The organism is Streptomyces erythrochromogenes (assembly GCF_036170895.1).
In the GTDB taxonomy this organism is placed as follows: Bacteria; Actinomycetota; Actinomycetes; order Streptomycetales; family Streptomycetaceae; genus Streptomyces; species Streptomyces erythrochromogenes.
In genome coordinates this window covers 6,694,630-6,750,185 of record NZ_CP108036.1, presented here as the reverse complement: position 1 = coordinate 6,750,185, position 55,556 = coordinate 6,694,630, and the positions used below count along the sequence as shown (strand labels likewise).

At 72.2% G+C, this 55,556-nt stretch carries 54 protein-coding genes and 1 riboswitch (2 of these 55 only partly in view); of the genes, 26 read left to right on the top strand and 28 right to left on the bottom strand.

The annotated features are described in order from the left end of the window. Positions 1-963: the 5' portion of an SCO1417 family PLP biosynthesis transcription factor gene (locus OHA91_RS30975; RefSeq protein ID WP_328740404.1), read on the bottom strand. The gene continues 540 nt to the left of window position 1, outside the view; the window shows 963 of its 1,503 coding nt (coding positions 1-963); it begins with the start codon at positions 961-963; its stop codon lies off the left edge, out of view. A 174-nt stretch (positions 964-1,137) separates the two neighbouring features. On the opposite strand from OHA91_RS30975, the gene OHA91_RS30970 reads away from it, so the two are divergent. From OHA91_RS30970 to OHA91_RS30960, 3 genes are all read left to right on the top strand, one after another. After that, on the top strand, positions 1,138-1,908 hold the full coding sequence (locus tag OHA91_RS30970; protein ID WP_266503185.1) for a glycerophosphodiester phosphodiesterase family protein: 771 nt from the start codon (positions 1,138-1,140) through the stop codon (positions 1,906-1,908). A 68-nt stretch (positions 1,909-1,976) separates the two neighbouring features. Continuing rightward, a complete protein-coding gene (locus OHA91_RS30965) occupies positions 1,977-3,374 on the top strand; it encodes an MFS transporter (RefSeq protein WP_031154865.1) in 1,398 nt (465 codons plus the stop codon). A 313-nt stretch (positions 3,375-3,687) separates the two neighbouring features. Continuing rightward, positions 3,688-4,062 (top strand): RNA polymerase-binding protein RbpA, encoded by a 375-nt coding sequence (locus OHA91_RS30960; protein ID WP_007262928.1) that lies wholly within the window; start codon positions 3,688-3,690, stop codon positions 4,060-4,062. Between the two features lie 77 nt (positions 4,063-4,139). On the opposite strand, the gene fxsA is transcribed toward OHA91_RS30960, so the two are convergent. The 4 genes from fxsA to OHA91_RS30940 all read right to left on the bottom strand — a co-directional run bounded on the left by fxsA (position 4,140) and on the right by OHA91_RS30940 (position 8,124). Further along, the gene (fxsA, locus tag OHA91_RS30955) at positions 4,140-4,733 is read right to left on the bottom strand and encodes an FxsA family membrane protein (protein ID WP_031154862.1); all 594 of its coding nucleotides are present in this window, start codon (positions 4,731-4,733) and stop codon (positions 4,140-4,142) included. Between the two features lie 88 nt (positions 4,734-4,821). After that, entirely contained in the window at positions 4,822-5,631 is an 810-nt protein-coding gene (locus tag OHA91_RS30950) for a polyprenol monophosphomannose synthase (protein WP_266503179.1), read from the bottom strand. 364 nt (positions 5,632-5,995) lie between these two features. After that, a complete protein-coding gene (locus tag OHA91_RS30945) occupies positions 5,996-7,624 on the bottom strand; it encodes an amidohydrolase (protein WP_031154858.1) in 1,629 nt (542 codons plus the stop codon). Positions 7,625-7,683: 59 nt separating this feature from the next. Beyond that, a complete protein-coding gene (locus OHA91_RS30940; protein WP_030663734.1) occupies positions 7,684-8,124 on the bottom strand; it encodes an Lrp/AsnC family transcriptional regulator in 441 nt (146 codons plus the stop codon). A 216-nt stretch (positions 8,125-8,340) separates the two neighbouring features. Here OHA91_RS30940 and OHA91_RS30935 point away from each other — a divergent pair, with 216 nt between their 5' ends. Further along, complete coding sequence (locus tag OHA91_RS30935; RefSeq protein WP_031154857.1) at positions 8,341-8,814, top strand: hypothetical protein; 474 nt, start codon at positions 8,341-8,343, stop codon at positions 8,812-8,814. A 37-nt stretch (positions 8,815-8,851) separates the two neighbouring features. Here the strand turns inward: OHA91_RS30935 and OHA91_RS30930 are convergent, their stop codons facing one another. Both OHA91_RS30930 and OHA91_RS30925 read right to left on the bottom strand, forming a co-directional pair. Beyond that, the gene (locus tag OHA91_RS30930; RefSeq protein WP_328740403.1) at positions 8,852-9,943 is read right to left on the bottom strand and encodes a phosphotransferase family protein; all 1,092 of its coding nucleotides are present in this window, start codon (positions 9,941-9,943) and stop codon (positions 8,852-8,854) included. Positions 9,944-10,002: 59 nt separating this feature from the next. Next, the gene (locus OHA91_RS30925) at positions 10,003-11,136 is read right to left on the bottom strand and encodes a hypothetical protein (RefSeq protein WP_031154855.1); all 1,134 of its coding nucleotides are present in this window, start codon (positions 11,134-11,136) and stop codon (positions 10,003-10,005) included. 1,803 nt (positions 11,137-12,939) lie between these two features. Here OHA91_RS30925 and OHA91_RS30920 point away from each other — a divergent pair. The 4 genes from OHA91_RS30920 (at position 12,940) to OHA91_RS30905 (ending at position 15,417) form a co-directional block, all read left to right on the top strand. Continuing rightward, positions 12,940-13,611 (top strand): hypothetical protein, encoded by a 672-nt coding sequence (locus OHA91_RS30920; RefSeq protein WP_328740402.1) that lies wholly within the window; start codon positions 12,940-12,942, stop codon positions 13,609-13,611. Between the two features lie 208 nt (positions 13,612-13,819). Further along, positions 13,820-14,188: a hypothetical protein gene (locus tag OHA91_RS30915; protein WP_266503169.1), complete on the top strand. Its 369-nt coding sequence runs from the start codon at positions 13,820-13,822 to the stop codon at positions 14,186-14,188. A gap of 90 nt (positions 14,189-14,278) precedes the next feature. Continuing rightward, positions 14,279-14,974, top strand: a complete 696-nt coding sequence (locus OHA91_RS30910; RefSeq protein ID WP_328740401.1) for a hypothetical protein — start codon at positions 14,279-14,281, stop codon at positions 14,972-14,974. Positions 14,975-15,210: 236 nt separating this feature from the next. Then, positions 15,211-15,417 carry a hypothetical protein gene (locus OHA91_RS30905; protein WP_240803916.1) on the top strand — a complete coding sequence of 69 codons (207 nt, stop codon included), beginning with the start codon at positions 15,211-15,213 and terminating at the stop codon, positions 15,415-15,417. A gap of 21 nt (positions 15,418-15,438) precedes the next feature. On the opposite strand, the gene OHA91_RS30900 is transcribed toward OHA91_RS30905, so the two are convergent. From OHA91_RS30900 to OHA91_RS30880, 5 genes are all read right to left on the bottom strand, one after another. Then, positions 15,439-16,611, bottom strand: a complete 1,173-nt coding sequence (locus OHA91_RS30900; RefSeq protein ID WP_031155173.1) for an acyl-CoA dehydrogenase family protein — start codon at positions 16,609-16,611, stop codon at positions 15,439-15,441. 146 nt (positions 16,612-16,757) lie between these two features. After that, on the bottom strand, positions 16,758-17,447 hold the full coding sequence (locus tag OHA91_RS30895; RefSeq protein WP_266503166.1) for a TetR/AcrR family transcriptional regulator: 690 nt from the start codon (positions 17,445-17,447) through the stop codon (positions 16,758-16,760). Between the two features lie 79 nt (positions 17,448-17,526). Beyond that, positions 17,527-17,679, bottom strand: coding sequence for an SCO1431 family membrane protein (locus OHA91_RS30890; RefSeq protein WP_107064790.1), 153 nt, complete (start codon positions 17,677-17,679; stop codon positions 17,527-17,529). A gap of 149 nt (positions 17,680-17,828) precedes the next feature. Beyond that, a complete protein-coding gene (locus OHA91_RS30885) occupies positions 17,829-18,260 on the bottom strand; it encodes an SPW repeat protein (RefSeq protein ID WP_031155178.1) in 432 nt (143 codons plus the stop codon). Positions 18,261-18,384: 124 nt separating this feature from the next. Next, on the bottom strand, positions 18,385-19,755 hold the full coding sequence (locus OHA91_RS30880; protein ID WP_328740400.1) for a peptidase C39 family protein: 1,371 nt from the start codon (positions 19,753-19,755) through the stop codon (positions 18,385-18,387). 109 nt (positions 19,756-19,864) lie between these two features. Between OHA91_RS30880 and OHA91_RS30875 the strand changes: the two genes are divergently transcribed. Next, entirely contained in the window at positions 19,865-20,500 is a 636-nt protein-coding gene (locus tag OHA91_RS30875; RefSeq protein WP_328740399.1) for a uridine kinase family protein, read from the top strand. 389 nt (positions 20,501-20,889) lie between these two features. Then, positions 20,890-22,818: an AAA family ATPase gene (locus OHA91_RS30870; protein WP_031155186.1), complete on the top strand. Its 1,929-nt coding sequence runs from the start codon at positions 20,890-20,892 to the stop codon at positions 22,816-22,818. Positions 22,819-22,880: 62 nt separating this feature from the next. Here the strand turns inward: OHA91_RS30870 and OHA91_RS30865 are convergent, their stop codons facing one another. The 10 genes from OHA91_RS30865 to ribD all read right to left on the bottom strand — a co-directional run bounded on the left by OHA91_RS30865 (position 22,881) and on the right by ribD (position 31,577). Next, positions 22,881-23,924, bottom strand: coding sequence for a hemolysin family protein (locus tag OHA91_RS30865; protein ID WP_031155188.1), 1,044 nt, complete (start codon positions 23,922-23,924; stop codon positions 22,881-22,883). Beyond that, a complete protein-coding gene (locus tag OHA91_RS30860; protein WP_266503156.1) occupies positions 23,921-25,351 on the bottom strand; it encodes a hemolysin family protein in 1,431 nt (476 codons plus the stop codon). Before OHA91_RS30860 ends, OHA91_RS30865 begins: the two co-directional genes overlap by 4 nt. A 200-nt stretch (positions 25,352-25,551) precedes the next feature. Then, a complete protein-coding gene (locus tag OHA91_RS30855; protein ID WP_031155192.1) occupies positions 25,552-26,016 on the bottom strand; it encodes a PH domain-containing protein in 465 nt (154 codons plus the stop codon). Positions 26,017-26,081: 65 nt separating this feature from the next. Then, a complete protein-coding gene (hisG, locus tag OHA91_RS30850) occupies positions 26,082-26,930 on the bottom strand; it encodes an ATP phosphoribosyltransferase (protein ID WP_030665427.1) in 849 nt (282 codons plus the stop codon). Positions 26,931-26,997: 67 nt separating this feature from the next. Beyond that, complete coding sequence (locus tag OHA91_RS30845; protein ID WP_031155194.1) at positions 26,998-27,279, bottom strand: phosphoribosyl-ATP diphosphatase; 282 nt, start codon at positions 27,277-27,279, stop codon at positions 26,998-27,000. Between the two features lie 58 nt (positions 27,280-27,337). Continuing rightward, positions 27,338-27,823 carry a 6,7-dimethyl-8-ribityllumazine synthase gene (gene ribH, locus OHA91_RS30840; protein WP_007262951.1) on the bottom strand — a complete coding sequence of 162 codons (486 nt, stop codon included), beginning with the start codon at positions 27,821-27,823 and terminating at the stop codon, positions 27,338-27,340. 51 nt (positions 27,824-27,874) lie between these two features. Continuing rightward, positions 27,875-29,164, bottom strand: coding sequence for a bifunctional 3,4-dihydroxy-2-butanone-4-phosphate synthase/GTP cyclohydrolase II (locus OHA91_RS30835; RefSeq protein WP_266503150.1), 1,290 nt, complete (start codon positions 29,162-29,164; stop codon positions 27,875-27,877). Continuing rightward, positions 29,161-29,814 (bottom strand): nicotinamide mononucleotide transporter family protein, encoded by a 654-nt coding sequence (locus tag OHA91_RS30830; RefSeq protein WP_031155198.1) that lies wholly within the window; start codon positions 29,812-29,814, stop codon positions 29,161-29,163. Before OHA91_RS30830 ends, OHA91_RS30835 begins: the two co-directional genes overlap by 4 nt. Then, the gene (locus OHA91_RS30825) at positions 29,811-30,440 is read right to left on the bottom strand and encodes a riboflavin synthase (protein ID WP_031155200.1); all 630 of its coding nucleotides are present in this window, start codon (positions 30,438-30,440) and stop codon (positions 29,811-29,813) included. Before OHA91_RS30825 ends, OHA91_RS30830 begins: the two co-directional genes overlap by 4 nt. Next, complete coding sequence (gene ribD / locus OHA91_RS30820; protein ID WP_408059194.1) at positions 30,441-31,577, bottom strand: bifunctional diaminohydroxyphosphoribosylaminopyrimidine deaminase/5-amino-6-(5-phosphoribosylamino)uracil reductase RibD; 1,137 nt, start codon at positions 31,575-31,577, stop codon at positions 30,441-30,443. Positions 31,578-31,726: 149 nt separating this feature from the next. Further along, positions 31,727-31,856, bottom strand: a riboswitch (FMN riboswitch). Between the two features lie 298 nt (positions 31,857-32,154). On the opposite strand from ribD, the gene OHA91_RS30815 reads away from it, so the two are divergent. The 4 genes from OHA91_RS30815 (at position 32,155) to OHA91_RS30800 (ending at position 37,976) form a co-directional block, all read left to right on the top strand. Next, complete coding sequence (locus OHA91_RS30815) at positions 32,155-34,512, top strand: chitinase C-terminal domain-containing protein (protein ID WP_328740398.1); 2,358 nt, start codon at positions 32,155-32,157, stop codon at positions 34,510-34,512. A gap of 100 nt (positions 34,513-34,612) precedes the next feature. Then, a complete protein-coding gene (locus tag OHA91_RS30810; RefSeq protein ID WP_328740397.1) occupies positions 34,613-35,512 on the top strand; it encodes an RNA polymerase sigma-70 factor in 900 nt (299 codons plus the stop codon). Positions 35,513-35,572: 60 nt separating this feature from the next. After that, positions 35,573-36,376 (top strand): SDR family oxidoreductase, encoded by an 804-nt coding sequence (locus tag OHA91_RS30805; protein WP_328740396.1) that lies wholly within the window; start codon positions 35,573-35,575, stop codon positions 36,374-36,376. Between the two features lie 1,159 nt (positions 36,377-37,535). Continuing rightward, positions 37,536-37,976 (top strand): DUF6086 family protein, encoded by a 441-nt coding sequence (locus OHA91_RS30800; RefSeq protein WP_031155448.1) that lies wholly within the window; start codon positions 37,536-37,538, stop codon positions 37,974-37,976. A gap of 99 nt (positions 37,977-38,075) precedes the next feature. Here the strand turns inward: OHA91_RS30800 and OHA91_RS30795 are convergent, their stop codons facing one another. Beyond that, a complete protein-coding gene (locus OHA91_RS30795) occupies positions 38,076-39,227 on the bottom strand; it encodes an ROK family transcriptional regulator (RefSeq protein WP_051893513.1) in 1,152 nt (383 codons plus the stop codon). 54 nt (positions 39,228-39,281) lie between these two features. On the opposite strand from OHA91_RS30795, the gene OHA91_RS30790 reads away from it, so the two are divergent. The 4 genes from OHA91_RS30790 to OHA91_RS30775 all read left to right on the top strand — a co-directional run bounded on the left by OHA91_RS30790 (position 39,282) and on the right by OHA91_RS30775 (position 43,371). Beyond that, the gene (locus OHA91_RS30790) at positions 39,282-40,520 is read left to right on the top strand and encodes an MFS transporter (protein ID WP_328740395.1); all 1,239 of its coding nucleotides are present in this window, start codon (positions 39,282-39,284) and stop codon (positions 40,518-40,520) included. A gap of 108 nt (positions 40,521-40,628) precedes the next feature. Continuing rightward, positions 40,629-42,026, top strand: coding sequence for a uracil-xanthine permease family protein (locus OHA91_RS30785; protein WP_031155454.1), 1,398 nt, complete (start codon positions 40,629-40,631; stop codon positions 42,024-42,026). A gap of 76 nt (positions 42,027-42,102) precedes the next feature. Further along, positions 42,103-42,744 (top strand): DUF5995 family protein, encoded by a 642-nt coding sequence (locus tag OHA91_RS30780; RefSeq protein ID WP_031155456.1) that lies wholly within the window; start codon positions 42,103-42,105, stop codon positions 42,742-42,744. Between the two features lie 60 nt (positions 42,745-42,804). After that, positions 42,805-43,371 (top strand): hypothetical protein, encoded by a 567-nt coding sequence (locus OHA91_RS30775; RefSeq protein WP_328740394.1) that lies wholly within the window; start codon positions 42,805-42,807, stop codon positions 43,369-43,371. Positions 43,372-43,488: 117 nt separating this feature from the next. Here OHA91_RS30775 and OHA91_RS30770 read toward each other — a convergent pair whose 3' ends face one another. The 3 genes from OHA91_RS30770 to OHA91_RS30760 all read right to left on the bottom strand — a co-directional run bounded on the left by OHA91_RS30770 (position 43,489) and on the right by OHA91_RS30760 (position 46,962). Continuing rightward, on the bottom strand, positions 43,489-45,186 hold the full coding sequence (locus OHA91_RS30770) for a flavin monoamine oxidase family protein (protein WP_031155461.1): 1,698 nt from the start codon (positions 45,184-45,186) through the stop codon (positions 43,489-43,491). 77 nt (positions 45,187-45,263) lie between these two features. Next, a complete protein-coding gene (locus OHA91_RS30765) occupies positions 45,264-46,064 on the bottom strand; it encodes a carbon-nitrogen hydrolase family protein (protein ID WP_031154608.1) in 801 nt (266 codons plus the stop codon). Positions 46,065-46,224: 160 nt separating this feature from the next. Beyond that, the gene (locus tag OHA91_RS30760; protein WP_031154605.1) at positions 46,225-46,962 is read right to left on the bottom strand and encodes an SAM-dependent methyltransferase; all 738 of its coding nucleotides are present in this window, start codon (positions 46,960-46,962) and stop codon (positions 46,225-46,227) included. A gap of 169 nt (positions 46,963-47,131) precedes the next feature. Here OHA91_RS30760 and OHA91_RS30755 point away from each other — a divergent pair, with 169 nt between their 5' ends. Further along, entirely contained in the window at positions 47,132-47,323 is a 192-nt protein-coding gene (locus tag OHA91_RS30755) for a DUF1059 domain-containing protein (RefSeq protein WP_031154602.1), read from the top strand. 35 nt (positions 47,324-47,358) lie between these two features. Here OHA91_RS30755 and OHA91_RS30750 read toward each other — a convergent pair whose 3' ends face one another. Then, positions 47,359-47,814 carry an Lrp/AsnC family transcriptional regulator gene (locus OHA91_RS30750; protein ID WP_030027017.1) on the bottom strand — a complete coding sequence of 152 codons (456 nt, stop codon included), beginning with the start codon at positions 47,812-47,814 and terminating at the stop codon, positions 47,359-47,361. A 16-nt stretch (positions 47,815-47,830) separates the two neighbouring features. Continuing rightward, the gene (locus OHA91_RS30745) at positions 47,831-49,315 is read right to left on the bottom strand and encodes an amino acid permease (RefSeq protein WP_031154600.1); all 1,485 of its coding nucleotides are present in this window, start codon (positions 49,313-49,315) and stop codon (positions 47,831-47,833) included. Between the two features lie 326 nt (positions 49,316-49,641). Between OHA91_RS30745 and OHA91_RS30740 the strand changes: the two genes are divergently transcribed. The 7 genes from OHA91_RS30740 to OHA91_RS30710 all read left to right on the top strand — a co-directional run. Continuing rightward, on the top strand, positions 49,642-50,097 hold the full coding sequence (locus tag OHA91_RS30740; protein WP_051893401.1) for an SDR family oxidoreductase: 456 nt from the start codon (positions 49,642-49,644) through the stop codon (positions 50,095-50,097). Continuing rightward, positions 50,094-51,221 (top strand): GDSL-type esterase/lipase family protein, encoded by a 1,128-nt coding sequence (locus OHA91_RS30735; protein WP_078959465.1) that lies wholly within the window; start codon positions 50,094-50,096, stop codon positions 51,219-51,221. The genes OHA91_RS30740 and OHA91_RS30735 overlap by 4 nt, the downstream gene beginning before the upstream one ends. Before the next feature lie 117 nt (positions 51,222-51,338). Next, the gene (locus tag OHA91_RS30730; protein ID WP_031154594.1) at positions 51,339-52,265 is read left to right on the top strand and encodes an SCO0930 family lipoprotein; all 927 of its coding nucleotides are present in this window, start codon (positions 51,339-51,341) and stop codon (positions 52,263-52,265) included. 133 nt (positions 52,266-52,398) lie between these two features. Further along, positions 52,399-53,181, top strand: a complete 783-nt coding sequence (locus tag OHA91_RS30725) for a LytR/AlgR family response regulator transcription factor (RefSeq protein ID WP_031154592.1) — start codon at positions 52,399-52,401, stop codon at positions 53,179-53,181. Positions 53,182-53,368: 187 nt separating this feature from the next. Continuing rightward, positions 53,369-53,644 carry a hypothetical protein gene (locus tag OHA91_RS30720; protein ID WP_031154589.1) on the top strand — a complete coding sequence of 92 codons (276 nt, stop codon included), beginning with the start codon at positions 53,369-53,371 and terminating at the stop codon, positions 53,642-53,644. A gap of 98 nt (positions 53,645-53,742) precedes the next feature. Next, entirely contained in the window at positions 53,743-55,473 is a 1,731-nt protein-coding gene (locus OHA91_RS30715) for a sodium/solute symporter (RefSeq protein WP_031154587.1), read from the top strand. Next, on the top strand, positions 55,470-55,556 hold the beginning of the coding sequence (locus OHA91_RS30710; protein WP_031154586.1) for a sensor histidine kinase. 1,161 nt of this gene lie beyond the right edge of the window; only the first 87 of its 1,248 coding nucleotides appear in the window; the start codon lies at positions 55,470-55,472; the stop codon falls past the right edge of the window. Before OHA91_RS30715 ends, OHA91_RS30710 begins: the two co-directional genes overlap by 4 nt.

Sequence of the window (55,556 nt, the reverse complement as noted above, 5' to 3'; positions counted from 1 at the left end):
GGTGCTGCCGGCCGGGTCGAACGAGCAGACCGGGCGGGGCATCTCCAGGTCGGGCTCCAGCTGGAGTTCGAGCATGGTCTCGTCGGCGACGAGGACGGTGCCCGCGGAACGGGCCGCTTCGACCATCGTGCGGCGCTGGTCCTCGGAGGCGAGGGCTCCGGTGGGGTTGTGGAAGTCGGCCACCACGTAGGCGAGGCGCGGGGCGGAGTCGCGCAGGACCTGCCGCCAGACGTCCATGTCCCAGCCCGTCAGCCCGTCGCCCATGGCGACCGGTACGAGCCGGACCCCGGCGGCGCGCATGAGCTGGAGGATGTTGGCGTAGGAGGGGGACTCGACGGCGATCCGCTCGCCGCGCCCGGCGAAGAGGCTGCAGATGGCGTCGATGGCCCCCATGGCCCCGGTGGTCACCATGATCTGCTCGGGCATGGTGGGGATGCCCTGCTCGGTGTAGCGGTCGGCGAGCATCCGGCGCAGCGCCGGCAGGCCCGCCGGGTAGTCCCCGTGCGTGTGCGCGTACGGCGGCAGTTCCTCCAGGGCTCCCTGGACGGCCCTGGTCAGCCAGGGTTCGGGGGCGGGGAGGGCGGCGCAGCCGAGGTCGATCATCGAGCCGAGGGACTCGGGGGGCAGCGGCTCCAGACCCCGGGCGGGCAGCGGGTTGCCGGCCGGGACGGAGGTCCAGCTGCCGGCGCCCCGGCGGGATTCGAGGAAGCCCTCCCCGCGCAGGGCCTCGTAGGCGGCGGCGACCGTGGTGCGGCTGAGGGACAGGGCGACGGCGAGTTCGCGCTCGGCGGGGAGCCGGGCGGCGACCGGGACGCGGCCCTCCAGGACGAGCAGCCGGATGCCGTCGGCGAGGGTGCGGTAGGCGGGCGGCTTGCGGGCGCCCGGTACGGAGGTCCGCTCCTGCTGCGAGGTGATGAGGCGGGCGAGCTGAGCGGCACCGACCGCTGAGGTCCATTCGGCCATGGCGTGCGGTCCACTTTCGTCCGATTGGCCTCGGAGGAAGCCTGCATTGGATTGCTGTCCGGGGCACAGCGTGCCACGAGTCAGTCCACTTGCACCAGAGCCGTACGCGGCCCGCCCGTATCCCGTTCACCTCGCGTACCACCGGTCCCGGCCGTCGCGGGGGATACTGCCGCCGTGACGCACGTACGCCTTCGCCATCCGTATCTGGACCACCCGGCTCCGATCCCCTTCGCACACCGGGGAGGTGCCGCGGACGGGCTGGAGAACACCGCCGCGGCGTTCCGCCGGGCCGCCGGGGCGGGCTACCGGTACTTCGAGACCGATGTGCACGCCACTGCCGACGGCAAGCTCGTCGCCTTCCACGACTCCACCCTGGACCGGGTCACCGACGGGCGGGGCCGGATCGCCGAGCTGCCCTGGAAGCAGGTCCGCGAGGCCCGGGTCGGGGGGACCGAGCCCCTGTCGCTCTTCGAGGAGCTGCTGGAGGAGTTCCCGGACGCCCGCTGGAACATCGACGTCAAGGCCGAATCGGCGCTGCACCCGCTGGTCAACCTGATCGCGCGCACCGGGATCTGGGACCGGGTCTGCGTGGGCTCCTTCTCGGAGAGCCGGGTGGCCCGCGCCCAGAAGATCGCCGGCCCGCGGCTGGCGACCTCGTACGGCGTGCGCGGGGTGGTCGGGCTGCGGCTGCGCTCGTACGCGATCCCGGCGGCGCTGCGCGTCGGGGCGGTGGCGGCCCAGGTTCCGGAGACCCAGGCGGGCATCCGCGTGGTCGACCGGCGCTTCGTCAGGACCGCGCACGAGCGGGGCCTGCAGGTCCACGTGTGGACCGTGAACGAACCGGAACGTATGGAGGCTCTCCTCGACCTGGGTGTCGATGGCATCATGACCGACCACATCGACATGTTGCGCACGGTGCTGGACCGGCGCGGCGCCTGGGTCTGACCCGCTCCCGGCCGCCGCGAAGGGGGCGGCGGCCGTCGCGGTACGGGGACCACCGAGGGGGACACCGAGTGAGCGCGGACAACAGCAGCAGGACCGAGGAAGCGGAACCCGGGGCGGAGGACGGCAGAGCCGCCAACGACAAGGGGGCCGCCGCCTCGCGCAAGCGCGAGCAGAGCGGCTGGTACTTCTACGACTTCGCCGTCTCCGTGTATTCGGCGAGCGTGGTGACGGTGTTCCTCGGGCCGTACCTCACAGAGCTGGCCAGAGCCGCCGCGGACGACGAGGGCTTCGTGCACCCGCTGGGCATACCGGTGCGGGCCGGGTCCTTCTTCGCCTACTCGGTCTCGGCCTCGGTGATCCTGGCCGTCCTGCTGATGCCGCTCGCGGGCGCGGTCGCGGACCGGACGGGCCGCAAGAAGCCCCTTCTGGCGGTGGCCGCGTACACGGGGGCCGCGGCGACGACCGCGATGTTCTTCCTGGGCGGCGAGCGGTACCTGCTGGGCGGCTTCCTGCTGATCGTGGCGAACGCCTCGCTGTCCGTGTCAATGGTGCTCTACAACGCCTACCTGCCGCAGATCTCCACTCCGGACGAGCGGGACACGGTGTCCTCGCGCGGCTGGGCCTTCGGGTACACCGCCGGCTCGGTGATGCTGGTGATGAACCTGGCCCTCTATCTGGGCCACGACGCCTTCGGCGTCTCCGAGGGCATGGCCGTGCGGATCTGCCTGGCCTCCGCGGGCCTGTGGTGGGGCGCCTTCGCCCTGATCCCGCTGCGCCGGCTGCGCGACCGCGCCGTGGTCCGGGACCCGGGGGCGGCGGCGGCCGTCAGCGGATGGAAGCAGCTGGTCGCCACCTTCAAGGACATGCGGCGCTACCCGCTGACCCTGTCGTTCCTCCTCGCGTACCTGATCTACAACGACGGCGTGCAGACGGTGATCTCCCAGGCCTCCATCTACGGCTCGGAGGAGCTGGAGCTGGAACAGGGCACCCTCATCGGGGCGGTGCTGCTGGTTCAGGTCCTGGCGGTCGGCGGCGCGCTGGGCATGGGCCGGCTGGCTCGGATCTACGGTGCCAAGCGGACGATCCTGGGCTCGCTGGCCGCGTGGGCGGTGACGCTGGGGGTCGGCTACTTCCTGCCGGCGCGGACGCCGGTGTGGTTCTTCGTCCTGGCCGCCATGATCGGCCTGGTGCTGGGCGGCAGCCAGGCGCTGTCGCGCTCGCTGTTCTCGCACCTGGTGCCCGCGGGCAAGGAGGCCGAGTACTTCTCGGCGTACGAGATGAGCGACCGCGGTCTGAGCTGGGTGGGACCGCTGGTCTTCGGCCTGACCTACCAGGTGACGGGGAGCTACCGGGACGCGATCATCTCGCTGGTGGCCTTCTTCGCACTGGGGTTCCTGCTGCTCGCGCGAGTGCCGGTGCGGCGCGCGGTGGAGGCGGCGGGCAATCCTGTACCGGAGCGCCTCTGAGACCGGGCACCCGCCTGCGCCCGGTCCGGATCCACGAACGAATTCCGAACGGATTTAGACGTTGCGGCGAAGGGCCGGTAGTGTACGCCTTTGGCCTGCCAGGCGGACCGTTACTGCGCGCTAAAGAATTCTAGACGTTGGGTGACATCTGCTGCCAGATGTGACAAAACGGGCACTGGTGGGTACAACAAGGGGCGGTACGACGGGCGACGCATGACCCGGAGCGGGAATCTATACCGCCGACCGGACGTTGACCGGATGACGACGACAGCGACACCTGTCCTGTGGGCGACAAGCCCGGGAGGCACGATTCATGAGTGAGCGAGCTCTCCGCGGTACGCGCCTCGTGGTTACCAGCTACGAGACGGACCGCGGCATCGATCTGGCCCCGCGCCAGGCGGTGGAGTACGCATGCCAGAACGGACATCGATTTGAGATGCCGTTCTCGGTTGAGGCAGAGATTCCGCCGGAGTGGGAGTGCAAGGCGTGCGGCGCCATGGCACTCCTGGTTGACGGGGACGGGCCCGAAGAGAAGAAGGGCAAGCCTGCGCGAACGCACTGGGACATGCTCATGGAGCGACGCACTCGCGAGGAGCTGGAGGAAGTGCTGGCCGAAAGGCTGGCGGTCCTGCGCTCCGGCGCCATGAACATTGCCGTGCATCCGCGGGACAGCCGCAAGTCCGCCTGACAGCCGGACGAACGCACAAGCCGAGGGGCCCCGCCACACACTGTGTGGCGGGGCCCCTCGGCTTGTGCGTGCGCCCCCTAAGGCGTCAGCGGCGGGCGGTGCGTGGTGTCCGGGCCGTCCTGGGGGCCCGGCCGGTCCTCGCGGACGACCTCACCCTGGACGATCTTGCCGTCGGGGTAGTGGATACGAGCCTGCTGGAAGGCGTCGCCGAAGCTGCCGGCGGGGGCCGCGGCCATCTTCCGCTCCAGGGAACGAGTGGCCCTGCGGCCGACCCAGGCCCGGACGGGCGGGAGCAGCAGGAGCAGGCCCGCGACGTCGGAGAGCAGGCCGGGCAGCATGAGGAGCAGGCCGGCCAGCATGGTCAGGCCGTTGCCCTGGCCGGGCTGCTGCGGGGTGGGCTGCTGCCCCTGCTGGGCCTGCTGGAAGGTGTCCGTTAGGTTCTTGAAGGCCCGGCGCCCGGCACGCTTGATGACCACCGCGCCCACGACCAGTCCGCCGGCGATCAGCGCGGCCACGGCCAGGCCGCCGGCCGCGTCGGCGACCATGCCGAGCAGCCAGATCTCCAGGATCAGCCAGGCGGCGATGGCCAGTGGGAGGAAGGTTCGGGCGGGCGAGCGCCGACGGGGGGCCGTCGGGGTGCCCGTTCGCAGGGATCCAGTGCCGGTCGTCATGGCATCCAGTGTGCCTGGGGCCGGATAAAAGTGTCCTCAGCCGGAGGTACGGGACACCCCCTAGGGGTGCCCCGCGGATCCGGCCCGGTCAGGCGCCGCCGTCCCGCTTGCCGGAGTCCTTGCCGCTGTCCTTGCCGCTGTCCTTGCCCAGCAGCTTGGCCGCCTGGGCCTTGAGGCCCCACTGGGTGACCCGCCAGAGGGCCTCCACGACGATGTCCTTGCTCATCTTGCTGTCGCCGAACTCACGCTCGACGAACGTGATGGGGACCTCCACCACGCGGAAACCCTTCTTCACGGCCCTGCGGGCCAGGTCCACCTGGAAGCAGTAGCCCGCGGAGGCCACCTCCTCCAGGCCCAGACCCTCCAGGGTCTCGCGCCGGAAGGCGCGGTAGCCGCCGGTCACGTCCCGGATCGGGACGTCCAGCATCAGCCGGGAGTACGTCGAACCGCCGCGCGAGAGGAACTCACGGGTCTTGGGCCAGTTGACCACGCGGCCGCCCGGCACCCAGCGCGAGCCCAGGACCAGGTCGGCGCCGGCCAGTGCGGTCAACAGGCGGGGCAGCTCCTCGGGCTGGTGGGAGCCGTCGGCGTCCATCTCGACGATCACGCCGTAGCCCTCGTCCAGGCCCCAGACGAAGCCCGCGAGGTAGGCGGCACCCAGCCCCTCCTTGCCCTTGCGGTGCAGGACGTGCACGTGGTCGTCGCCGGCCGCGAGCTCGTCGGCGAGCTTGCCCGTGCCGTCGGGGCTGTTGTCGTCGGCGACCAGGATGTGGGCCTCGGGAACCGCCGCCCGGACGCGGCCGACGATCAGCCCGATGTTCTCCGCCTCGTTGTAGGTCGGAATGATCACCAAGGCTGTACCGAGCGGCCCGTAGGTCCGCTGTCCGCCGTCGCTCACTGAGTCCCCTTTGTGCTCTTGCACGTCCTGTACGTCTGGTCGCAGAGAATGACTTTAGAACATCGGCCCGCCCCCGCCCCGGCGGTGCGGGCACCGGTGGCCTCCCCGGGGGCGCCGGGGCGGGTGATCGGGGCCCGCGGTCCTTCGGGCCGATCAGACTCCCGCTGGCTGCGAGCCGCCGTGACCGTTGTCTACTGGACCGCCGGACCCCGACCTGGGGCCACCCGCCGCCCGGCGAAACCTTCCCTCGCCCCCGAGGCGCGGGCGCGCTGAGCAGACGGATCCGTCCGGCACGACGTCCTGTGGTGGACCCGGCCGAACCTATCCGGGTCCGACCGCCCGTACCGAACCGAGGCCGACCGGATCACCCCTGTGGGCGTACGAATACCTCCCGCCCGCCGACGACGGTGGCGAGGCACACCGGCAGTTCGGATCCGGGGGTCAGATCGGGCAGTCCGGGGGTGCCCGAGCGGGGGTCGGTGGACCAGCGGGCCACCCGGTCGTCCGGGGCCTGGACGATCAGTTCGCCCGTCTGCCAGACCGCGTAGTCGGCCGGGGCGCCGGGGACGAGGATCCCCGCGTCGTCGCGGCCCAGGGCCCGCCAGCCGCCCCGGGTGTGGGCGGTGAAGGCGGCCCGCACCGAGACCCGGTGCTCGGGCGTCCGGTGGAAGGCGGCCGCACGGACGGTGCCCCACGGGTCGAGTGCCGTCACCGGCGCGTCCGAACCGAAGGCCAGCGGCACCCCGGCCTTCAGCATGGCCGCGTACGGGTTGAGGGTGCGGGCACGGTCGGCGCCGAGCCGGTCGGCGTACATCCCGTCCTCGCCGCCCCACGCCGCGTCGAAGGCGGGCTGCACCGAGGCGGTGAGCCCCAGCTCGGCGAAGGCGGCGATGGTGGCCGGGGTCATCATCTCGGCGTGCTCGACCCGGTGCCGGGCCGCACGGATCCGGGCCAGGCCGACCTTCTCGGCGGCGGCCCGGACACCCTCGACCACCGCGGTGATCGCCGCGTCGCCGATGGCGTGGAAGCCGGCCTGGAGGCCCTCCTCGGTGCAGGCCGCCACGTGCTCGGCGACCGCCGCCGCGTCCAGGTACTCCGTCCCCGTGTGCGAGGCGTCGGCGTACGGGGCGTGCAGGCAGGCGGTGTGCGAACCGAGGGCGCCGTCCACGAAGAGGTCGCCGGCTGCCCCGACGGCCCCCAGCTCCCTGGCCAGGTCCAGGTCCCGGTCGGCCCAGTACCCGAACACCCGCGGCCCGGGCCGCTCGGCCGCCAGGTCCAGGAGGCCCGTGAAGTCCTCGGCGGAGGAGATGTCGGGCCCGCCGCACTCGTGCAGCGAACCGATGCCGAGGGAGGCCGCCCGGTCCAGCGCGGCCCGCTGCGCCTCGGCGCGCTGGGCCGGGGTGACCGCGGCGAGCGCGGCCCGCCGTACGGCGTGGTGGTCGTCGGCGGTCAGCGGCAGGTCCCCTTCGGGACGCACCCCCGGGACGAGGTCGAGCAGGGCCGTGGTGACCACGGCCGAGTGCACGTCGATGCGGCTGAGGTAGAGGGGACGGCCCCCGGCGGCCTCGTCGAGCTCGCCGCGGCGCGGCGCGCGCCGCTCGGGCCAGCGGGCGGCGTCCCAACCGTGCCCGAGCAGCACCCGGTCGGCGGGCCGGCTCGCCGCGTACGCGCGTACGAGGTCCAGCGCGGCGGCCAGCGAGCGCGCTCCGGTGAGGTCCAGCCCGGTCAGGGCCAGACCCGCGGAGGTCGTGTGGACGTGCGCGTCGGTGAAGGCGGGGGTCACGAGCGCCCCGCCGAGATCGACGACCTCGTCGACACCCTGCGCGAAGGCGTCGGCCGCGCCTTCGGAACCGACCCAGGCGATGTGGCCGCGTTCGACGACCATCGCCGTGGCGAAGGGGTCGGCGGGGCTGTGTACTTCGCCCCCGCGGAGGAGGACGGTCCTGGTCGGTGCTCCGGCGGCGTCGGCGGAGTGGGCGGTGCGGTCAGTCATGCCGACCAGTGTCCCGCGTCGCCCCGCCCCTCCCGACCGCCGGGTACCCCCTCCGGGGGTTACACACGGGGCGGGCGCGCCTCGTAGGGGGTGGAGAGGACCACGGTCGTCCGGGTCGCGACGTGGGCGAGGGCGCGCAGCCGGCCCAGGAGGTCCTCCAGCTCCAGCGGCGTGGCGACGCGCACCTTGAGGATGTAGTTCTCGTCGCCCGCGACGCTGTGGCAGGCCTCGATCTCGGGTACGCCGGACAGCCGGTCGGCGATGTCGTCCGGGGCGCTCGGGTCGAAGGGCTTGACCGAGATGAATGCGGTCAGCGGCAGGCCGACGGCCTCCGGGTCGACCACGGCCGCGTACCCGCGGATCACCCCGCGCTGCTCCAGTCGGCGTACCCGCTGATGGACTGCCGACGTGGACAGTCCCGTGGCCTTGCCCAGATCCGTGTAGCTCATCCGCCCGTCCCGCACGAGCAGATCCACGATCTGGCGGTCCAGCTCCTCCATTGCGCTCATAGCCGCTCAACTTACGGCCAAAGGCACTCCAGGCCCAGTGCTGTCCGCCCACTGGAGGCATCTGCGCCGGGCATGTGACCAAGGCCACAGGGGTATGCAGGCGGAGGCTGGTCTGTTGTGGTTACTCGTGACGCGCGACGGGAAGTGGTTGCTGTGGCCGAGGCCGAAGAACCTGCCCGCCCGGCCCACCCAAGGGGGAGTACATCCATGCTGAATACCAAGCGCGCCGGTCGCACCGAACCGGATCCTCTCGAACCGCTCGACTCCGGCGACGACGCGTACCCCGAGGACGGCGAATACCTCGACGACGGCGAGGGGTTCGAGATCCACCACGCGATCTGCCCCGACTGCGGCCAGTCGATCGCCCTCGTCGCCGACGAGGAGTACCTGCCGCAGCACGCGCTCTGCCTCACCCCGTGGAACCCCTTCGGGCTCACCGTGTGCGCCGGCACCGGCCGGCCCGCCGCCGAAGCCCTCCCCACCGTCGGCATGAACCAGTCGGCGGAGGCCGCGCCGGAGCTCGACTCCTCCGCCCCGTCGGCCCTGCCCCAGGGCCTGGACTGGCGGACGCAGCCGTTCTCGCACGTCGGAGGCCCGGGCTCGCGCCCGGTCCGCGTCGTGCGCCCGGTCCTGCCGCAGCCGCAGGCGCAGACGCGCCAGCAGCACGCACAGGCGGCCTGAGGGCCGCCCGCCCGCCACCCCTGCTCCCCCTGTCCGCCTACCAGTACGTTCCCTGCACCATGTCGGCCAGGCTGGCGCGGTGCAGGATCAGGCCGTCCGGGTCCGCCGGGACCTCGACCTCGCCGAAGTGGGCCTGGCGGTAGGCGATGCGCAGCATGACGATCGCGTGCCGCAGGGCGGCGTAGAGGGTGTGGAACTCCATGTCCCGCGGTGTGTGGCCGGTCAGTTCGGCGTAGCGGCGCTCCAGGTCCTCGCGGCGCAGGAAGTCCGGCAGGCCGGGCTGGCCGAAGCTGACGGTGAGGTCCTGGAAGAACCGGTGGAGGTACACGCTCCAGCCGAGGTCCACCTCGCGCGGGGCGTACGCCGCCATCTCCCAGTCCAGGACCGCCACCGGCGTGAAACCGTCGTAGACGACGTTGCCGATGCGGGCGTCGCCCCAGTTCAGCACGGCGGGCCCCTCGTCGACCGGCCACAGCTCCTCGAGACGGGCGAAGGCCCGCTCGATCAGCGGGGAGGGCGCCAGTCCGCCCACCACCCAGGCGTAGTAGGCACGTTGGGCGTCCACGTGCCGGCGCAGGGGGGTGCCCTCGCCCTCGGGCAGGAGGAACTCGGCCTCCTCGGCGGGGAACTGGTCGTGCAGCCGGGCCAGCAGCGAGATGCTCGCCTCCTGGAGCGCGCCGCGTTCGGCGTCGGTCGCCGCGTGCAGCCAGTTGCCCTCGTAGGTGTAGGGCATGACGTCGGGCGGGACCCGGCCCTCGGCGCGGGCCATGACGAAGAACGGCGCCCCCAGCGGCCCGGGATCCTCCTCCAGCCACTGCACGCGCGGGACGGGCAGGTCCGTGTGCGCGGCGACCAGGTCCATCACGCGGTGTTGGCGCGGCATGTCGTACGTCGGGAAGACGGTATAGGCCGCCGGGTCGGCGGCGAGCCGCAGCGCGCAGGCGCGCAGCGGGGTGTCGGGGTGCTCTATGTCGAAGAGCAGGGTCTCGCTGGACATCCCGTTCGAACCGGGGACGGAGACATTGGTGACTTTCGCCCCGGGAAGCCGGGCGTCGAGCCAGGCGCCGAGGCGGCGGCCGAGCTCCTCGGGCTCTCGGGTGGAGGTGCGCGGACGTGGTGCGGTTGCCATGGGTACCCCTTCTCCTGCTCGGACCTGGACCTGCGGGGACGTGCCGGGAGGTGCGGGCGCTACGGGGCGACGGAGGAGTAGTCGGCGAAGCCGCTCGGGTCGTGGCGCCCGAAACTGCCGTGCTCGAAGATGCCGTGCCCGGTCTGCCCGTCGAGCGTGAAGCGGGCCGAGTGGTCGGTGACCCCGAAGGCCGCCATGGGGTGGGCGCCGGGGTGGGAGAGGTCGTAGGTGCGGCGGTCGCTCCAGCCACGGCCCTGCCAGGTTCCGTGCTGCCAGTCACCGGCGGGCGGGTAGCCGGCGCCGACTGCGAGCGGGGAGGAGTTCAGTATTTCCACGCCCAGCTCAAGGGGTTTGCGGGACGGATCGGTGAGGTGGATGACGGCGCTCTCGGGGTGCCGGCTGCCGGGGCGGTAGCGGATCTCGGTGTGCGGCCAGCCGAGCTGGACGTCCGCGCGGCCGCTGCCTTCCGGGAAGACCTGCAGGGCCTCGTTGAGGGTGCGGTGGCCGTCGGCGTCCTCCTGGGCGATGACCATGACGAAACGGTCCGCGAAGCGGACCGGGATCCAGAGCCAGTGGAAACCCTCGGGGCGGTGCTCCTCGGCCGACCGGCCACCCTCCTCGCCGGGGATCGGCCGCACGCCCCAGCTCCGGTCCCGGGTGCCGGTCCACTCCCCCGCCGTGAGGGTGAACTCCTCGCCCTTGGCGTGGATCGTGCCGGTGACGTTGCCCGCCTGGACGAAGCGGCGCCCTTCCAGCATGAGCCGGTCACCGCGCCGCTGGACGTGGTGCGGCTCCCAGACCGCGGGGAACTCGGCGGTCCAGGTGATGTCGTACGAGAGCCCGTGCGGGTCGTCGGCATCGGGGGCGCAGCGCAGCGTGAGCCGCTTGAGCGGCACGTCGACGGTGATGGACAGGGGTCCCACCGAGAGGTTCATCCGGTCGTCGGTGAGGGCGTCGGAGGCCCGGACCGCCAGGAGTTCGTCGCCGATGCGGAGTGTGGCGTAGGCGTCGATGACCCCGGCGTTGGGATAGACGCCGAGGCCGAGGATCAGGACGGCGCGGCCGGCGTGGTCGAAGACGTGGAAGATGCACCGGTCGTAGGCGTTCCGGTCGCCGCTCACGAGGTGCTTCATCGACAGGGGTGCCTGGTGGATGGGGTACTCGTCGAGGGCGACGGGCCGGTCTGCGGGCATGACGGACCTCCGGGGCGGGGGCGGGTGACGTCGGGGCGGGGTAGCGGCGAGGGGCGGGGTAGCGGCGAGGGGCGGGGTAGCGAGGGAAGCGCGGGATAGCGGGAGAAGCGCGGGATAGCGGGGGAAGCGCGGGGTAGCGGGAGAAGCGGCGCGGGGCGGATATGACGGTACGTCAGAAATGCACTCCGAGACCAGACTTCTGGCACGCTCTGACAGCAGGGCACGAAGTGGCGGGGACTTCGGCGGGGCGGGGGCGGGAGGCGCGAGGGGAGCTCTGGAGAGCGGGATCCGAGGACTCGGTGGTCAGTGAGGTGCTGGGGGTTTCCCGTCAGTCCCATCGTCTCTCCGGTTCGTGCCGGCCCCTCAAGGGCGCTCCCTCCGGTCGCGTCGCTACGCGATGGCCTACGGCCACCCTTGACCGCCCGTCCCGCCCCGGACATACGAGGACAGCCGGGAACCCCCCAAAGGAACGGGCCGGGACTTTCTTTTCAGGGACGGCCACATCAGTGATGGGCGGGGCGGTCGGGGAAGCGCGTCTAATCGCTACGCGCTCCTGCCGTGAAGCGTCCGCAGGCCTCTTGGGCTGGACATAGGCCGCCATCGATCGCTACGCGCTTCTCCGAGACCGCGTCCGGCCCTCGTTCGGGGCTGGGAAGGGCGGATTGGAGGGGCGGGAGGGCGATCCATCGGCTGAGCCGATGCCAACCCCCATCAAGGCCGAGGTGGAGTCCCAGCCGCCCGCCCAAACAGGTGCAATTGGGGCAATCTGTCGGCTCTTTGGGGTGCGCATCCACCCACACCTGGATTGGCATCGCCACAGCCGTCATCTGACGCTTTTCCTCCCCCCACCGCCCTCGGACGCCCTCCATGAGGAGCGAATCGGGCCTCTGCGGCTTATGACCAGCCCCAGACGGTCTGCGGACGCGTGATCGAGGAGCGCGTAGCGATCGATGGCGGCCTATGTCCAGCCCCTGACGGCTCGCAGACGCCTTCGGGCAGGAGCGCGTAGCGATCCGAGGCGGCCTATGCCCAGCCCAAGAGGCTGGCAGACGCCTTCCGGCAGGAGCGCGTAGCGATTTGAGGCGCTCCGGGCTCCCGCCCGCGCCCTCCGACGCGCCGTCTCTCTATCGATCGCCCGGCCCGTTCCTTTGGGGGGTTCCCGGCAGTCCTCGTATTTCCGGGGCGGGACGGGCGGTCAAGGGTGGCCGCAGGCCATCGCGAAGCGACGCGACCGAAGGGAGCGCCCTTGAGGGACCGGCACGAACCGGAGAGACGATGGGACTGACGGGAAACCCCCAGCACATCCCTGATACCGCCCCGCCGAAACACCGCCCCCACGCCCCCGCCCCGCACCTCCCACCCCGCCCCACCGGGACCCTGCCCCCGCATCCCCGGCCCGCAACTCGCCGACCCCGCAGCATCCCGCTCGGGACTCGCCCCCGCCCTCGATACGCCGCCCAACCGCGGTCAGTTGAAAGAGGGCCACGGGGCCGTACGCCGACGCTGCTTCGACGCCCACGTGCCCATCTCCGTCGCGAATCCCCCGGGACCCACGACCTCTGCAACACCCCCCGCCTCACGCGGACGCCTTGCGCGCAGACCTGGCCAGTGTCCACCTCAGTCCGAGCCGCCCACCTGAGCCGGCCCGCTCCTCAGGCGACCGGCACACTCCCGGCCGCCTCCGGCAGGTCAAGTCCCGAGTCCTCGGAACGTGACCTCGCATTCACGTTCCGGCCTACTTGAAACACGAGCCGCACCGGAATACCGGAAACCGAAAAGGCTCCGAATCACGTAGGAGGAATCATGAAGCGCAGCAACGACAACCGCCAGGAAAAGCGCACCTCAAAGCGCGGCTTCCGTCTTTCGACACTCGTCGCCTCGGCCGTGGTGGTCGCCGGAGGTGTATTTCTTCCGGCCACTGCGGCGACGGCGGCCGGAATGCCCGAATCCTCAGCGGTGACGCTGGTCACCCACAACAAGCACGACAACCATCTCAAGAACCATCACAAGCACTGCAAGAAGCACCACAAGCACCACAAGCACTGCAAGCACCACAACGAAGGCAAGAAGGAGACGCCTAAGGGCGGAACCGGCGGCAACGGCGGCCCCGGCGGCAACGGCGGAGTCGTAGGTGGCAACGGCGGCCCCGGCGGCGACGGCGGACAGACCGGCGGCAACGGCGGCCCCGGCGGCAACGGCGGAGTCGCGGGCGGCGACGGCGGCCCCGGCGGCGACGGCGGACAGACCGGCGGCAACGGCGGTCCCGGCGGTACCGGCGGAGTCGTAGGTGGCGACGGCGGCCCCGGCGGCGACGGCGGACAGACCGGCGGCAACGGCGGTCCCGGCGGTACCGGCGGAGTCGTAGGTGGCGACGGCGGCCCCGGCGGCGACGGCGGTCAGACCGGTGGCAACGGCGGTCCCGGCGGCGACGGCGGAGTCGCGGGCGGCGACGGCGGCCCCGGCGGCAATGCCTGACCCGAGCTGCGACAACGCCTGACCGCGACGACGGCGGGGGGGAAGGCCTAAAACCCCTTCACCCCCGCCGTCTTCATCCGATGGTTTTTCGTCCGATGGTTTTCGTCCTATCGAGGGAAGTCCCATGGCCAGAAGATTGCGGCACCGAGCGATCGCCCTTGCGGCGGCCGCCCTGGCAGCCGCTGCCGGTACCACAGGCGCCGCTCGCATGCTGCCGGACCACCAGCCCCTCCCCGCCTCTACGACGGCACCCAGCCCCGCCCGCTCCACCGAGTGCGGCTCGGGCGGCGACGGCGGCAGAGGAGGCGACAGCGGACAGGACGGCAGCCCCGGCCGGCCCGGCGAGCCCGGCAAGCCCGGCACCCATGAATGCACCCGGTACAGCGACCTGCCGGACAAACCGAAGGCGGAGCTCACCGTGGCCGACAAGGTCCGCGTGGTGTTGGTCCTGATGAACGGTGGTGCGACCGAGGCGCAAATAGCCAAGAAGTACAAGATGTCGCAGCCCGCGGTCGAAGTCTGGAAAGAGGCCTACCTGAGGGGCGACTGGCCCGTACTGATGAACGACGACTCCTGAATTCCCGGCACCCTCACCCTTCTCGACTCTCGCATTTCAGAGCATCGAAACAGAAATCCGAAGCAGGCGAACGAAAGGAAAAGGATTCTCATGAATGGCAACACCCGCAGGAACTCTCTGGCAGCGGCAGCCGCCTCCGTCCTACTCGCCATGGGTGGCGTCCTCCTTCCCGCGGGTGCCGTCTTCGCCTCACCGGCCACGCACGGCCTGGTCCGAACGCACACCACGGGGAAGACCGAAAAGCACCACGGCCGCGAGCACGACGACCACAAGAAGCACGGGGACAAGAACCGACATCGCCACGGGAAGCATCACGACGGGTGGCACGAGCGGCACTGGCGCCATGGTGACGACGACATGTGCCGACGCGGGGACGGCGGCAACGGCGGCAACGGCGGCAACGGCACAGGCACCACCCCGGTCTGCACGGCCCCGGGCCAGAGCGGTACCGGCGGCTCGGGCGGACGCGGCGGCCGAGGAGCGTGCGGCGGCCGGAACGGCAGCAGCGGCAGCAACGGCAGCGGCGGCGGCGGCGGCAAGGCACACTGCCCCGAAACCACGCCGTCGAGCCCGGAGGGGAACGATCATGGCGACAACCCCTCAGCGCCGGACTGGCCCTCCACACCGGACAAACCCGAGCCGGCCGACGACTCGTCGGTCCAGGACCCGCCCGCACCGGCCGAAGATCCGGCGCCCGAGAGCGACCAGCCGGCCCACGACGCCCCTGCACAGTCTGATCCGGGAGCGCCGGCCGACGACGGCTCTGGAGGCGTGATCGTCAAGTGAACCGCAGGACACCGGTCCACCGCTGCCCCGCCGCACCCTGGCGGGGCAGCGGCCTTCGCGTGATCTCAAGGAACGAGCCGGGCCGCGACGCCGGCCCCCGAGGCTCCCGTCGGGTGCCGCCCCGGGGAAGCCTCGAACGGATAGGCGCACGCCGGGGGCGATTACCCGTTGCTTCGGTCCCGCGTTGGCCGTGCATGAGCACGCTTCAGTCTTCAACGGGCCGAAGGCGCCGTCCGATGTCGTCGGGTTTCGAAGAATCGGTTCAGCGCCCGCTTCCGCGTGAGCCGCTGCGCGAGCAGCAGGCGCCCGATCCGCCGATCTACCGCGACCTGCTGGCCCGGTGGGCCGACGCCGGCCGCACCCTGCCCGGCCGGCGGGACCCGGAGTGGTCCCGGCTCACGTCGTCCCCGGTCTGGCCCTCGACCAGCAGCGGGCTGTACTGACCCGTCCGGCGAGGGAGCGCGTCAGCGCGTCTCGGGCCCCGCCAGGTGGCGGGCGATGACCATGCGCTGGATCTGGTTGGTGCCCTCCACGATCTGGAGCACCTTCGCCTCGCGCATCAGGCGCTCGACGGGGAAGTCCGCGGTGTAGCCGTAGCCGCCGAGGACCTGGACCGCGTCCGTGGTGACGGCCATCGCCGCGTCCGTGCAGAACAGCTTGGCCATGGCCGCCTGCCGGGAGAACGGCTTGCCGGCGTCCCGCAGCCGCGCCGCCGCGAGGTACAGCGCCCGGCCGGCCTCGATCTTGGTGGCCATGTCGGCCAGCATGAACCGCAGCCCCTGGAAGTCCGCGATGGGGTGACCGAACTGCTTGCGGTCCAGCGCGTACACGAGCGCCTCGTCCAGTGCCGCCTGGGCGACGCCGATGGCGCAGGCGGCGATGCCCAGCCGTCCCGCGTCGAGCGCGGCCAGGGCGATGGTGAAGCCCTGCCCCTCCTCGCCGATGCGGCGGGAGTCCGGTACGCGTACGCCGTCGAAGTGCAGCTGGGCGGTGGGCGAGCCCTTCATGCCCATCTTCTTCTCGGGTACGGCCGCGGTCAGGCCGGCGGCGTCCCCGGGGACCAGGAAGGCGGTGATGCCCTTGGGGCCCTCGACGCCGGTGCGGGCGAGGACGGTGTAGAAGTCGGCGACCCCGCCGTGGGTGATCCAGGCCTTGGTGCCGGTGATGATCCAGTCGTCGCCGTCGCGGACCGCCTTGGTGGTGAGCGAGGCGGCGTCGGATCCGGCGGCCGGCTCGGAGAGGCAGTAGGCGCCCAGGAGGCCGCCTCCGAGCATCGCGGGCAGGTGGGCGGCCTGCTGCTCCTTGGTGCCGTAGCCGCCGAGGCCGTGGCAGGCCAGGGAGTGCACGCTGACGCCGAGGCCGACGGTCAGGCGAGCCGCTGCGAGCTCTTCCAGGACCTGGAGGTAGACCTCGTAGGGCTGCTCGCCGCCGCCGTACTCGCCGGGGTACGGGAGGCCGAGCAGCCCGGCCTCGGAGAGCAGCGTGAAGACCTCTCGGGGGAACCGTCCGGAGTCCTCCTCCTCGGCGGCCCGGGGACGGATCTCGCGCTGGGCGATCTCGCGTACGAGGGCGAGGAGGTCGCGGGACTCCTCGGTGGGCAGCTGTCGGTCCACCGGCTGCGGGGCGCGGTCGGTCATGGCGGCGCTCTCCTCCATCTCGGGCACGGCGGCGACGCGCGAGGTGTGGGTCGCGCCGCCGGGTCTCGGGCTCTGTGCAGCCGATGCTGCCCTCCCGGGTCACGGAAGAGGCTGTTCAGCGGCTGCGGCGGCTTGAGTATGCCCGATCAGGGGCTTCCCGTCACCGGTGCAAGATCACCAGCAGTTTCGAACGGCTCTTCGGTAGGGGGAGGTGCCGGACACTCCGGGGCGAACTCCTCGATCACCGCCAATGTCGCGCGCAGCTGGCGTACCAGCAGGGCTCCGAGCCGGGCGCGTCCGGGCTGGTCCGGGGCGCTCAGCCCGCCGATCCATTCCAGGGTGGTCCCTTCGACCGCGGACAGCCAGCCCACGAGGGCGAGGCGGGCGATGGGCGGGAGGGAGCGGTGTCCGTAGGCGCCTTCGGCGATGGTCGCGACCAGTTCCTCGCGGACGGCGTCGCGGATGGCGAGCACCTCGGCATCGGAGCCGACGCCTCCGGTGACGATGGTGCGGTAGGCGGCGTGGTGGTGCTCGGCGTAGTGGAGGTAGCCGTCGATGGTGCGGCGGACCCGTTCCGCGTTCGGGAGGTCGATGTCGCCGCCGGCGCGGGCGACGAGGTCGGCCACGGAGTCCTCGACGATGGCGAGGTAGTAGCCGCGCTTGCTCTTGAAGTAGTAGTAGATCAGGCCCTTGGCGACGCCCGCGTGCTTGGCGATGTCGTCCATGCAGAGCGCGTCGTAGGAGGTGTCGGCGAACAACTTGCGCCCGATGGCTATGAGTTCGGCTCTCCGCACCTGTGAACGCCCGGTCGCTCCACGCTGTTGACTATTGTTCAATTCCGGCCCCAGCCTCGAACTGCCACAGGATGGCCGAAGTATGGCAGTCAGGAGTACGGGGGCTCGCGCCGGGGAGTCGTCAGAACCAGCCGACCTGGGTGACGAACATGGCCACGACGACCACGAGGGTCCAGCCGAGGACGTGCTCCAGCCAGTTGGAATCCTCCTTGGGGCCCCCGGTGCGGGCGAGGTTCCGGGCGGATGCGGTCGGGGCGGCGGTGTCTGCGGTCATGGTGTCCAATGTGCCAGCGTTCGCGGCTTTCGCGGTAGAGACGAGGGTCACTGGTGGCGCACGTCACGCGAGCGGGCCCCGGCCGGTCCGGCTGGCGCGCGGTGCGGTCGGGGCCCGGCGGCCGGTTCCACCCGGCGTCGGTTTCCGTGTCAGACCCGGGTGTCGCGGGTGCGGCCCGCCATGGCGGCCATCGCGAGGCCGAGGCAGAGGGCGACGATTCCGGTGATCACATTGCTGACCACCGCGCGCGTCGCGTCCATCTCACCGGCGATGGCCCACGGGGCGATGATCGTCCAGGCACCCAGGACGACCGCCGTCCACGCCATCGCGTGGGTGCGCTCGTAGGCGGATCCCAGGCCGCCCATGCACAGGCAGAACGCGAGGCCGACGATCAGGTTGTTGATCGTCAGCGGGAGCAGGATGCCGAATCCCGCGATCCACGGCGAGGCGGCCAGGTACAGGCCCGTTATCAGGGCCAGTGCCTCGACGGCCTGTGCGCGCGGAGTGGTGGTCACCCGCTCGAACCGAGTGCGCATCTCGGCGAGGTCGGGGTGGTGCTCGATGCTGGGATGGGTGGTCATGGCGGGCCGCCTCCTATGAGAAGCCTTTATGTGCCATTTACCCCACAATGTTCCGCTTACCCGGGCCGCCCGGTCAACGGGTAATTTCCGCGGCTTTCGCAAGGTCCGCGGTTGCCCCGCCCCCTCACAGCACGCCCACCGTCCGCAGGGCCCTGATCTGCGCCGGGGACGGCAGGGCGGGGGCGTAGAGGTAGCAGACCCCGCCGCTTCCGGAGGCGATCTTGCCGGCGGCGGCGGTGCGCTTGGTGCGCAGCCAGACGTTCTCCCACTCGGCGCGCCGGTAGGCCCGGCGTACGGACGGGTTGTCGGGGGCGTGGGGGTCGTTGACGACCACGTCCCCGGCGACGGTGAAGCCGACGACGGTCATCAGGTGGCCGGCCGTGCCGTAGCCGGCGCCCGTGAGTTCGTCCGCGCGGAAGGACGTGGAGGTGATCACGGGGATGCCGGCCCTCACCACGGTCTCCAGGTCGGTCAGGGAGGCGAGGCGGGTGACGACCCCGGCGAGCCCGCTGTAGGTGGCGGCGTAGGCGGCGTTGAAGGACCAGTTCCCGCAGCCCTTGTAGGCGGCGTCGTAGGTGGAGCGGGCGGCGTGGCAGACCTGGGGGTCCGAGTACGCGGGGTTCACCCAGGCCAGGGCGGCGGGCTCGGCCTTGCGGCCGAAGTACTCGATGACCATCTGCGAGGAGGTGGGGCTGCACCAGGCCTCGCCGCCGTTGTCGTACTCGGGGTAGCGCCCGGTGTGGGTCTGCTGGGAGTAGCGCGGGACCTTCAGCTCGTGGGCGGTGCCGGAGGGCCGGGAGGCGGGGACGGTGAACCGGTCGGGGACGTCGGAGACCATGGCGCCGGCCAGCCACACCGTCGGGCCCTCGGCGGCGCCCGGCCGGCGGTGGAGGGTCAGGCGCAGCCGCCAGCCGGCGATGCGCAGGCCGCCGGCCGCGGCGGGTGCGTCGACGGCGAGGGTGTCGGTCCAGACGGTGGACCGGCCGTCGGTCTGGCCGTCCACCGAGGTGCGCCGGATGTCCGTGTCGCCGGAGGCCCACCGGCCCATCACGTACCAGGGGGCGGTGGTGCCGTCGGTGTAGGTGGCGCGCAGCTCGACCTGGATCCACGTGCCGGCCGGGGTACGTGCGTTCCAGGAGGCGACGGCCTCGGTGGCGGGCACCGTGGAGCGGTGCAGCGGGGAGGTCCAGGTGGCGTACTCCCAGGTGCTCTTGCGCCCGGTGTGCGGGTCGGCGTACTCGGTGCGGCCGACGGCCGTCCGGATCTGCAGGCCGGGGCGGGTCCCGGCGACTGCTCCGGTGCCCCGGTGGGTGCCGGCCCGCCAGTGGCCGTACGAGAACCAGAAGCGGTTGTCGACGCCGGGGCCCTGGGCGCGCGGGGCGGGGGCTGCGGCCGCCGGGGCGCCGCCGCCCGGGACGACGACGGCGGCGGTGGCCGCGGTGGCGACCGCGAGTGCGGCGACGAGTACGGCCCTGCGTGGCGTGGGTGCGGTCATCGCGTGGTCCCCCGGGGTGGGTCGGCGCTTGGGTGGTGTCACCTTTCCAGGTTCCCGGCGGCCGAAGACCCAAGCCACGGGTCGTGTCGGCCTTGTCTACGCTGGTCGGGTGGAGTCACACCAGTCACTTGAGTCACTCGCGCGGGAGCTCGCCGCCCTGCCGTGCTCCCTCGGCCCGGTGCGCCTGATCGCGATCGACGGGCACGCCGGATCCGGGAAGAGCACCTTTGCGGGGCGGCTCGCCGAAGCGCTGGGCGGGGCGCCCGTGCTGCACCTGGACGACGTGGCCAGCCACGAGGAGCTGTTCGGCTGGGAGGAGCGGCTGCGGGCCCAGGTGCTGGAGCCCCTCGCCGGCGGCCGGCCCGCGCACTGGGCCCCGTACGACTGGGTGGAGCGGCGTTTCGGACCGGAGCGGGTGCTGGAGCCGGCGCCGGTGCTCCTGGTGGAGGGGGTGGGTGCCGGGCGGCGGGCGCTGCGCCCGCACCTGGCCCGGCTGTTGTGGATGGAGACCCCGCGCGCGGAGTCGTGGCTGCGGGGCCGCAACCGGGACGGGCGTGAACTCTCCGGCTTCTGGGACGGATGGGAGCGCGCGGAGCGCGCACACTTCTCCAGTGATCCTTCGCGCCCCTTCGCCGACACTCTGGTACGTCAGAGCGGTACGGGATACGAGTGGTCTTCCGGGATGGGAGGGACGGCGGGAACCCCCGCTTCCGTCACCGAAGGTGACGAACTCCCCCGGGCCTGAACGGCCTCGGAATTCCGCCCGGCCGGGCCTGCGCCGACCTGCTTGACCTGGGGCCCGCAGCGGCCTTACGTTCTCAATGCGGGGCTTTTACCGGCCGCCGCGCACACGGAGCCCCCGATTGTTCCCCCGTGATCGGGGGCTTCGTTCTGCCCGCGAACCCCCTCCACGGGGGCGCCGCGCGGGGCACCAGCCCCCAGAATGTTCACCCTGTGTCACCGGTCGCGCCCGGGGCTCCCGCCCGAACCGGGCCCGCCGCACCCTACGTAAGGTGCGAAAGCGCAGGTACGATGCAGCCCTGATTCCAGCGACGCCAGGCGGGGGTACCGGACAACTCGCGTGCTCGAAGCGGGGGTTGCGGCGCACCACGGGGCAGGCTTGTGGGGGACGTGATGGATTTCGGCACGCCGGGCAGCATGCACGCCCCGGCCGAACTCGCCTGGTTGCGGGGGGTCGACGCCTGCACCGTGGGCGCCTACCCGCAGGCCGAGGAGGAGTTTCGGACGGCCGTGCGGCTCGATCCCTCGATGGCCGACGCGTGGCTGGGCCTGCACGCGCTCCGGGTCGACACGGGGAACGCCTTATTGCGCATGTACGCGCACCGGGACCGCTTCGGCGAACAGCGGGCCCGCCACCGCAGGACCCTGAACTCCTGGTACTGGCTGGGCTGGTGGGTGCAGCCGGTGCTGGAGAACCGGCGGGACCTGCTGCTCGCCCACGCCTCGCACTGGCTGGACGGCCGCCACGTCCCGGAGCTGGACCAGGCCCTCGCCGCGCTGCCGCCGGTGGACACCGACGCGCAGGTGCGGTTCCTGCACGCCTGCCGGGCCTATCTGGTCAAGGACTGGGAGCAACTGGTCCGGCACACCGAGCCGCTGGTGAACGATCCGCTGCTGGGGATCGAGTCGGGGTTGTTCGGCGGCATGGCACGGGTGCGGCTGGAGATGTACGGGCAGGCGGAGCCGCTGCTGTCGGCGGCGCTGATGCGCTGCCGCAGCGAGCAGCCGCAGCGCAAGGAGCTGCGGTACTGGCTGGCGCGGGCGCACGAGGGGACGGGGCGCAGTGCGGCGGCGCTGCCGCTGTACCGGGCGGTGCACCGGGTGGATCCCTCGTTCATGGACACCGCGGCCCGCCTGACGGCCATCGAGGACGGCGACGACACCGACGGCATGGCCGATCTGGCGGGCCTGGCCGGGTATTCGGGGTACGGCGGCTACGCGGGGCACGGCCCGTCCCCGGTCGGCGGGGACTTCGCGGCGGTCGCCCTGGGCGGACCGCCGGGCGGCGGGCCCGTCCAGGACGTCGCCGCGGACGGCCAGGCGGGGCTGGACCCGCTGGTTCCGCCGCCTCCCCCGCCCGGCCGGATGGAGGGCGTACGGCGCAAGGCGGCGGTCCCGCCACAGGGCTCGGCGGAGGGGCTGCCGACCGGGCCGTCGGACCCGGCGGCGCTGGCCGAGGCGCTGGCGGAGCTGGAGCGGATGGTGGGCCTGGAGCCGGTCAAGCGGCAGGTGAAGGCGCTCTCCGCGCAGCTGCACATGGCGCGGCTGAGGGCGGGTCAGGGGCTGCCAGTGCAGCCACCGAAACGGCACTTCGTGTTCTCCGGCCCCTCGGGCACCGGCAAGACCACCGTGGCGCGGATCCTGGGCCGGGTCTTCTACGCGCTGGGCCTGCTCGGCGGGGACCATCTGGTCGAGGCCCAACGGGCGGACCTGGTCGGCGAGTTCCTGGGGCAGACCGCGGTGAAGGCCAACGAGCTGATCGATTCGGCGATCGGCGGGGTGCTGTTCGTGGACGAGGCGTACTCGCTGTCGAACACGGGCTACAGCAAGGGCGACGCGTACGGCGACGAAGCCCTCCAGGTACTCCTGAAGCGGGCCGAGGACAACCGGGACCACCTGGTGGTGATCCTGGCCGGCTACCCGGCCGGGATGGACCGGCTGCTGGCGGCCAATCCGGGGCTGTCCTCGCGGTTCACCACGCGGGTGGACTTCCCCAGCTACCGGCCGCCGGAGCTGACCGCGATCGGCGGCGTGCTGGCGGACGCCAACGGGGACCACTGGGACGAGGAGGCCCTGGAGGAGCTGCGCAGCATCAGCGGGCACGTGGTGGAGCAGGGGTGGATCGACGAGCTCGGCAACGGCCGCTTCCTGCGCACCCTGTACGAGAAGAGCTGCGCGTACCGGGACCTGCGGCTGGCGGGCTTCGCCGGGGAGCCGTCGCGGGACGACCTGGCCACGCTGCGGCTGCCGGACCTGATGCAGGCGTACGGGGAGGTCCTGTCGGGCCGCGGTCCCCAGGAACGGCCCGAGCCGCCGGTGTGACGCCGGCAGGGCCGGAGAGAGCCTCGCCGCGGCTCTCTCCGGCTCTTTCGTGCCCTCCTCGGCTAGGTGCGGCCCGCAGGGACCCGGTGCGCCGGGTCCCTGACCTCGCCGACCAGCATTTCCAGGACGTCCTCCAGGGCGACCAGGCCGAGGACCCGGCCGGCCGGGTCCGCGACCTGGGCCAGGTGGGTGGCGTCCCGGCGCATGACGCCGAGGGCGTCGTCCAGGGGGACGGTGGCGCACAGCGTGGTCATGCGGCGCCAGACCCGCTGGGGCACGGCCCGTTCCCGGTCCTCCAGGTCCAGTACGTCCTTGACGTGCAGGTAGCCCATGAAGGCGCCGCTGTCGGCACGGACCGGGAACCGGGAGTAGCCGGTGCGCACGGTCAGCTGTTCGATCTGGCGCGGGGTGACGGCCGGGCCGACCGTGACCAGGCGGTCCCGGTCGAGGAGGACGTCGGTGACGGGGCGGCTGCCCAGTTCCAGTGCGTCCTCCAGCCGCTCCTGCTCGACCGGTTCCAGGAGCCCGGCCTGCCGGGAGTCCTTGAGGAGCCGGCCCAGCTGGGCGGAGGTGTAGGCGGCCTCGACCTCGTCCTTGGGCTCGACCTTGAAGAGCTTCAGGACGAGCTTGGCGCAGGCGCCGAGGGCGCTGGTGACCGGCCCGCACAGGCGGGCGAAGGCGACCAGGCCGGGGCTGAACCACAGGGCGGTCTTCTCGGGGGCGGCCATGGCGAGGTTCTTGGGGACCATCTCGCCGATGACCAGGTGCAGGAAGACCACGGCGGCGAGCGCGAGGGCGTAGCCGAGGGGGTGGATCAGGCCCTGCGGTACGTGGACGGCGTGGAAGACGGGCTCCAGCAGCCGGGCCACGGTGGGTTCGGCGACCGCGCCGAGGGTGAGGGAGCAGATGGTGATGCCGAACTGCGCGGCGGCCATCATGCGGGGCAGGTTCTCCAGGCCGTGGAGCACCTGGCGGGCCCTCTTGGACTCGGCCGCGAGGGGCTCGATCTGGCTGCGCCGTACGGAGACGAGTGCGAACTCGGCGCCGACGAAGAAGCCGTTGGCGAGGACGAGGAGCAGCGCGAAGACGAGCTGGAGCGCGTTCACCGGGCGGCGCCTTCCAGCTCGGCCCGCTGCGGGGCGGCATCGCCGTGGCGGCCGGTGCCGGGCGTGGTGGCGCCGACGGGGGCTGCGGGCTGCCGGTAGGCGCCGGCGGCGGGTACCGCCGTCAGCCGGACCAGCCGGACGCGTTCCGCACGGTTGCGGCCGACCCTGCGGACGGACAGCTTCCACCCGGGGAGGTCCGCGCGGTCCCCAGGGGCGGGGATCCGGCCGAGCAGGTCGGCGACGAGGCCCGCGACGGTCTCGTAGGGGCCCTCGGGTACTTCCAGGCCTATCCGGCGCAGGGTCTGCACGCGGCAGCTGCCGTCCGCCTCCCAGGAGGGGCGGCCGTCCTCGGCGGCGACGGCGGCGAGTTCGGGGGTCTCGTCCTCGGCGAGGTCGTGCTCGTCGCGGACCTCCCCGACGAGTTCCTCCACGATGTCCTCCAGGGTGACGACGCCGGCGGTGCCGCCGTACTCGTCGACGACGACGGCCATCGGCTGTTCGCTGCGCAGGCGCTCCAGCAGCGGCTGCACCGGCAGGGAGCCGGGCACCAGCAGCGGGGCGACGCAGATCCGGCCCACGCTGATGCGGTCGCGTTCGGCCTCGGCGACGGCGAGGGCGTCCTTGAGGTGGACCACGCCGGTGATCTCGTCGATGCGTTCGCGGTAGACCGGGAAGCGGGACAGGCCCGTGGCGCGGGTCAGGTTCAGCACGTCGGCCGCGGTGGCCGTGTGCTGGAGGGCGCTGACCTTCACCCGGGGGGTCATGACGTGCTGGGCCGTGAGCTCGCCCAGCGAAAGGGTCCGTACGAAGAGGTCGGCGGTGTCCTGTTCGAGGGCGCCGGCCTGGGCCGAATGGCGTACCAGGGAGACGAGTTCGCCCGGGGTGCGGGCGGAGGCCATCTCCTCGGTGGGCTCCACGCCGAGGGCCCGTACGAGCCGGTTGGCGACGGCGTTGAGGCCGGCGATGACCGGCCGGAAGACGCGCGAGAAGGCGTTCTGCGGGCCGGCGACGAAGCGGGCCACCTGGAGGGGCCGGGAGACCGCCCAGTTCTTCGGGACGAGCTCGCCGACGACCATCTGGACGGCGGAGGCGAGCAGCATGCCGATGACGACGGCGACGCCGGAGACGGCTCCCTTCGGCAGGCCGGTCGCGGAGAGCGGCCCGGCCAGCAGTGCGGCGAGGGCGGGCTCGGCGAGCATGCCGACCACGAGGGAGGTGATGGTGATGCCGAGCTGGGTGCCGGAGAGCTGGAAGGACAGCTCCCGCAGGGCCTTGACGACCGTGCGGGCACGGCGGTCTCCGTCGGCTGCGGCGCGCTCGGCCTCGGGGCGTTCCACGGTGACGAGGCCGAACTCGGCCGCCACGAAGAATCCGTTGGCGAGGATCAGGGCGAATGCCGCCGCGAGCAGGAGTAGCGGGATGGTCATGCCGCCGCCTCCGTGGGGAGGGCGGCGCGGATATTACCGGACGATCCGTCCATTGCTGGAGGGAGTCACTCCTCGAGTTGCAGGTGCCCGCGGGCCTCGGGGTCCCGGGGCCGGCGGGAGGGCGCACGGCTGCGCCCCGCCACCAGGGTAGTCATTGGGATCGCGGCCGCAACGGTAGGCGGCGACGAGGATCGCAGGGGTCAGCTGTCGTTCGTACCGGTTCCGCGGATTTCGGCGAGGGCGCGCAGGGCGCGCGCGTCGCTGATGGCCTGCTGCCTGGCCACGCCCGGCTGGATGCCGAGCACGGGCAGGCTGGTGCCGTCGCTGAGGTCCAGGAACACCCACGGGTCGCCGGGGCGGAGGTTGACCCGGAGGATCTCGGCCCACGCCAGGCGGCGGGTGTTGGTGAGGTTGACGACGGTGACGCCGTCCTCGTCGGCGACCACCTTGGGGCGGCTGAGCAGGACGAGGACGGAGGTCAGCAGGACGGCGGTGAAGACGAAGCTGATCCGCTCACCCGGCTGGAGGCGTTCCAGCATGACGGCGATGGCCGTGATGGTGGCGAACATGGCGAGCCCGACGCCCAGCAGGACGGCCCGGGTGCGGGTCGGCCGGAAGGTGACCGGCAGGGTGGGCGGTACGGGCGGGGCGGCGGACTCGGCCATGGTGCGTTGCCTTCTGGGGTGGCGTACGGGTGAGGGGGCGGCGTGCCGGTCGGGCACGCGGGTCCTCAGAGGCGGCAGGCGTGGATCGAGGTGGTGAGGATCGCGCGTGCGCCGAGCTCGTACAGGTCGTCCATGATGCGCTGGGCCTCCTTGGCGGGGACCATGGCGCGGACGGCGACCCAGCCCTCGTTGTGCAGCGGGGAGACGGTCGGCGACTCGAGGCCCGGGGTGAGGGCGACGGCGCGCTCGAGGTGCTCGGCGCGGCAGTCGTAGTCCATCATCACGTAGCTGCGGGCGACGAGGACGCCCTGGAGGCGGCGCAGGAACTGCTGGACCTGCGGGTCGTCCGCGTCGGCTCCGTTGCCGCGGATGACGACGGCCTCGGAGGTGAGGATCGGCTCGCCGATGACCTCCAGGCCGGCGTTGCGCAGGCTGGTGCCGGTCTCGACGACGTCCGCGATGATCTGGGCGACGCCGAGCTGGATGGCGGTCTCGACCGCGCCGTCGAGGTGCACGACGGAAGCGTCGATGCCCTGGTCGGCCAGGTGCTTGGCGACGATTCCCTCGTACGAGGTCGCGATCGTCATGCCGGTGAAGTCCTCGGGGCCCTTCGCCGTGCCGGGGGTGGTGGCGTAGCGGAAGGTGGAGCGGCCGAAGTTCAGCGGGAGGATCTCCTCGGCGCTGGCGCCGGAGTCGAGCAGGAGGTCGCGGCCGGTGATGCCGATGTCGAGCTTGCCCGAGGAGACGTAGATCGCGATGTCCTTGGGGCGGAGGTAGAAGAACTCCACCTCGTTCTCGGGGTCGACGACCACGAGCTCCTTGGACTCCTTGCGCATCCGGTAGCCGGCCTCATGGAGCATCGCCGACGCCGGTCCGGAGAGTGAACCCTTGTTGGGGACGGCGATGCGCAGCATGGGCTTCCTTTGATGCGTGGTGTGCGTGGTTGAGGTGGTGGTGAACGGGCGGGCCAGCGGCCCGGGCTCAGAGGTGCGCGTAGACGTCGTCGAGGGAGATCCCGCGCGCGACCATCATCACCTGGACGTGGTACAGCAGCTGGGAGATCTCCTCGGCGGCGGCTTCCCTGCCCTCGTACTCGGCGGCCATCCAGACCTCGGCGGCCTCCTCGACGACCTTCTTGCCGATGGCATGGACGCCCTTGTGGACGAGCTCGGCGGTGCGGGAGGTGCTGGGGTCGCCTTCGGCGGCCTTGTGCTGGAGCTCGGTGAAGAGCTCTTCGAAGGTCTTGGAGGGTTTGTTCGCCATGATGTCCTTAGAGTACGGGCTCACCCGGGTGTCCCGGTGCCGGGGTTCACTCCTTGGACTAACGCCAGGGCTCGCTGACGGTGCGCAGGGTCATGGCGGTGGAGACGGCGGCGGTGACCGCTTCGTGCCCCTTGTCCTCGTTGGACCCTTCGAGTCCGGCACGGTCCAGCGCCTGCTCGTCGTTGTCGCAGGTCAGGACGCCGAAGCCGACGGGGACTCCGGTGTCGATCGACACCTGGACCAGGCCCTGGGTGACGCCCTGGCAGACGTAGTCGAAGTGCGGGGTGCCGCCGCGGATGACCACTCCGAGGGCGACGATGGCGTCGTAGCCGCGGCCTGCAAGCACCTTCGCCACGACCGGGAGCTCGAAGCTGCCGGGGACGCGGAGCAGGGTGGGCTCGTCGATGCCCAGCTCGTGCAGGGCCCGCAGGGCGCCGTCGACCAGTCCGTCCATGACCTTCTCGTGCCACTGGGCCGCGATCACGGCGACTCGCAGGTCTCCGCAGTTCTTCACGCTCAGTTCGGGTGCGCCCTTGCCGCTCACAGCTCTGCTCCTCGGTGGTTCGTGGATGTACGTACGGGTGGTGGTGCGTGCTTACTGGTTGCCGCAGGCGGAGGTGGTCACGGCTCCGTCCAGCCAGGGCAGGTCGTGGCCCATCCGGTCCCGCTTGGTGCGCAGGTACCGCAGATTGTGCTCGCCGGCCTCGACCGGCATCGACTCCCGGCTGGCGACCGTGATGCCGTGTCGCTCCAGGGCGGCGGACTTGTCGGGGTTGTTCGTCAGCAGCCGGACGCTGTGCACGCCGAGGTCGGCGAGGATCTGCGCGCCGGCCGCGTAGTCGCGGGCGTCGGCGGGCAGGCCCAGTTCCAGGTTGGCGTCGAGGGTGTCGCGGCCGCGCTCCTGGAGCTCGTACGCGCGCAGCTTGGACAGCAGTCCGATGCCGCGGCCCTCGTGGCCGCGCAGGTAGACGACGACGCCGCGGCCCTCGTTCTTGATGCGCTCCATGGAGGCGTGCAGCTGGGGGCCGCAGTCGCAGCGCTGGGAGGCGAAGATGTCGCCGGTCAGGCACTCCGAGTGCATGCGGACCAGGATGTCGGAGCCGTCGCCGATCTCGCCGTGGACGAGGGCGACGTGCTCGACGCCGTCGACGGTGGAGCGGTAGCCGTGCGCGGTGAAATCGCCGAAGGCGGTCGGCAGGCTGACCTCGGCCTCGCGGCGCACCTTGGGCTCGGCGGAGCGGCGGTAGGCGATCAGGTCCTCGATGGAGATGATCGTCAGGCCGTGCTTGCGGGCGAAGGGGATCAGCTCGGGCAGGCGCAGCATGACGCCGTCCTCGCCGGCGATCTCCACGATGGCGCCGGCCGGGCGCAGGCCCGCGAGGCGGGCGAGGTCGACGGCGGCCTCGGTGTGGCCGTTGCGGACCAGGACGCCGCCGGGCTTGGAGCGCAGCGGGAAGATGTGGCCGGGGCGGACGAAGTCGCCGGGGCCGCTGACGCCGTCGGCGAGGAGCCGAAGGGTGGTGGCGCGGTCGGCGGCGGAGATGCCGGTGGAGACGCCGTGGGCGGCGCTCGCGTCGACGGAGACGGTGAAGGCGGTCTTCATCGACTCGGTGTTGTTCTCGACCATCTGGGGGAGTTCGAGCCGGTCCAGCTCGTCGCCCTCCATGGGGGCGCAGATCAGGCCGCGGCACTCGCTCATCATGAAGGCGATGATCTCGGGGGTGGCCTTCTCGGCGGCGATGACGAGGTCGCCCTCGTTCTCGCGGTCCTCGTCGTCGACGACGACGACGGGCCGGCCCGCCGCGATGTCGCGGATCGCCTGCTCGACGGGGTCGAGGCGGAAGGTCTCTTCGGGGATGTCGGGCACGGGCTTGAGGCTGGTCATGCCGCTGCTCCTTCGAGGGCCGGGGCGGAAGTGGTGCGGGAGCGCTGGTACCAGTCGTAGGCGCCCCACACCACGAGGGCGAAGTAGACGACGTAGACCAGTCCGGAGAAGGCCAGGCCGCCGGTGAAGGCGAGGGGGACGCCGACCAGGTCGACGAGGAGCCAGGCGAACCAGAACTCGACGAGGCCGCGGGCCTGGGCCACCATCGCGACGATGGTGCCGACGAAGATGTAGGCGTCGGCCCACGGGCTCCAGGACAGCGACGGGTAGAGCGTGAAGAGGCCGCCGACGGCGAGGGTGCCCAGGGCCGCTCCGGCGAGGAGCAGTCCGCGCTCCTTCCAGGTGGCGGTGCGTACGGCGATGGAGCCGTCCTGGGCGTCCTGCCTGCCGCGCTGCCAGGCGCGCCAGCCGAAGATTGCCACGCCGATGACCAGGAGCTGCTTGCCGACGCCGCCGGCGAGGTGCGCGGAGGCGTAGGCGGCGATGAGGATGAGCCCGGACAGCAGCTGGGCGGGCCAGGTCCATATGGAGCGGCGCCAGCCGAGGGCGAGTGCGGCCAGGCCCATCAGGTTGCCGATCATGTCGGACCAGATGACCTTCTGGCCGAAGACCGTGAAGGCCTCCGCGTTGAGCCAGGTCAGGGCGGTCACCGGGCTTCTCCCGCCGGGTCGGCGTGCAGCGGGTCGACGCCGGCGGCCAGCAGGCGCTCGACGTACTTGGCGAGGACGTCGACTTCGAGGTTGACCGGGTCGCCGGGCTGCTTGATCCCGAGGGTGGTCAGCGCGAGGGTGGTGGGGATGAGGCTGATGGTGAACCAGTCCGCGGCGGCCTCGACGACGGTGAGGCTGACGCCGTCGACGGTGATGGAGCCCTTCTCGACGACGTAGCGGGAGAGGTTCTGCGGGAGGGCGACCTTGACGATCTCCCAGTGCTCGGACGGGGTCCGCGAGAGGATCTCGCCCGTGCCGTCCACGTGTCCCTGGACCAGGTGGCCGCCGAGCCGTCCGCCGAGGGCCATCGGGCGCTCCAGGTTCACCCGGGTGCCTGCGGTGAGGGCGCCGAGGCTGGAGCGGTCGAGCGTCTCCTGCATGACGTCGGCGGTGAACTCGCCGTCGGCGGTCTCGACGACGGTCAGGCAGACGCCGTTGACGGCGATGGAGTCGCCGTGCTTGGCGTCCTGGGTGACGAGGGGGCCGCGCAGCCGGAAGCGGGAGGCTTCCCGGAGCTGCTCGACGGCGGTGACCTCGCCCAGTTCTTCGACGATTCCGGTGAACACTCAGTGCTCCTTGGGGGCGGTGGCGGGAAGGGCGGTGATGCGCAGATCGGGGCCCACGCGGACGGCCTCGGTGATGTCGAGGCGCAGGGCGTGGGAGATGTTCGTGATGCCCGCGTCGGCGAGGGCTGCGGGGCCGGCGCCAAGCAGGGCGGGGGCGAGGTAGCCGACGACGCGGTCGACGGCTCCGGCTTCGAGGAAGGCGCCCGCGAGGGTGGGGCCGCCTTCGAGGAGCAGGGAGCGCACGCCGCGGGCGTACAGCTGCGCCAGGAGGCCGTCGAGGGGGATCCGGCCGTCGTGCGGGGGCAGCCGGAGCAGGTCGACGCCGGGCAGGTGGCGGGTGTCGGCGTCCTCGGCGACGACCAGCAGCGTGGGCGCGGCGTCGTCGAGGATGCGGGCGGTCGGCGGGAGGGCGGCGCGGGTGTCGAGGGCCACGCGCAGCGGCTGGGTGGCCCCGTCGATGCCGCGGACGGCCAGGTGCGGGTCGTCGGCGCGCAGGGTGCCGCCGCCGACCAGGACGGCGTCGGCCTCGGCGCGCAGCCGGTGTACGTCTGCCCGGGACTCGGCGGAGCTGATCCAGCGGCTGCTGCCGTCCGCGGCGGCGCTGCGGCCGTCGAGGGTGGCGGCGTACTTCCAGGTCACGTGGGGGCGGCCGAGGCGTACGGAGGTCAGCCAGGCGGCGTTGCCGGCCTCGGCCTCGTCCCGGAGCAGCCCGGCCCAGGTGTCGATCCCGGCGGCGCGCAGGGTGGCGGCGCCGCCGCTGGCCTGCGGGTCCGGGTCGGGGACGGCGTAGACCACGCGGGCGATGCCCGCGTCGGCGAGGGCCTGCGCGCAGGGTCCCGTACGGCCGGTGTGGTTGCAGGGTTCGAGGGTGACGTAGGCGGTGCCGCCGCGGGCCGCCTCGCCTGCGGCGCGCAGGGCGTGGACCTCGGCGTGCGGACCGCCGGCCCGCTGGTGCCAGCCCTCGCCGACGACGGTGCCGGAGGCATCGGTGATGACGCAGCCGACGACCGGGTTGGGGCTGGTGGAGCCGAGTCCGCGGGCGGCGAGCTCGACGGCTCGTCGCATGGCACGGGTACCCGCGTCCGGTGCGGGTGCTGCGTGCGCGGCGTGTGTCGCCACCGGGTCCTCCTGCCTCATCGGGCACGGACTCCGGGGCCTGTCGGGATACGACAGATGGAGCGGAACAGCTCACGCGGGGACGCCGAGGCCGGAAGAACGGTTCGACCGGGCACATCCACGGGATATGCCGATGAACCGCCGACGGCGGCGTACCGGTGACTGGCCCGCCGCGCACTGCCTCCCATCCGGACTTTAACCGTCGGTCCAGGAATTTCACCTGGTCAACCGGCCGCTGGCTGCGGACGGGTCGCGGACTATACCGCCGGTTCGGAATTACACCGACCCCGGAGTGCGCTGCTACTGGTACTCCAGCCAGTTTGCCACGGCCGATCGCCCGCCATGCGGGTGATGTGGTGTGGCCTGGCTCACAGAGGGCGACCCGGGGGGCTGTCCCGGCACGCACCTGGACAAGTGGAAGCGCGGTTGGTCCAGACCTATTGACGGGTTGGTCTAGTCCTCTTAACGTTCCCTTCATCTTCCCGGGAACGGCCCGTCAGATGTGCGCACGTCACGGGCCAACAGGCTTCTGCACCAATCACGTTGCCCCATGTTGTGTCCACTTGTGTCCTGCATCCTCCCCTCCCCAGGAGGCACAATGCCGTCCCCCACGCGTACGAGAGCGATGCTCCTGGCAACCGGCGCCGCAATCGCCGGCCTGCTGGTAGGCGGACTCTCGACGGGCGTCTCGCACGCGGCCGACAACGAGAGCTGCCGCCCCGACGGCCTCTACAAGACGGCCGGCGTCGACGTCCCCTACTGCTCGGTCTACGACTCCGAAGGCCGCGAGAAGATGGGCCCCGACCACCAGCGCCGCGTCATCGGATACTTCACCGGCTGGCGCACGGGCAAGAACGGCCAGCCGTCCTACCTCGTCAACAACATCCCGTGGGACAAGATCACCCACATCAACTACGCGTTCGCCCACGTCGGCAGCGACAACAGGATCTCGGTCGGCGCCGACAGCGCGACGAACGAGGCCACCGGGATGACCTGGCCGGGCGTCGCCGGGGCCGAAATGGACCCGTCGCTCCCCTACAAGGGCCACTTCAACCTGCTGACGAAGTACAAGAAGCAGCACCCCGACGTGAAGACCCTGATCTCCGTCGGCGGCTGGGCCGAAACCGGCGGCTACTTCGGCGCGGACGGCAAGCGCGTCGCCTCCGGCGGCTTCTACAGCATGGCCACCAACGCGGACGGCTCCGTCAACCAGGCGGGCATCGACACGTTCGCCCAGTCCTCGGTCGACTTCATCCGCAAGTACGGCTTCAACGGCGTCGACATCGACTACGAATACCCGACCACGATGAAGGACGCCGGCAACCCGCTGGACTGGCAGATCGCCAACGCCCGCCGGGCCGGCCTGGTCAAGGGCTACGACGCCCTCATGAAGAGCCTGCGCCAGAAGCTGGACGCGGCAGGCGCCGCCGACGGCAAGCACTACATGCTGACCGTCGCCGCCCCCTCCTCCGGCTACCTGCTGCGCGGCATGGAGACGTTCCAGATGCAGCAGTACCTGGACTACGTCAACATCATGTCCTACGACCTGCACGGCGCCTGGAACGAGTACGTCGGCCCGAACGCCTCGCTCTTCGACGACGGCAAGGACGGCGAGCTCGCCGCCGCGGGCGTCTACGGCTCCCAGCAGTACGGCGGCATCGGCTACCTCAACACGGACTGGGCCTACCACTACTTCCGCGGCTCCATGCCGGCCGGCCGGATCAACATCGGCCTGCCCTACTACACCCGCGGCCACAAGAACGTCCAGGGCGGCACCGACGGCCTGTGGGGCAAGGCGGCGGCGACCAGCTGCCCGGCCGGCTCGGGGCTGACCAAGTGCGGTGACGGCGCGGTCGGCGTCGACAACCTGTGGCACGACAAGGACGACAACGGCAACGAGTCCCCCGCCGGCTCGAACCCGATGTGGCACGCCAAGAACCTGGAGAAGGGGATCGTCGGCGACTACGTCACCCAGTACGGCTTCCCGGCGAACACCTCACTGACCGGCACCTACGCCCGCAAGTACGACTCGACCCTGGTCGCGCCGTGGCTGTGGAACGCGCAGAAGAAGGTCTTCCTCTCCACCGAGGACGAGCAGTCGGTGGCCGCCAAGGCCGACTACGTGGTGGACCGCGGCATCGGCGGCACCATGGTCTGGGAGATGGCCGGCGACTACGGCTGGAACGCGGCCAAGGGCCAGTACGAGATGGGCTCCACCCTCACCTCCCTGATGTACGACAAGTTCAGGGCGGCCTCCCCGTACGGGGCGAAGAAGGCGGGCACCACCGCCCTGCCGACCCAGGCCGTGGACATCAAGACGGAGTTCACCGAGTTCAAGCTCGGCGACTCGAACTACCCGATCACCCCGAAGATCAAGATCACCAACAACACGAGGACGGCACTGCCCGGCGGCACCGAGTTCCAGTTCGACTACTCGACCTCGGCCCCGAACAACGCATCCGACCAGTCCGGCTTCGGCACGAAGATCATCAGCAGCGGCCACACGGGCGGCAACGTGGGCGGCCTGAAGGGCGACTTCCACCGGGTCTCGCTGAAGCTCCCGGCCTGGCAGTCCCTGGCCCCGGGCGCCTCCGTCGACCTGGCGTTCAACTACTACCTGCCGGTGTCCACCCCCTCCAACTGGACGGTGAACATCTCCGGCACGACCTACGCCCTCGCCGGTGACCTGGCGCGCGGCACCACGGTCGGCGAGCCGGGCGGCACCACCCCGCCCACCACTCCCCCGACCACCCCGCCGCCGACCACGCCTCCGACGACCCCGCCGCCGACCGGCGGGACCTGCACCAACCCGGCGTACGTCGCGGGCACGGTCTACAACAGCGGCAACGTCGTCTCCCACAAGGGCCGCAACTGGAAGGCCCAGTGGTGGACGCAGAACGAGGAACCCGGCACCACGGGTGAATGGGGCGTCTGGAAGGACCAGGGCGCCTGCTGAGCACCTGTTGAGCGCCTGCTGAGTACGTGAGGACCCGGTGGCCCGGCGGCCACCGGGTCCTCGCACGTTCCCGTCCCGCCCGGCCTCGTAGGCTGACCCGGTGATCTCACATGTCACCGCATCCGTAGCGGACTTCGAGGAACACCGGCCCCGGATGTTCGGCATCGCCTACCGCATGCTCGGCTCCGCCGCGGAGGCCGAGGACATCGTGCAGGACGCCTACCTGCGCTGGGACTCGGCTGACCGCGCCGCCATCGAGCGCCCGGGCGCCTGGCTCGCCAAGGTCGTCACCAACCTCTGCCTCAACAGCCTCACCTCGGCGCGCGCCAAGCGCGAGAGCTACGTCGGCCCCTGGCTGCCGGAGCCCGTCCTCACCGGGGACGGCGCCCTCGGCCCGCTGGAGTCGGCGGAGCAGCGCGACAGCGTGTCCATGGCCCTGCTCCTGCTGCTGGAGCAGCTCACCCCGGTCGAGCGCGCCGTGTACGTACTGCGCGAGGCCTTCGCCTACAGCCACCGGGAGATCTCCACCCTCCTGGACCTCGGCGAGGCCAACTGCCGCCAGATCTACCGGCGCGCGGCGGGCCGGGTGGCCGCCGAGCGCGAGGCCGCGCCGGAGAAGCGCTTTTCCGCCGACCCCGAGCGGTGGCAGGGGCTCGTGGAGAGCTTCCTGACCGCCGCGCAGAGCGGGGACCTCACCCGACTGGAGGGAATGCTGGCGGCCGACGTGCGGTACGTGTCGGACGGCGGCGGCGTGGTCAACGCGGCGCGGCGGCCGATCCTGGGGCGGGACAACGTGGCCCGGTTCACGATGGGCGCCATGGCGAAGTACGTGGCCGGGGTGCCGGTCAGCGTCGCGGAGGTCAACGGATCGCCCGCGCTGCTCTTCGGTGAGGTGGCGGTCCTGCTGGTCGAATTCGAGAATGGGCTGGTCAGCGGCATCAGCACGGTGGTCAACCCGGAGAAGCTGGAATTCCTCCGGCGGCAGCTGTCACATTTCTGACGGCTGTCCGGTCCCAGCTGGTGCACCTACCCCTCACCGCACCAGGGAAGGACCGACACCATGGGCACCATCGTCGTCACCGGAGGCACCGGAACCCTCGGCTCGCTCGTCGCCGAACGGCTGCGGGCGGCCGGGCACGAGGTCCGAGTGATCAGCCGGCACGCCCCCGACCATCCCGTCGACCTCCAGGACGGAGCCGGCCTGGACGCGGCGCTGGCGGGCGCGGAGGTGATCGTGCACTGCGCGAGCAACACGGGCGGGGCGGGCAAGGGCGACGACGTGGCCGCCGGGCACCTGATCGAGGCTGCCCGGCGGGCGGGGACCGTCGGGAACATCGTCTACATCTCGATCGTCGGGGTGGACGTGGTCCCGCTGGGCTACTACAAGCGCAAGCTCCGGGTGGAGCGGCTGCTGGAGGCGTCCGGGCTCGGCGTGACGATCCTGCGCACGACGCAGTTCCACGACCTCGTGGCGATGGTGACGGACACCGTGGCGAAGCTGCCCGTCGCGCCGATCCCCAAGGGCGTACGGGTTCAGCCGATCGCGGTGGGCGAGGTCGCGGACCGCATGGCGGAGCTGGCGGTCCCGACCCCCTCGGGCCGGGTCCCGGACATGGGCGGCCCGCAGATCCGCAGCCTGCCGGACCTGGCCCGCGTCTACCTGCGGGCGACGGGCCGCAACCGCCGCATCCTCCCGGTCCCCCTGGCGGGCAGGGCCTACGCGGCCTTCCGCCGGGGCGGCCACCTCACCCCGTCCCACGCGGTGGGCCACGAAACGTTCGAGCAGTTCGCGGCGGGCCGGGGAGCCCGGGGAGCCCGGGGCGCCGTAGGAGCAGGGCCCGGCGGGGCCGGATCGAAAGCGTGAGGGGGCTTCGGGGAGCGGGAGCTGCGCGGGGCGGCATCAGAGATGGTTTGGGGGTTTCCCGTCAGTCCCATCGTCTCTCCGATTCGTGCCGGTCCCTCAAGGGCGCTCCTTCGTCGCGTCGCTTCGCGATGTCGCTGCGCTCCACCCTTGACCGCCCGTCCCGCCCCGGAAATCCGAAAGACTGCCGGGAAGCCCCCAAAGGAACGGGCCGGGCCTTCAAAAGAGAGACGGCCACATCAGCGATGGGCGGGGCGGTCGGGGAGCGCCCCAAATCGCTACGCGCTCCTCACGGCTCGGCGTCTGCCAGCCTCTTGGGCTGGACATAGGCCGCCATCGATCGCTACGCGCTCCTCGATCACGCGTCCGCAGACCGTCTGGGGCTGGTCATAAGCCGCAGAGGCCCGATTCGCTCCTCATGCACGGCGTCCAAGGGCGGTTGGGGGGAGGAAAAGCGCCAGATGACGGCTGAGGCGATGCCAATCCAGGTGTAGGTGGGTAGAGGCCTCGGAGAGCCGTCCGATTGCATCAATTGCCCCCGTTTGGGCGGGCAAGTGGGATGCCACCTCGGCCTTGATGGGGGTTGGCATCGGCTCAGCCGATGGATCGCCCTCCCGCCCCCCAAATCCGCCCCTCCCAGCCCCGAACAAGGGGCGGACGCGGTCTCGGAGAAGCGCGTAGCGATCGATGGCGGCCTATGTCCAGCCCCTGACGGCTCGCAGACGCCGTCCTGGCGAAGCGCGTAGCGATCCGAGGCGGCCTATGCCCAGCCCAAGAGGCTCGCAGACGCTTCACGACAGGAGCGCGTAGCGATTAGACGCGCTTCCCCGACCGCCCCGCCCATCACTGATGTGGCCGTCTCTCTTTTGAAGGCCCGGCCCGTCCCTTTGGGGGCTTCCCGGCAGTCTTTCGGATTTCCGGGGCGGGACGGGCGGTCAAGGGTGGCCGAAGGCCATCGCGAAGCGACGCGACGAAGGAGCGCCCTTGACGGGCCGGCACGAACCGGAGAGACGATGGGACTGACGGGAAACCCCCAGCACCTCACTGACCACCGAGTCCTGGGATCCCGCTCCCCCACGCCACCCCGCCTCAAATATTCAGGGCCCCACATCGTCCCGCCGGATACGCTGCCCCGCCATGATCAGTTGAGAGAGGCGGCGTGGTGAGCCAGTACTTCGACCTGGGCGACGAAACCCTGTGGAACCCTTCCAATGGCGCCTCACGCCTGTTCCGGCGCCACGTGGCGGTCTTCGAGGCGGAGCTCGAACTCCCCTCCGGCATCGGGCCGATGGAGAACGATGAGTGTCAGATCGACCCGGTCGCACTCGAGGCCTTCGTCAACGCCCTGTTGGCGCAGCACCGAAGAACGGGCCACGCCATCATCCTCGCGCTCTCCGAAGGCTTCACCGCGACCGTGCTGGTTCTCGCAGAGCGCGCCGGCATCAGGCTGAACTGGGCACGAATCGGGGCCGCGTCGGCAGCGCCCTTCGAAGACGTACAGGCTTCCGCGGGTACGAGGTGGCCCCACGCTTCGGACGGCGGAGCCTGGGGGGCGGGACTGCGCGAGAAGGCGCGGGAGCTGGGAGGGCGCATGCCCCGCTGACCGGTCACGGTCAGCGTGCAGGTCCAGGGCGCAGGTCCAGGGGCCAGGGCCAGCAGGGCAGGTCCAGGAGGCAGGGCCAGGAGGCAGAGCCAGCCGGGCTCATCCCCCGAACAGCACCCCCTGGGCCGCTTCGCGGGCTGCCAGGCGGGCGCCCGCCAGGACTGCCGGGTCGCCCAAAGTCGTGGCGCGGATCTCCGTCGGGACCGGGGTCAGTTTCGCCAGGCGGTGGGAGACCCGGGCGGCCAGGGCGGGGCCGCCGGCGCGGCCGAGTTCTCCTGCCAGGACCACGCACCCCGGGTCGAGGAGGGCCGCGGCCGCGGCCGCGCCCAGGGCGAGGCGTTCGGCGAGGGCTTCGAGGAAGAGCTCGCCGGCGGCTCCCGCCACGGCCTGTTCCGCCGGGCCCGCGAAGCCGTGTTCGCGTGCCAGCGCGGTCACGGCGTCGCGGCCGACCAGGGCGTGGAACCCGCCCGCGCAGTCGACCGCCGAGGGCAGCCCGCCGGTGCCCGGTACGGGGAGGAAGCCGATCTCGCCCGCGCCGCCGGAGGCGCCCCGGCGCAGTCGGCCGTCCAGGACCACGGCCGCGCCCACCCCCGCGCCGAGCCACAGCAGGACGAAGGAGTCCAAGTCGCGGGCGACGCCCAGGCGCTGCTCGGCGAGGGCGGCGAGGTTGGTCTCGTTCTCGACGGCCACGACGGCGGGCAGGGTCCGCTGCAGAGCGGTGACCAGGTCCCGGTGCCAGGCCGGGAGGCCGATGGTGTCGCGGAGTTCGCCGGTGGCGGGGGCGACCAGGCCCGGGGCGCCCACGACGACGGTGTGCAGTTCGGCGGCGCCGGCCTCGTGGGCGGTGCGCAGCAGGGCCGCGACCGCGTCCTCGGGTGCGCCGACGGGCAGGGCGGCTTCGGCCAGGGGGTGGCCGAGCAGGTCGGTGACGACGGCGGTGACCCGGTCGGTGCGGACGTCGAGGGCGGCGAGGTGGGCGCGGCTGGCGACGATTCCGTAGAGCTTGGCGTTGGGGCCGCGGCGCTGTTCGCCGGATTCACCGACGACCTCGATGAGGCCCGCTTCGGTGAGCCGGTCGACGAGGTCGGCGACGGACGGGCGGGAGAGGCCGGTCATGGTCTTGAGCTGGGTGGCCGTCAGCGGTCCGGAGTCCTGGAGGAGTTGCAGGGCGAGGCGGTCGTTGATGGCCCGGGCCGTGCTGGGTGAGGCGGGGGACGGTACCGGGGCGTGGGCTGGAGTCACGGCGCCCATCCTAGGAGTCGGGACCATTATCTATCAGGCAGGGTCCCTGATAGTTTATGCGCCATGACCGGGGACACCGACCTCAGCCCGGCGCGCCTGCGCCATGCCCGCCGTGCCATCGCCGCCGTCTTCTGCGCCCACGGCGCCGTCACCGGCTCCTTCGCCACCCGTATCCCCTGGATCCAGGAGCACGCCCAGCTCAGCGCGGGCACCCTGGGGCTCGCGCTCGCCTTCCCGGCCGTGGGCGCCGCGCTCGCGATGCCGCTGGCCGGGCGGATCAACCACCGGTTCGGTGCGCGGGCCGCGCTGCGGGGGCTGCTGGTGCTGTGGACCCTCTCGCTGATCCTGCCGAGCCTCGCCCCGAACCTGCTCGTGCTGTGCCTGGTGCTCCTCGTCTACGGAGCCACCGCGGGCATGTCGGACGTGGCGATGAACGCGCTGGGCGTGGAGACCGAGAACCGGCTGGGCCGCTCGATCATGTCCTCCCTGCACGGCATGTGGAGCATGGGCGCGCTGCTCGGCTCCGCGGCCGGTACGGTCGCCGCGCACGCCGGGACCGACGCCCGGCTGCACCACCTGGTCGCCGCGCTCGTCCTGACCGCGGGCGGGCTGGTCGCCGTACAGGGTGTATTGGACCTGCGCAGCGACGGGGAGGGGCAGGCGCCCCCGCACTTCGCGCTGCCGCCCCGGTCCGCGCTGCTGATCGGCGCGATCGGCTTCTGCGCGGTGTTCGCGGAGGGTGCGAGCCTGGACTGGTCCGCGGTCTACCTGCGGGACGTCCTGCACACCGGCGCGGGCCTCGCGGCCGCCTCGACCACCGCCTTCGCGCTGACCATGGCCGTGGCCAGGCTGGTCGGCGACCGGGTGGTGGACCGCTTCGGGCCGGTGCGCACGGTCCGCGCGGGCGGCCTGGTGGCGACCGCGGGCGGCCTGCTCGTGGTCGGCGTGCAGCATCCGGCGGGGGCGCTGGCCGGGTTCGGGCTGATCGGGCTCGGCATCGCGGTGGTGGTCCCGCTGGCCTTCGCCGCGGCGGGGCGCAGCGGGCCGGCTCCCGCGCAGGCGATCGCGGGTGTCGCGACGATCACGTACACCTCGGGGCTGATCGCGCCGTCGGCGATCGGCGCGGTGGCGGACGCGACGTCGCTGGTGGTGTCGTTCGGGCTGGTGACCGTGCTGGCCTTCGCGCTGGTGGTGGGTGCCGCGGTGCTGCGCCAGAAGGCGCCGGTGGGGCAGTCTGGGGGCGGGTTCACCGGGAAGGCCGGGACGGCCGAGCGGGACGAACCTGCCGATATCCGGCCGTAATATGTCGACTGGCCGCAGCGGCACTCCGTGCGCTGCGGCTTCGATGTGTGCGCGGCCGCTGCCGTGCTCGTCCGGATGGCCGGGAGAACCGGCGAAGAGGAGTGGAACATGGGCCTCGGCGTTGGCTGGACCCTGCACGGAGACGGGCGGACCCCCGCCCCCGGCGCGGTGGTGCGGCCGGAGGAGCGGCTGTCGTGGCCGCGGACCGCCGGGCTGGGCGCCCAGCACGTCGTGGCGATGTTCGGCGCGAGTTTCGTCGCGCCGGTCCTGATGGGGCTGGATCCGAACCTGGCCATCATGATGTCCGGCATCGCGACGGTGATCTTCCTGCTCGCGACGCGCGGGCGGGTGCCCTCGTACCTGGGCTGCTCGCTGTCCTTCGTCGGTGTCGCGGCGGCGATCCGGGCGGCGGGCGGGGACAGCGCGGTCGTCACGGGCGCCGTGTTCGTCGTCGGTGCGGCGCTGTTCCTGGCCGGTCTCGCGGTGCAGCGCTTCGGCGCGCGCGTCATCCACGCGGCGATGCCGCCGATCGTGACGGGTGCGGTGGTGATGCTGATCGGCTTCAACCTGGCGCCGGTGACGGCGTCGACGTACTGGCCGCAGGACCAGTGGACGGCGTTGCTGACGATGCTGTTCACCGGGTTCGCCGTGGTGTGCCTGCGCGGTTTCTGGTCGCGCATCGCGATCTTCCTGGGGCTGGTCTTCGGGTACGCGATCTCCTGGCTCTTCGACCTGCTCTTCGGGAAGATCCACTCGACGGTGGGCGGGGAGGCGGCCGTGGACCACTGGCGTCTGGACCTCTCCGCGGTCGCGAAGGCCGACTGGATCGGGCTGCCGTCCTTCCACGGGCCGTCCTTCGAGTGGTCGGCGATCCTGATCGCCCTGCCCGTGGTGATCGCGCTGATCGCCGAGAACGCGGGTCACATCAAGGCCGTGGGCGAGATGACCGGCGATCCCCTCGACGACAAGCTGGGCACGGCCATCGCGGCGGACGGCGCCGCGTCGATGCTGTCCACGGCGGTCGGCGGCCCGCCGAACACCACCTACTCCGAGAACATCGGGGTCATGGCGGCCACCCGCGTCTACTCCACGGCGGCGTACTGGGCGGCGGCGGGCTTCGCACTGCTCTTCGGCCTGTGCCCGAAGTTCGGCGCGGTCGTCGCGGCGATCCCGGGCGGGGTGCTCGGCGGCATCACGGTCATCCTCTACGGGATGATCGGCCTGCTCGGCGCCCAGATCTGGATCAACGGCGGGGTGGACCTGCGCAATCCGCTGAACCTGGTGCCGGCCGCGGCGGGCATCATCATCGGCATCGGCGGCGTGAAGCTGCAGATCACCGACACCTTCGAGCTGGGCGGCATCGCGCTGGGCACGATCGTGGTGATCGGCGGCTACCACGCGCTGCGGTGCCTCGCCCCCGCGCACCTGAAGCCGCAGGGGCCCCTGCTCGACGCGGGCACGTCCACCTACGACGACGGCGGGGAGGCGGAGGACAAGCCCCGTTGACGGGGTTTCGCCCGAACCGGGGAAGCGTACGGCCAAGTTCCCCGGATCCGTGCCGGCGCCTGCGACTCTGCCTCCCATGGAAGCGGTGCTGGCGCGGATGCGCGCCCTGGAGGAGCGGCTCCCGCCGCAGGACGGCGTCGCCGTCTTCAACCGGGTCTACCTGACGGTGACGGAGACCCTGCACCATCGGATCGAGCACGGGGGCTTCCCTGCGCCGCGGCGGGCGGCGGTGCTCAGCGTGCGGTTCGCGGAGCGGTACCTGACGGCGGTGGAGGCGGACCGGGCCCCGGCCTGCTGGCGCCCGCTGCTGCAGTACCGCCGCCACCCCGGGATCCGGCCGCTCCAGCACGCGCTGGCCGGGATCAACGCGCACATCGGCCACGACCTGGCGCTCGCGGTGGTGGCCACGTGCGGTGAGCTGGACTGCGAACCGCGGTCCCTGGAGGCGGACTTCGACCGGGTCGGCGACACGCTGGTCTCGTTGGAGGAGCACATCCGGGAGGACCTGATGCCGGGTCCGGACCTGCTGGAGATCGCCGACCCGCTGACCCACCTGGTCGGCTCGTGGAGCCTGGAACGGGCCCGCGCCGGGGCCTGGTCGGCGGCCCGCCTGCTGTGGACGCTGCGCCGGGCGCCGGACCTGGCCGAGGAGTTCACCGACTCCCTGGACGCGGGCGTGGGCCTGGTCGGCCGCTGCCTGCTGACCCCGCGGGGCTGAGACGCCGTGCGGCCCGGCCCGGCGCGGGCCGCACGGTCGGCCGGCGGATAGGTTCCGGCCATGACGACGCTTCTCCTCGACGGCGGCCCGGTCGCCGCGGACGCCCCGGTCAGCCGTACCGGTGGCGTGCCGCTGGGCCCCGCCGGAATGGTCTGGCCCGTGTGCAGCGCATGCGCGGGTCCGCTCCGGTTCCTCGCCCAGATCGTGCTCGACGCGGGCGTACTGGCCCTGTTCATGTGCGCGCACCGGCCGGGAGGATGCGAGCAGTGGAGCCCCTCCGCGGGCGGGAACCTGGCCCTGCTGATGCCCGCCGGCGACCTGGTGCCCGTACCGGTACCGCGCGGTGCGGATCCGGAGGTGCTCGGGCTGGGCGCCGTACGGGCGGCCGTGCCCTCGGGGGCCGGGGCGGAGGGGCGGGCGGCGGTGCTGGGCTCGCTCGGCGGCGAGCCCGACTGGCTCCAGTGCGACGAGACCCCCGACTGCCCTGCGTGCGCCCGGCCGATGGGGTTCGCGGCGGGCCTGCGGGAGGGGCCGGACCCCGTCACGGCCATGAACTTCGGGTCCGGGCAGGCGTACGCCCACGTGTGCGGCGGGTGCGGCCGGGCGGCCCTGCTGTGGCAGTGCTGAGCGGGCCGGGCGCCCCGGGTACGGGGCGCGGGCATGAGAACGGGCCGCCGGCCCGCGTGCTGACGGCGCGGGGCGGCGGCCCGTGATCATGGGGCCCCTGTCAGAGGGCCGGGAGGATCAGTCCTCCGGCAGTTCGACCGGGGCGATCTCGTCGTAGACGTCGCCCGGGCCCGGGTTGGTGGAGTCCGTGGACCCACCGAGGTGGTGCATGACGCCCCAGACGGCGTTCAGGGCGGTCTGGACGGCGCCCTCGGCCCAGCCGGCCGTCCAGGAGATGTCGTCGCCCGCGAGGAAGATGCCGCGCTTGTCCTCGGGGAGGCGGTCCTGCATGAAGTGGGTGAACAGGCGGCGCTGGTAGCGGTAGTGGCCGGGGAGGTTGGCCTTGAACGCGCCCATGAAGTAGGGCTCGTCCTCCCAGGAGACGGTGACCGGGTTGCCGATGATGTGGCGGCGGATGTCGACCTTGGGGTAGATCTCGCCGAGGGACTTCAGCATGACCTCCATCCGCTCGTTCGCGGACAGCGGCAGCCACTTGAGGCTGTCGTCGCACCAGGTGTACGAGAGGCAGATGACGGCGGGCTTGTCGGGGCCGTTGTCCAGCAGGTAGGTGCCGCGGGTCATGCGGTCGGTGAGCGTCATCGACATGACGTCGCGGCCGGTCTCCTCGTCCTTGTCCAGCCAGAACGGCCGGTCGACGGGGACGAACAGCTTGGACGACTCCATGTAGTGGGTGCGCTCGATCGCCGTCCAGTGGTCGATCGGGAACAGCGTGTCGTCGCACTCGATCTTCGACAGCAGCATCCAGGACTGGGCCGTGAAGATCGCGGCGCGGTACGTGCGGATGTCGCCGGAGGCGTCGGTGACCGTGATGCGGTTGCCCGCCGTGCGGTGCAGACGGGTCACGGCCGGGCGCGGGGCGCCGTCGTGGAGGGTGGACAGCGAGGTGCCCTGCGCCCAGTGGACGATCTTCTCGGGCTCGCGCTCCCACAGGCGCAGCGGCAGCTGCTGGGAGCCGCCGACGATGCCGCGGTGGTGGTCGTCGGCCTCGGTGTAGACGACGCGCAGGATCTCCAGGATGGAGTTCGGGAAGTCGGTGTCCCAGCCGCCGGTGCCGAAGCCGACCTGGCCGAAGATCTCGCGCTTGCGGAAGGACTTGAAGGCCTCCGACTTGCACAGGAAGCCGTAGAAGGTCTCGTCGTCGAGCTTCTCGACGAGCTTGGCCCAGATCTCGCGGATGCGCGGGACGTCCCGCTCGCGCATCGCGGTGTTCATGTCGGAGAAGTCGGCGCCCTCGTCGAGGCAGGCGTTCCAGGCCTCGGCGACGTCGCGGTAGATCTGCGGGAGGTCGGCGATGGTCTCCGCGTAGTGGCTCTCGCCCTTGAGGTCGACGACCGTGGAGGGGGTGGCCTCGGCGAGCGGGTTCGGGAAGGGCTCGGTGACCAGGCCGACGAGGTCGATGTAGTGCTGCAGGGCCGTGGAGGAGGGCGGGAAGCGCATGGCGCCCATCTCGGCGGTGAGGCCCTCGGTCTCGGCGCCCTCGAAGCCGACGGTGCGCAGGCGGCCGCCGATCTGGTCGGCCTCGTAGACGACGGGCTTGAGGCCCATCTTCATGAGCTCGTAGGCCGAGATGATGCCGGAGAGACCGCCGCCGATGATGGCGACCTCGGTGCCGAGTTCGGTCGCGGGTATCTGCCCGAGGCCCGCCGGGTGGGCGAGGAAGTCGTCGTAGGCGTACGGGAAGTCCGGACCGAACATGGTGATCGGCGGCTGTCCGTCGCTGTGCGGGACGGCGGTGGTGGGCACCGTGGACGTCATGGGGTACGACTCCTTGCGGGCAGGGCTCGGGGGGGGTGGAGCGGTGGGGGCGGGGTGGGGCGGGGGGCTGGTGCGGGTCAGACGAGCGAGGCGTAGAGCCCGGGCCGGCGGTCGCGCAGGTACGGGTTGTTCTCGCGCGAGACGCTGAGCAGCTCGGGGTCGACCTCGCCGAACACCATTTCCTCGCCGCGGCCGGCGCGGGTGCGGGTGGTGCCGTCGGGGCTCGCCAGGCAGCTGAGGCCGACGAACTCGAACTCGCCCTCGGGGCCGGTGCGGTTGACGTACGCGACGTACATCTGGTTCTCGAAGGCCCGGACGGGGACGAGGTGCTCCGCGACGAACTGGAAGGGGTGCATCTGGGCGGTCGGCACGAGCAGGAGGTCGGTGCCGGCGAGCGCGTGGGCGCGGACGTTCTCGGGGAACTCCACGTCGTAGCAGATCATGATGCCGATGCGGATGCCGCCGAGGTCGGCCTGGACGACGGGGGTGTCGCCGGGGGTGAAGGCGTCCTGCTCGAAGCAGCCGAAGAGGTGGGTCTTGCGGTAGTTCGCGAGGGAGGCGCCGTCGGGGCCGATGAGCTGGGCGGAGTTGTAGACCGTGTCGCCGTCGCGCTCGGGGTAGCCGTAGAGGACCGCGAGTCCGTGGCGGCGGGCGATCTCGCCGATGGCCCGGGCGGAGTCGCCGTCGCTCGCCTCGGCGAGGCCCGGGACATCCTCGAGGTCGAGCGCGTAGCCGGTCAGGAACATCTCGGAGGTGACCAGCAGCCCGGCCCCCGCCTGTGCGGCGCGCTCGGCGGCCTCGTCGAGCGCCTTGAGGTTCTCGGCGACGTCGCCGAGGACTCCGGAGCTCTGAAGGAGGGCGGTGCGCAGCGGGGGCATGGGCGTACCTCTGTGGCAGGAGGGGTGTGTGCGGTCCTATAGACGGTACGTTTCGCCCTCCCGGCGCAACAAGGCGCCGATGTTGCGCGCTGGTGTGCGATTCGTTGCGCGTTACGGGGCCCTGGCGGCGATTCGTTGCGTGCCCACGCCCGGGAGTCGCTCAGTCGGCGGTCCGGCGCAGCAGGAAGGTGGCGAAACCCCAGGTGGCACGGTATCCGCGGAGCCATTCGGTGCGGTGGTTGTTCGCTGCGTCGAGGGCTTCGGCGCTGTCCGGGTGGTCGGGGTGGTCGAGGGCCCAGGCGGCCAGCGAGCCGGTCCAGGACCACTCGTAGTCGTCTCGTTCCTCGCGGGTGCTGAGGTGACCGTACACCGGGGTCCAGCCGGCCGCTGTGACCTGGTCGACGGTGGTGGGCAGGTCGGCGAGGGGGCCGAAGTCCTCGACGTCGCCGGGGGTGGGCGGGTGCTCCCAGTAGCCGTCTCCCACGAGGACGTGGCCGCCGGGGGCGAGGTGGGCTCGGGCCGCGTCGAGGGTGGGCAGGAGCCCGCCGAAGGCGTGGCTGGCGCCGACGCTGAGGACGAGGTCGTAGGGGTGCGGGTCGGTGTGGTCCGCGGCGGGCCGCTGGTGCAGGGACAGCCGGTCGGCGACGCCGAGTGCCTGCGCGGCGTCCGCGGCCCGGTCGAGGGCGGTGCGGGAGGTGTCGACGCCGACGGCGTGCACTCCGGGGCGGTCGTGCAGGGCCCGCAGCAGCCATTCGCCGGGGCCGCAGCCGAGGTCGAGGACGCGTTCGGTGCCGCGGGGCAGTGCGCGGTCCAGGAGCCGGGCCACGGCGGTGTCGCTCAGCGGGGCCGCGACGGGGTGGTGGGTGTGGGCCAGGTGGGAGATCGCTTCTCGGTTCACCCGGACACTGTCCCGGTCGGGGTCGCTCCGGTCATCCGGTTTTCCGGCCGCGCACCGGAGAGCAGCGGGGGCGCCCCGCCCGGGTTTCGCCGCGCCCCCGCGAAGAGGATCGTGGGAGGTGCTCCGTCCGGCGTCGGCGCCGGCGGACACCCGTCCCGGGAGGCTCGTCATGCGCAAGGTCATGGACTGCAGGGACTACCCGAGCGAGATGAACTGCACGCTCGCGATCTCGGGCGAGGAGGAAGAGGTCATCGCGGCGGCCGCCCAGCACGCCGTGGCCGTGCACGGCCACGAGGACGGTCCGGAGTTCCGGGCGTCCCTGCGCGGCCTGCTGAAGGACGAGGCGCCGCAGCACGCCTGAGGCGCGCGGGCCCCGTCGCGCGAGAGCCGTGCGGCCTAGGCCGGGGCGCCCGAGGTGAAGCGGCGCAGGAGCGGGGAGAGGACGAGGACGGATTTGGTGCGTTCGACGAAGGGCTCGCCCGCGATCCGTTCCAGGACCCGCTCGAAGTGGCGCATGTCGGAGGCGAAGATCTGGACGAGGGCGTCCGCGTCGCCGGTGACGGTCGACGCGGACACCACCTCGGGGTATCGCTCCAGTCCTCGCCGGATGTCGTCCGGCGAGGTGTTGTGGCGACAGTAGATCTCGATGAAGCCCTCGGTCTCCCAGCCCATGGCGGCCGGGTCGACGCGGACGGTGAATCCGGTGATGGCGCCTTCGGCGCGCAGCCGGTCCACGCGCCGCTTCACGGCGGGGGCGGAGAGCCCGACCTCGGAGCCGATGTCCGCGTAGGAGCGGCGGGCGTCTTCGGCGAGGGCGTGCACGATGCGTTCGTCGAGATCGTTCAGTCGCACGGGGGGTGAATCACTTCTATTCAGCGACCTCCGCGGCCGAGGCGGCCACGGCGGCCACAGTGGCCAGGCTGGAGCGGCGCATGCCGTAGAAGAAGTAGATCACGAGCCCGAGCGCCATCCAGCCACCGAAGACCATCCAGGTGGCCATCGGAAGCTCGGTCATGAGGACCCCGCAGAGGATGAAGCCCAGGATGGGGGTGACCGGGAAGAGGGCGACCTTGAACGTGCGGTTCATGTCGGGGCGGGTGTAGCGCAGGATGACGACGGCCACGTTGACCAGGCCGAAGGCGAAGAGCGTGCCGATGCTGGTGGCGTTGGCCAGTTCACCCAGGGGGATGAACGCGGCGAGCAGGCCGCAGAAGAGGCAGACGATGATCGTGTTGACCTTCGGGGTGCCGGTCTTCTCGTCGACCTTGGCGAAGGCCTTGGGCATCAGGCCGTCGCGGGACATGGCGAACAGGATGCGGGTCTGGCCGTAGAGCACGGCGAACACGACGCTGGCGATGGCGACGACCGCGCCGGCGGCCAGGATGACGCTCCAGAAGGAGTGGCCGGTGACGTTCTCCATGATCTGGGCCAGGGCGGCCTCGCTGCCCTCGAACTCCTGCCACGGCATGGCGCCGACGGCGACCAGGGCGACGAGGCAGTAGATCGCGGTGACGATCAGCAGCGAGAGCATGATCGCGCGCGGCAGGTCCTTCTTCGGGTTCTTGGCTTCCTCACCGGCGGTGGAGGCCGCGTCGAAGCCGATGTACGAGAAGAAGAGCATGGAGGCGGCGGTGCCGATGGCGGTGACGCCGAGGGGGGCCAGCGGGGTGTAGTTGCCGGCCTTGATGCCCATGAAGCCGATGACGATGAAGAGGGCCAGCGTCACGATCTTGACGGCGACCATGATCGTGTTGATCCGGGCGCTCTCCTTGGCTCCGCGGAGCAGGAAGACCATGCACAGGAGCACCACGACGAGGGCGGGGAGGTTGATGTAGCCGCCCTCGCCGAGCGGGGCGGAGAAGCCCTCGGGGATCGTGAGGCCGAGCGTGCCGTCGAGCAGCTCGTTGAGGTACTGGCCCCAGCCGACGGCGACGGCCGCGACGGAGACGCCGTACTCCAGGACCAGGCACCAGCCGCAGACCCAGGCTATGAGCTCGCCCATGGTGGCGTAGGCGTAGGAGTACGAGGAGCCCGAGACGGGGATGGAGCCCGCGAGCTCGGCGTAGGAGAGCGCCGAGAACAGCGCGGTCAGGCCCGCGACGATGAAGGCGATGAAGACGGCCGGACCGGCGATCGGGGTGGCCTCGCCGAGGACGACGAAGATGCCGGTGCCCAGGGTCGCGCCGATGCTGATCATGGTCAGCTGCCACATGGTGAGCGAACGCTTGAGCGCGCCGCCCTCACCCTGGCCGCCTTCGGCGACCAACTGCTCGACCGGCTTGCGGCGGAGCAGCGGGTTGGCGGGCCTACGGGGCTCGGAAGCGAGCGGTGGCGCCTGGCCGTGGTCGAGCACGAGGGGGACTCCTTGTCACTGCGGATCGACAGAGGTCGGGGATGAGGCGTCGACCGCGACGGTCCGGAGCAGGACAGGGCCCGACGGGGGAAGGGCCTGGCATGGGGGACCGCCGAGCAGGCGATCCGCGCCACTCCACGTACAGCGAGTGAGCCTACGAGCTGAGTGATACCGCCCGTAATGGACCATCCTTGCACATTGGCGCACGATCATTGCGCGGATCGGTCACTGACAGTCGTTTGTTGCGTATGGATGATCGATCGCTGCGCAGCCCGCCGGAGACCCCGTTTCTTGACACTTCGTCAGATCTGCCGCAGCGTGCCGCCATGGACCTGGACGTGCTCTACGAGATCGACGTGCCGGGGCCGGGGCCCGGAGCCCATCCGCACGGCCGGCGGACCGTCGAGCAGCTCGTCTTCGCGGCCTGCGCATCCGGGCTCGCGGCGGCCCCGCCGCACGCCCCGTACGGGGCCGCCAAGGCCGCCCCGACGGCATTGGTGCGCTCGGCGGCGGTGGAACCGGGCCCGCGCGGGGTACGGGTGAACGCGGTGGCACCGGGGGTCGTGAGGACCCCCCGGGCCGCCGCCCTGCCGGGTGCCGGGGGGCGGCGGCGCAACGCGGAGACCGCACCGCTGGTCCGGGTGGCCGAGACCGCGGACATCGCGGCCGCCCTGTACTTCCTGGCCTCGCCGCTGTCCTCGTACGTGACGGGGAAGACGCTCGTGGTGGACGGCGGGGTCGGCGTGAAGTTCCCGTATCCGACGAGCGGAGGCGAAGGATGAGCGCACCGGTGCACGACGAGGGCCGGCCCGGGCCGCGGCAGGAGCGGGCCGGGCGGCGGGGACACGCGCCGTGGCCGCAGCAGCGACGGGGCGAGGGGTGGATCGAGGTTCCCGGCGGCTGGCAGGATCCGCAGCCCTTCCTGCGCGGGGTCGCCTGGCTGGACAAGGGCCGCCCCGTGCGCGCCGACCCCGCCGACACGATGCGGCTGCCCTGGGACACCGGCGAGCGGGCCACCCTGCCCATCGGGGTCCGGCTGGAGTTCACCACCGAGACCGCGACGGCCGTCGAGATCCGCTACCGGGCCACCGTGCCCGGCCCCACGGACGCCCTGCGCGACCTCGCGCACGGCTTCGCCCTGTGGGACCGCCACGGGGTGGTCACCGAGGTGTTCACCGAACCGGCCGCGGAGGCCGTCGTACGCATCGGACTCGGGGCCGGCGACGGCGGCGGCCCCTTCCGCGGCCCCTTCACCATCCACCCGCCCGAGAACCAGTCGCCCCTCGTCCTCGGCCTGCGCGGGATCGGCGGCGCCCTCACCCCCGCACCGCCTGCGCCGCGCTGGGTGGTGCACGGCGACTCCATCACCGAGGGCTGGTGGTCCACCCGTCCCGCCCACGGCTGGCCCGCCGTCGCGGGCCGGGCCCTCGGCTGGGACACCGTCAACCTCGGCTACGCGGGCGCCGCGCGCGGCGAACTGGCCACCGCCGAACAGCTCGCGGGCCTGCCGGCGGACGTCCTGACCCTCGCCTTCGGCACCAACTGCTGGTCCCGGGTGCCCTTTTCGGCGCCGCTGCTGTACGAGACCACGCGCGCCTTCCTCGAACTGGTCCGCCAGGGGCACCCGCGAACCCCCCTGCTGCTGGTCTCCCCCGTGCTGCGGCCCGACGCCGAACGCACCCCGAACAAACTCGGCGCCACCCTGGGCGCACTGCGCGACGCGATGGAGCGCGCCGCCCGGGACCGGATCGCCGCCGGGGACGACCGGCTCGCCGTCCTCCCGGGCCGTGACCTGCTCGGACCCGAGCACCTCGCGGACGGTCTGCACCCCAACGACTCCGGACACCAGGTGCTCGGCCTCGCTGTGGCCACGGCCCTGCGGCGCACCGGGTTCGGCACGGGGTGAGTGAAACAGCCCACACCGCACCCGGTGAACAGATCCCGCCCACCAGGGCGTGTCCTGTGCACAGTTGCCGCCGCTGGGGGCGACGGCACAGACAGACACGACGTGGGAGAGATCAACATGGGCATGAAGCGCGCAACCACCTTCGCCGCGGCCGCCGTAGCCGTCGTCCTGGCGGCCAGCGCCTGCGGCCCCTCGGACTACAAGGCCTCGGACTCGACGCAGCCCGCCGGAGCCGCAGCCGAGGCCGCCCCGGCGGCGGCCGGCCCGGGCAACCAGCCCGGCGGCCAGCTGGCGGCATCCGTCACCGAGCAGCTCGGCTCCGTCCTCACCGACAGCGCGGGCCTGACCCTCTACCGCTTCGACAAGGACACCGCGAAGCCCCCGAAGTCGAACTGCGAGGGGGACTGCGCGAAGACCTGGCCGGTGGTCGCGGCCGGTGACGTCACCGCCGCGTCGGGCATGGACCCGTCGCTGCTCGGCGAGGTGGTGCGCAGCGACGGCACGAAGCAGCTGACGGTGGCGGGTTGGCCCGCGTACCGGTTCAACAAGGACGCCAAGCCGGGCGACATCAACGGGCAGGGCGTCGGCGGGGTGTGGTTCGCGTTCGGCCCGGACGGCAAGAAGGCGGCGAAGGCGGCCCCGGCCGAGGCCGCCCCCGCCGCCCCTGCCGCTCCCGCCGAGGCGGCGCCCGGCCTGTCGGTGGCGAAGGACCCGAAGCTGGGCGACCACATCGTCGACGGCAAGGGGATGACCGTCTACCGCTTCAAGAAGGACTCTGCGTGGCCGATGGTCTCCAACTGCGTCGGCGACTGCCTGGCCAAGTGGCCGGTCGTGCCCCCGGTGGACAAGGCGAACGCCAAGGGCATCACGGAGAAGAACTACCTGGTCCTGGATCGTCCGGACGGCAAGAAGCAGCAGACCGTCGACTGCTGGCCCGTCTACACCTTCTCGGGCGACAAGAAGCCCGGTGACACCAACGGGCAGGGCGTGGGCGGCACCTGGTACGCCGTCTCCCCCGACGGCAAGCTGATCACCGTCCAGTAGCCGGCCGGGTCCCCCGACCCCCCACCACGGTCCGCGCGGCCTCTGCCCCACCTCCCCCCGGGCAGGGGCCGCGCCCTGATGTGGCCCTCCGGAGCGCCCCGGACACGCCCCGGACACCCCTAGACTCGGCCGCATGCTGCGTGTGCTCGCTGTCGACGACGAGAAGCCGCTCCTGGAGGAACTCCTCTACCTGCTGCGCTCGGACCCCCGCGTGCGCAGCGCGGAGGGCGCCTCGGACGCCACCGAGGCCCTGCGCCGGGTCACCCGGGCGCTGGAGTCCGGTCCGGACGGGCCCGACGGCATCGACGTGGTCTTCCTCGACATCCACATGGCCGGTCTGACCGGGCTGGACATCGCCCGGCTGCTGGCCGGGTTCGCGCGGCCGCCGCTGATCGTGTTCGTCACCGCCCACGAGGGTTTCGCCGTACAGGCCTTCGACCTGAAGGCCGTGGACTACGTACTCAAGCCGGTGCGCCCGGAGCGGCTGGCCGAGGCCGTCCGGCGGGCCTGCGCGCAGCTGGGCCGGGCCGAGGTGGTCCCGGCGCCCCGCCCGGCCCCGGAGGCCGCCGTCGCCGACCGCGGCCCGGAGCAGATCGCGGTCGAACTGGGCGGTGTCACCCGCTTCGTGGCGATCGCCGACATCGCCTACGTCGAGGCACAGGGCGACTACGCCCGCCTGCACACCGGCGAGGGCAGCCATCTGGTGCGGATCCCGCTGTCCACGCTGGAGGAGCGGTGGGCGGCGCGCGGGTTCGTGCGGATCCACCGCCGCCATCTGGTGGCGCTGGCCCGGATCGACGAGCTCCGGCTGGACTCGGGCACCACCACGGTCCGGGTCGGCTCGGCGGAACTCCAGGTGAGCCGCAGGCATGCGCGGGAACTGCGGGACCTCCTGATGCGGCACGCGACCGGCTGAAACCGGTCGCCGCCGATCGCCGCCGGGCCCGGTCGGGCGACCGCCGGGCGCGGCCGGATGCCGTTCACCGCACCGGGAGGGGCGTACGGCGATCCACGGGAGCCGCCTGCCGCACCGCTGGCGTGAACGGCCCGCCGACGCCGTCGCCGCTGCGTATCGTGGATCTTCCCGGCGCGGGAGGAGCGAGATGTCCGAGGTCCAGGCGCTGGTCGACGCCCTGAGCGGGCTGCCGCGGAGGCGGCCGGCGGGGCCCGCCGAGACCGAGGCCCTGCTCGCCCTGCTGCGCAGTGCGGCCGCCCGCTGGGCGGACATCCTGTACGAGGCCGGCGAGGGCGTCCGCGATCAGGTCCCGCCGCGCGCGGAGGCGGCGCTGACGCTGGCCTTCCGGCGCGCGGAGGAGTCGTACGTGGAGCTGGAGATCGCCCTGCGCGACTGCGCCGAGCACCGGGACCCGGCCATCTGAAGGTGGCGGACCCTCGGGGTCCGAATCGTGCCTGTCGCCCGGTCAGGGGCGTGCGTAGACTCCGGTCACCCCGCTCCCCCGTCCGAAGGACCGCCCTGGTGAACCAGACGTACGCGCTGACCGCGGTCGCCGTCGTCGTCCTGGTCACGCTGCTGCTCGGCGCGCTGGGCCTGCGGATATCCCGGACCACCTCCGACTTCTACGTGGCCTCGCGCACGGTGGGGCCGCGGCTGAACGCGGCGGCCATCAGCGGGGAGTACCTCTCCGCGGCGTCCTTCCTCGGGGTGGCCGGGCTGGTCCTGCTCCAGGGGCCCGGGATGCTCTGGTACCCGGTGGGCTACACCGCCGGGTACGTGGTGCTGCTGGCCCTGGTGGCGGCTCCGCTGCGGCGCTCCGGCGCGTACACGCTGCCCGACTTCGCGGAGGCGCGGCTGGAGTCCCGGGCGGTGCGCCGGATCGCGGTGCTGTTCGTGGTCGGGGTCGGCTGGCTGTACCTGCTGCCGCAGCTGCAGGGGGCCGGCCTGACCCTGGAGATCCTCACCGGGGCCCCGCACTGGGTCGGCGGGCTGGTCGTGGCCTGTGTGGTGAGCGGGGCGGTGGCCGCCGGGGGGATGCGCAGCATCACCTTCGTGCAGGCCTTCCAGTACTGGCTCAAGCTCACCGCCCTGCTGGTCCCGGCGTTCTTCCTGATCGGCGCGTGGGCCGGGGACGGTGCGCCGCGGGCCACGTTCGACGCGCCTGCGGTCTTCCGGCAGGCCACGGCGGTGACGCTCGCGCAGGACGTGCGGCTGTCGGTGAAGGAGCCGCTCGCGGTGACGGTGACGGGGCAGGTGGACGGGCGCACGCACGTGTCGGTGCCGCTCGTGCTGGCCGCCGGTGAGCATTCCGTACGGGCCCACGCGCGGCTGGAGTTCGCCCCGGACACGCCGGTCCCGGACGCCCGGGCGGAGCCGGGGGCGGGGGTGGGCACGTGGTCCAAGCCGCCGTCCGGGGAGCTGCGGGAGTACCGGCTGTACGCCACGTACGGGCTGATCCTGGCGACGTTCCTCGGGACGATGGGGCTGCCGCACGTGGCGGTGCGGTTCTACACGAGCCCCAACGGGCGGGCGGCGCGGCGCACCACGCTGGTGGTGCTGGGGCTGGTCGGCGCCTTCTACCTGCTGCCGCCGGTGTACGGGGCGCTGGGCCGGATCTACGCCCCCGAGCTGGCGCTGACGGGCGACGCGGACGCGGCGGTGCTGGTGCTGCCCGAGCGGATGCTGGGCGGGGTGCTCGGCGAGCTGCTGGGGGCGCTGCTGGCCGGGGGTGCCTTCGCGGCGTTCCTGTCGACGGCCTCGGGACTGACCATGGCGGTGGCCGGGGTGCTGCACCAGGACGTGCTGCCGAAGTGCGGGGCGCGCAGTTTCCGCTGGGCGGCGCTGGTGGCGATCCTGGTGCCGCTGGGCGGGAGCGTGGCGGCCACGGAGGTGCCGGTGGCGGATGCGGTGGGCCTGGCGTTCGCCGTGTCGGCGTCGTCGTTCTGCCCGCTGCTGGTGCTGGGCATCTGGTGGCGCGGGCTGACCCCGCCGGGTGCGGTGGCCGGGCTGGTCACCGGCGGCGGGGCGGCGCTGAGCGCGGTGCTGGCGACGCGGGCCGGGCTGGCCCCGGCGGGCTGGATCCACACGATGCTGGCCTGGCCGGCGGCCTGGTCGGTGCCGCTCGGCTTCCTGACGATGGTGGTGGTGTCGCTGGCCACCCGGTCCCGGATCCCGGCGGGGACGGCGGCCACCCTGGCCCGGCTGCACCTGCCGGAGGTCGTGGCCGGGGACCGGGCGGGGGGCCGGCGGTGACCGGGGCCGGCCAGGCCCTGCTCGCCGTGCTGGCGGCGGCGGGTGCGGCCGTGATGCTGGGCGTCGGCTGGGCGGCGGGACGC

Excerpts from the sequence above, each read along its gene's own strand:
- OHA91_RS30960 (WP_007262928.1), top strand. The coding sequence starts at position 3,688 with ATGAGTGAGCGAGCTCTCCGCGGTACGCGCCTCGTGGTTACCAGCTAC.
- fxsA (WP_031154862.1), bottom strand. The coding sequence starts at position 4,733 with ATGACGACCGGCACTGGATCCCTGCGAACGGGCACCCCGACGGCCCCC.
- OHA91_RS30945 (WP_031154858.1), bottom strand. The coding sequence starts at position 7,624 with ATGACTGACCGCACCGCCCACTCCGCCGACGCCGCCGGAGCACCGACC.
- OHA91_RS30940 (WP_030663734.1), bottom strand. The coding sequence starts at position 8,124 with ATGGAGGAGCTGGACCGCCAGATCGTGGATCTGCTCGTGCGGGACGGG.
- OHA91_RS30935 (WP_031154857.1), top strand. The coding sequence starts at position 8,341 with ATGCTGAATACCAAGCGCGCCGGTCGCACCGAACCGGATCCTCTCGAA.
- OHA91_RS30930 (WP_328740403.1), bottom strand. The coding sequence starts at position 9,943 with ATGGCAACCGCACCACGTCCGCGCACCTCCACCCGAGAGCCCGAGGAG.
- OHA91_RS30925 (WP_031154855.1), bottom strand. The coding sequence starts at position 11,136 with ATGCCCGCAGACCGGCCCGTCGCCCTCGACGAGTACCCCATCCACCAG.
- OHA91_RS30920 (WP_328740402.1), top strand. The coding sequence starts at position 12,940 with ATGAAGCGCAGCAACGACAACCGCCAGGAAAAGCGCACCTCAAAGCGC.
- OHA91_RS30915 (WP_266503169.1), top strand. The coding sequence starts at position 13,820 with ATGCTGCCGGACCACCAGCCCCTCCCCGCCTCTACGACGGCACCCAGC.
- OHA91_RS30910 (WP_328740401.1), top strand. The coding sequence starts at position 14,279 with ATGAATGGCAACACCCGCAGGAACTCTCTGGCAGCGGCAGCCGCCTCC.
- OHA91_RS30905 (WP_240803916.1), top strand. The coding sequence starts at position 15,211 with ATGTCGTCGGGTTTCGAAGAATCGGTTCAGCGCCCGCTTCCGCGTGAG.
- OHA91_RS30900 (WP_031155173.1), bottom strand. The coding sequence starts at position 16,611 with ATGACCGACCGCGCCCCGCAGCCGGTGGACCGACAGCTGCCCACCGAG.
- OHA91_RS30890 (WP_107064790.1), bottom strand. The coding sequence starts at position 17,679 with ATGACCGCAGACACCGCCGCCCCGACCGCATCCGCCCGGAACCTCGCC.
- OHA91_RS30885 (WP_031155178.1), bottom strand. The coding sequence starts at position 18,260 with ATGACCACCCATCCCAGCATCGAGCACCACCCCGACCTCGCCGAGATG.
- OHA91_RS30880 (WP_328740400.1), bottom strand. The coding sequence starts at position 19,755 with ATGACCGCACCCACGCCACGCAGGGCCGTACTCGTCGCCGCACTCGCG.
- OHA91_RS30870 (WP_031155186.1), top strand. The coding sequence starts at position 20,890 with ATGGATTTCGGCACGCCGGGCAGCATGCACGCCCCGGCCGAACTCGCC.
- OHA91_RS30860 (WP_266503156.1), bottom strand. The coding sequence starts at position 25,351 with ATGACCATCCCGCTACTCCTGCTCGCGGCGGCATTCGCCCTGATCCTC.
- OHA91_RS30855 (WP_031155192.1), bottom strand. The coding sequence starts at position 26,016 with ATGGCCGAGTCCGCCGCCCCGCCCGTACCGCCCACCCTGCCGGTCACC.
- hisG (WP_030665427.1), bottom strand. The coding sequence starts at position 26,930 with ATGCTGCGCATCGCCGTCCCCAACAAGGGTTCACTCTCCGGACCGGCG.
- OHA91_RS30845 (WP_031155194.1), bottom strand. The coding sequence starts at position 27,279 with ATGGCGAACAAACCCTCCAAGACCTTCGAAGAGCTCTTCACCGAGCTC.
- OHA91_RS30835 (WP_266503150.1), bottom strand. The coding sequence starts at position 29,164 with ATGACCAGCCTCAAGCCCGTGCCCGACATCCCCGAAGAGACCTTCCGC.
- ribD (WP_408059194.1), bottom strand. The coding sequence starts at position 31,577 with ATGAGGCAGGAGGACCCGGTGGCGACACACGCCGCGCACGCAGCACCC.
- OHA91_RS30815 (WP_328740398.1), top strand. The coding sequence starts at position 32,155 with ATGCCGTCCCCCACGCGTACGAGAGCGATGCTCCTGGCAACCGGCGCC.
- OHA91_RS30805 (WP_328740396.1), top strand. The coding sequence starts at position 35,573 with ATGGGCACCATCGTCGTCACCGGAGGCACCGGAACCCTCGGCTCGCTC.
- OHA91_RS30795 (WP_051893513.1), bottom strand. The coding sequence starts at position 39,227 with ATGGGCGCCGTGACTCCAGCCCACGCCCCGGTACCGTCCCCCGCCTCA.
- OHA91_RS30790 (WP_328740395.1), top strand. The coding sequence starts at position 39,282 with ATGACCGGGGACACCGACCTCAGCCCGGCGCGCCTGCGCCATGCCCGC.
- OHA91_RS30785 (WP_031155454.1), top strand. The coding sequence starts at position 40,629 with ATGGGCCTCGGCGTTGGCTGGACCCTGCACGGAGACGGGCGGACCCCC.
- OHA91_RS30780 (WP_031155456.1), top strand. The coding sequence starts at position 42,103 with ATGGAAGCGGTGCTGGCGCGGATGCGCGCCCTGGAGGAGCGGCTCCCG.
- OHA91_RS30775 (WP_328740394.1), top strand. The coding sequence starts at position 42,805 with ATGACGACGCTTCTCCTCGACGGCGGCCCGGTCGCCGCGGACGCCCCG.
- OHA91_RS30770 (WP_031155461.1), bottom strand. The coding sequence starts at position 45,186 with ATGACGTCCACGGTGCCCACCACCGCCGTCCCGCACAGCGACGGACAG.
- OHA91_RS30765 (WP_031154608.1), bottom strand. The coding sequence starts at position 46,064 with ATGCCCCCGCTGCGCACCGCCCTCCTTCAGAGCTCCGGAGTCCTCGGC.
- OHA91_RS30755 (WP_031154602.1), top strand. The coding sequence starts at position 47,132 with ATGCGCAAGGTCATGGACTGCAGGGACTACCCGAGCGAGATGAACTGC.
- OHA91_RS30740 (WP_051893401.1), top strand. The coding sequence starts at position 49,642 with ATGGACCTGGACGTGCTCTACGAGATCGACGTGCCGGGGCCGGGGCCC.
- OHA91_RS30735 (WP_078959465.1), top strand. The coding sequence starts at position 50,094 with ATGAGCGCACCGGTGCACGACGAGGGCCGGCCCGGGCCGCGGCAGGAG.
- OHA91_RS30730 (WP_031154594.1), top strand. The coding sequence starts at position 51,339 with ATGGGCATGAAGCGCGCAACCACCTTCGCCGCGGCCGCCGTAGCCGTC.
- OHA91_RS30725 (WP_031154592.1), top strand. The coding sequence starts at position 52,399 with ATGCTGCGTGTGCTCGCTGTCGACGACGAGAAGCCGCTCCTGGAGGAA.
- OHA91_RS30720 (WP_031154589.1), top strand. The coding sequence starts at position 53,369 with ATGTCCGAGGTCCAGGCGCTGGTCGACGCCCTGAGCGGGCTGCCGCGG.